The sequence below is a fragment of the Streptomyces sp. NPDC042364 genome, from assembly GCF_056437585.1.
Map to the genome: position 1 here is coordinate 303,284 of NZ_JBWKAJ010000006.1, position 57,671 is coordinate 360,954.

48 protein-coding genes and 1 tRNA gene (2 of these 49 running past the window's edge) are annotated in these 57,671 nt (G+C 68.0%); 28 read left to right on the forward strand and 21 right to left on the reverse strand.

Annotated elements, in window-relative coordinates; translation table 11 throughout:
- A protein-coding gene (locus AC067N_RS15550; protein WP_478679386.1) for an MFS transporter crosses the window boundary here: on the reverse strand, nt 1-1,208 show its 5' portion. Its footprint begins 1 nt before the window's first position; the window shows 1,208 of its 1,209 coding nt (coding positions 1-1,208); it begins with the start codon at nt 1,206-1,208; only part of the stop codon is in view: it crosses the left edge, with 2 bases visible at nt 1-2.
- A gap of 137 nt (nt 1,209-1,345) precedes the next feature.
- Here AC067N_RS15550 and AC067N_RS15555 point away from each other — a divergent pair, with 137 nt between their 5' ends.
- Together AC067N_RS15555 and AC067N_RS15560 are read left to right on the forward strand one after the other, a co-directional pair.
- Complete coding sequence (locus tag AC067N_RS15555; RefSeq protein ID WP_478679387.1) at nt 1,346-1,804, forward strand: MarR family winged helix-turn-helix transcriptional regulator; 459 nt, start codon at nt 1,346-1,348, stop codon at nt 1,802-1,804.
- A gap of 9 nt (nt 1,805-1,813) precedes the next feature.
- The gene (locus AC067N_RS15560; RefSeq protein WP_478679388.1) at nt 1,814-2,266 is read left to right on the forward strand and encodes an N-acetyltransferase family protein; all 453 of its coding nucleotides are present in this window, start codon (nt 1,814-1,816) and stop codon (nt 2,264-2,266) included.
- A gap of 76 nt (nt 2,267-2,342) precedes the next feature.
- Here AC067N_RS15560 and AC067N_RS15565 read toward each other — a convergent pair whose 3' ends face one another.
- Nucleotides 2,343-3,731 carry a serine hydrolase domain-containing protein gene (locus AC067N_RS15565; protein ID WP_478679389.1) on the reverse strand — a complete coding sequence of 463 codons (1,389 nt, stop codon included), beginning with the start codon at nt 3,729-3,731 and terminating at the stop codon, nt 2,343-2,345.
- Between the two features lie 69 nt (nt 3,732-3,800).
- Nucleotides 3,801-5,273: a replicative DNA helicase gene (dnaB, locus tag AC067N_RS15570; RefSeq protein WP_478679390.1), complete on the reverse strand. Its 1,473-nt coding sequence runs from the start codon at nt 5,271-5,273 to the stop codon at nt 3,801-3,803.
- A 459-nt stretch (nt 5,274-5,732) separates the two neighbouring features.
- Between dnaB and AC067N_RS15575 the strand changes: the two genes are divergently transcribed.
- Nucleotides 5,733-7,070, forward strand: a complete 1,338-nt coding sequence (locus tag AC067N_RS15575) for an MATE family efflux transporter (protein WP_478679391.1) — start codon at nt 5,733-5,735, stop codon at nt 7,068-7,070.
- A 167-nt stretch (nt 7,071-7,237) separates the two neighbouring features.
- On the opposite strand, the gene rplI is transcribed toward AC067N_RS15575, so the two are convergent.
- The 4 genes from rplI to rpsF form a co-directional block, all read right to left on the reverse strand.
- Complete coding sequence (gene rplI, locus AC067N_RS15580; protein ID WP_055537166.1) at nt 7,238-7,684, reverse strand: 50S ribosomal protein L9; 447 nt, start codon at nt 7,682-7,684, stop codon at nt 7,238-7,240.
- A gap of 18 nt (nt 7,685-7,702) precedes the next feature.
- Nucleotides 7,703-7,939, reverse strand: a complete 237-nt coding sequence (rpsR, locus tag AC067N_RS15585) for a 30S ribosomal protein S18 (protein ID WP_003949403.1) — start codon at nt 7,937-7,939, stop codon at nt 7,703-7,705.
- Nucleotides 7,940-8,020: 81 nt separating this feature from the next.
- Nucleotides 8,021-8,608: a single-stranded DNA-binding protein gene (locus AC067N_RS15590; RefSeq protein WP_478679392.1), complete on the reverse strand. Its 588-nt coding sequence runs from the start codon at nt 8,606-8,608 to the stop codon at nt 8,021-8,023.
- Between the two features lie 75 nt (nt 8,609-8,683).
- On the reverse strand, nt 8,684-8,974 hold the full coding sequence (rpsF, locus tag AC067N_RS15595; protein WP_004950685.1) for a 30S ribosomal protein S6: 291 nt from the start codon (nt 8,972-8,974) through the stop codon (nt 8,684-8,686).
- A 264-nt stretch (nt 8,975-9,238) separates the two neighbouring features.
- Between rpsF and AC067N_RS15600 the strand changes: the two genes are divergently transcribed.
- The 3 genes from AC067N_RS15600 to AC067N_RS15610 all read left to right on the forward strand — a co-directional run bounded on the left by AC067N_RS15600 (nt 9,239) and on the right by AC067N_RS15610 (nt 11,996).
- Complete coding sequence (locus AC067N_RS15600) at nt 9,239-9,553, forward strand: hypothetical protein (protein ID WP_478679393.1); 315 nt, start codon at nt 9,239-9,241, stop codon at nt 9,551-9,553.
- 223 nt (nt 9,554-9,776) lie between these two features.
- Entirely contained in the window at nt 9,777-10,898 is a 1,122-nt protein-coding gene (femX, locus tag AC067N_RS15605; RefSeq protein WP_478679394.1) for a peptidoglycan bridge formation glycyltransferase FemX, read from the forward strand.
- A 66-nt stretch (nt 10,899-10,964) separates the two neighbouring features.
- Nucleotides 10,965-11,996, forward strand: a complete 1,032-nt coding sequence (locus tag AC067N_RS15610) for an alanine racemase (RefSeq protein WP_478679395.1) — start codon at nt 10,965-10,967, stop codon at nt 11,994-11,996.
- A 126-nt stretch (nt 11,997-12,122) separates the two neighbouring features.
- Here the strand turns inward: AC067N_RS15610 and AC067N_RS15615 are convergent, their stop codons facing one another.
- On the reverse strand, nt 12,123-13,622 hold the full coding sequence (locus tag AC067N_RS15615; protein WP_478679396.1) for a glycosyltransferase family 87 protein: 1,500 nt from the start codon (nt 13,620-13,622) through the stop codon (nt 12,123-12,125).
- A 106-nt stretch (nt 13,623-13,728) separates the two neighbouring features.
- The gene (locus AC067N_RS15620; protein ID WP_478679397.1) at nt 13,729-16,395 is read right to left on the reverse strand and encodes a transglycosylase domain-containing protein; all 2,667 of its coding nucleotides are present in this window, start codon (nt 16,393-16,395) and stop codon (nt 13,729-13,731) included.
- 373 nt (nt 16,396-16,768) lie between these two features.
- On the opposite strand from AC067N_RS15620, the gene AC067N_RS15625 reads away from it, so the two are divergent.
- From AC067N_RS15625 to AC067N_RS15635, 3 genes are all read left to right on the forward strand, one after another.
- A complete protein-coding gene (locus AC067N_RS15625; RefSeq protein WP_478679398.1) occupies nt 16,769-17,446 on the forward strand; it encodes a PadR family transcriptional regulator in 678 nt (225 codons plus the stop codon).
- A gap of 44 nt (nt 17,447-17,490) precedes the next feature.
- The gene (locus AC067N_RS15630; protein ID WP_478679399.1) at nt 17,491-18,573 is read left to right on the forward strand and encodes an inositol-3-phosphate synthase; all 1,083 of its coding nucleotides are present in this window, start codon (nt 17,491-17,493) and stop codon (nt 18,571-18,573) included.
- Nucleotides 18,574-18,674: 101 nt separating this feature from the next.
- A complete protein-coding gene (locus AC067N_RS15635; RefSeq protein ID WP_478679400.1) occupies nt 18,675-19,991 on the forward strand; it encodes an MFS transporter in 1,317 nt (438 codons plus the stop codon).
- Between the two features lie 124 nt (nt 19,992-20,115).
- On the opposite strand, the gene AC067N_RS15640 is transcribed toward AC067N_RS15635, so the two are convergent.
- A complete protein-coding gene (locus tag AC067N_RS15640) occupies nt 20,116-21,564 on the reverse strand; it encodes a CCA tRNA nucleotidyltransferase (RefSeq protein WP_478679401.1) in 1,449 nt (482 codons plus the stop codon).
- A 235-nt stretch (nt 21,565-21,799) separates the two neighbouring features.
- Here AC067N_RS15640 and AC067N_RS15645 point away from each other — a divergent pair, with 235 nt between their 5' ends.
- The 7 genes from AC067N_RS15645 to trxA all read left to right on the forward strand — a co-directional run bounded on the left by AC067N_RS15645 (nt 21,800) and on the right by trxA (nt 31,506).
- A complete protein-coding gene (locus tag AC067N_RS15645) occupies nt 21,800-24,220 on the forward strand; it encodes a DUF6049 family protein (protein WP_478679402.1) in 2,421 nt (806 codons plus the stop codon).
- A gap of 47 nt (nt 24,221-24,267) precedes the next feature.
- Nucleotides 24,268-26,484 carry a murein biosynthesis integral membrane protein MurJ gene (gene murJ / locus AC067N_RS15650; protein ID WP_478679403.1) on the forward strand — a complete coding sequence of 739 codons (2,217 nt, stop codon included), beginning with the start codon at nt 24,268-24,270 and terminating at the stop codon, nt 26,482-26,484.
- A gap of 118 nt (nt 26,485-26,602) precedes the next feature.
- Nucleotides 26,603-28,327 (forward strand): protein kinase family protein, encoded by a 1,725-nt coding sequence (locus AC067N_RS15655; protein WP_478679404.1) that lies wholly within the window; start codon nt 26,603-26,605, stop codon nt 28,325-28,327.
- Nucleotides 28,328-28,351: 24 nt separating this feature from the next.
- Entirely contained in the window at nt 28,352-29,065 is a 714-nt protein-coding gene (sigM, locus tag AC067N_RS15660) for an RNA polymerase sigma factor SigM (protein ID WP_478679405.1), read from the forward strand.
- A complete protein-coding gene (locus tag AC067N_RS15665) occupies nt 29,062-29,994 on the forward strand; it encodes a hypothetical protein (protein ID WP_478679406.1) in 933 nt (310 codons plus the stop codon). Before sigM ends, AC067N_RS15665 begins: the two co-directional genes overlap by 4 nt.
- 167 nt (nt 29,995-30,161) lie before the next feature.
- Complete coding sequence (trxB, locus tag AC067N_RS15670) at nt 30,162-31,133, forward strand: thioredoxin-disulfide reductase (protein WP_478679407.1); 972 nt, start codon at nt 30,162-30,164, stop codon at nt 31,131-31,133.
- Between the two features lie 40 nt (nt 31,134-31,173).
- On the forward strand, nt 31,174-31,506 hold the full coding sequence (gene trxA / locus AC067N_RS15675) for a thioredoxin (RefSeq protein WP_478679408.1): 333 nt from the start codon (nt 31,174-31,176) through the stop codon (nt 31,504-31,506).
- Nucleotides 31,507-31,610: 104 nt separating this feature from the next.
- Here trxA and AC067N_RS15680 read toward each other — a convergent pair whose 3' ends face one another.
- The 9 genes from AC067N_RS15680 to rpmH form a co-directional block, all read right to left on the reverse strand.
- Nucleotides 31,611-32,228, reverse strand: coding sequence for a GNAT family N-acetyltransferase (locus tag AC067N_RS15680; protein WP_478679409.1), 618 nt, complete (start codon nt 32,226-32,228; stop codon nt 31,611-31,613).
- A gap of 322 nt (nt 32,229-32,550) precedes the next feature.
- Nucleotides 32,551-33,651 (reverse strand): ParB/RepB/Spo0J family partition protein, encoded by a 1,101-nt coding sequence (locus AC067N_RS15685; RefSeq protein WP_478679410.1) that lies wholly within the window; start codon nt 33,649-33,651, stop codon nt 32,551-32,553.
- Nucleotides 33,648-34,721 carry a ParA family protein gene (locus tag AC067N_RS15690; protein WP_478679529.1) on the reverse strand — a complete coding sequence of 358 codons (1,074 nt, stop codon included), beginning with the start codon at nt 34,719-34,721 and terminating at the stop codon, nt 33,648-33,650. Before AC067N_RS15690 ends, AC067N_RS15685 begins: the two co-directional genes overlap by 4 nt.
- Before the next feature lie 317 nt (nt 34,722-35,038).
- Entirely contained in the window at nt 35,039-35,755 is a 717-nt protein-coding gene (gene rsmG, locus AC067N_RS15695; RefSeq protein WP_478679411.1) for a 16S rRNA (guanine(527)-N(7))-methyltransferase RsmG, read from the reverse strand.
- A 115-nt stretch (nt 35,756-35,870) separates the two neighbouring features.
- Nucleotides 35,871-36,383: a Jag family protein gene (locus AC067N_RS15700; protein WP_478679412.1), complete on the reverse strand. Its 513-nt coding sequence runs from the start codon at nt 36,381-36,383 to the stop codon at nt 35,871-35,873.
- 15 nt (nt 36,384-36,398) lie between these two features.
- On the reverse strand, nt 36,399-37,676 hold the full coding sequence (gene yidC / locus AC067N_RS15705) for a membrane protein insertase YidC (protein WP_478679413.1): 1,278 nt from the start codon (nt 37,674-37,676) through the stop codon (nt 36,399-36,401).
- Nucleotides 37,677-37,679: 3 nt separating this feature from the next.
- Nucleotides 37,680-38,033: a membrane protein insertion efficiency factor YidD gene (yidD, locus tag AC067N_RS15710; RefSeq protein WP_478679414.1), complete on the reverse strand. Its 354-nt coding sequence runs from the start codon at nt 38,031-38,033 to the stop codon at nt 37,680-37,682.
- On the reverse strand, nt 38,030-38,401 hold the full coding sequence (gene rnpA, locus AC067N_RS15715) for a ribonuclease P protein component (protein ID WP_478679415.1): 372 nt from the start codon (nt 38,399-38,401) through the stop codon (nt 38,030-38,032). The genes yidD and rnpA overlap by 4 nt, the downstream gene beginning before the upstream one ends.
- 21 nt (nt 38,402-38,422) lie before the next feature.
- Nucleotides 38,423-38,560 carry a 50S ribosomal protein L34 gene (gene rpmH, locus AC067N_RS15720; RefSeq protein ID WP_003956500.1) on the reverse strand — a complete coding sequence of 46 codons (138 nt, stop codon included), beginning with the start codon at nt 38,558-38,560 and terminating at the stop codon, nt 38,423-38,425.
- A 419-nt stretch (nt 38,561-38,979) separates the two neighbouring features.
- Between rpmH and dnaA the strand changes: the two genes are divergently transcribed.
- The 10 genes from dnaA to AC067N_RS15770 all read left to right on the forward strand — a co-directional run bounded on the left by dnaA (nt 38,980) and on the right by AC067N_RS15770 (nt 53,153).
- A complete protein-coding gene (gene dnaA, locus AC067N_RS15725; RefSeq protein ID WP_478679416.1) occupies nt 38,980-40,965 on the forward strand; it encodes a chromosomal replication initiator protein DnaA in 1,986 nt (661 codons plus the stop codon).
- 984 nt (nt 40,966-41,949) lie between these two features.
- Nucleotides 41,950-43,080 (forward strand): DNA polymerase III subunit beta, encoded by a 1,131-nt coding sequence (gene dnaN, locus AC067N_RS15730; RefSeq protein ID WP_468097081.1) that lies wholly within the window; start codon nt 41,950-41,952, stop codon nt 43,078-43,080.
- A gap of 214 nt (nt 43,081-43,294) precedes the next feature.
- Nucleotides 43,295-44,170, forward strand: a complete 876-nt coding sequence (gnd, locus tag AC067N_RS15735; RefSeq protein ID WP_478679417.1) for a phosphogluconate dehydrogenase (NAD(+)-dependent, decarboxylating) — start codon at nt 43,295-43,297, stop codon at nt 44,168-44,170.
- Between the two features lie 108 nt (nt 44,171-44,278).
- The gene (gene recF, locus AC067N_RS15740) at nt 44,279-45,403 is read left to right on the forward strand and encodes a DNA replication/repair protein RecF (protein WP_478679418.1); all 1,125 of its coding nucleotides are present in this window, start codon (nt 44,279-44,281) and stop codon (nt 45,401-45,403) included.
- The gene (locus AC067N_RS15745; protein ID WP_478679419.1) at nt 45,400-45,933 is read left to right on the forward strand and encodes a DciA family protein; all 534 of its coding nucleotides are present in this window, start codon (nt 45,400-45,402) and stop codon (nt 45,931-45,933) included. The genes recF and AC067N_RS15745 overlap by 4 nt, the downstream gene beginning before the upstream one ends.
- 384 nt (nt 45,934-46,317) lie before the next feature.
- Entirely contained in the window at nt 46,318-48,387 is a 2,070-nt protein-coding gene (gene gyrB, locus AC067N_RS15750) for a DNA topoisomerase (ATP-hydrolyzing) subunit B (RefSeq protein ID WP_478679420.1), read from the forward strand.
- A gap of 42 nt (nt 48,388-48,429) precedes the next feature.
- Nucleotides 48,430-51,027, forward strand: coding sequence for a DNA gyrase subunit A (gene gyrA, locus AC067N_RS15755; protein WP_478679421.1), 2,598 nt, complete (start codon nt 48,430-48,432; stop codon nt 51,025-51,027).
- Nucleotides 51,028-51,045: 18 nt separating this feature from the next.
- A complete protein-coding gene (locus tag AC067N_RS15760; protein ID WP_478679422.1) occupies nt 51,046-51,846 on the forward strand; it encodes a DUF3566 domain-containing protein in 801 nt (266 codons plus the stop codon).
- A gap of 143 nt (nt 51,847-51,989) precedes the next feature.
- Nucleotides 51,990-52,066 (forward strand) — tRNA-Ile (locus AC067N_RS15765).
- Between the two features lie 334 nt (nt 52,067-52,400).
- Entirely contained in the window at nt 52,401-53,153 is a 753-nt protein-coding gene (locus AC067N_RS15770) for an SCO4651 family lipoprotein (RefSeq protein WP_478679423.1), read from the forward strand.
- A gap of 243 nt (nt 53,154-53,396) precedes the next feature.
- On the opposite strand, the gene AC067N_RS15775 is transcribed toward AC067N_RS15770, so the two are convergent.
- Entirely contained in the window at nt 53,397-53,762 is a 366-nt protein-coding gene (locus tag AC067N_RS15775; protein ID WP_478679424.1) for a DUF6344 domain-containing protein, read from the reverse strand.
- A 325-nt stretch (nt 53,763-54,087) separates the two neighbouring features.
- Between AC067N_RS15775 and AC067N_RS15780 the strand changes: the two genes are divergently transcribed.
- Both AC067N_RS15780 and AC067N_RS15785 read left to right on the forward strand, forming a co-directional pair.
- Nucleotides 54,088-54,216 carry a DLW-39 family protein gene (locus AC067N_RS15780; RefSeq protein WP_003999697.1) on the forward strand — a complete coding sequence of 43 codons (129 nt, stop codon included), beginning with the start codon at nt 54,088-54,090 and terminating at the stop codon, nt 54,214-54,216.
- Nucleotides 54,217-54,536: 320 nt separating this feature from the next.
- Nucleotides 54,537-55,991: a hypothetical protein gene (locus AC067N_RS15785; RefSeq protein ID WP_478679425.1), complete on the forward strand. Its 1,455-nt coding sequence runs from the start codon at nt 54,537-54,539 to the stop codon at nt 55,989-55,991.
- A 31-nt stretch (nt 55,992-56,022) separates the two neighbouring features.
- Here AC067N_RS15785 and AC067N_RS15790 read toward each other — a convergent pair whose 3' ends face one another.
- Nucleotides 56,023-57,671: the 3' portion of a serine/threonine-protein kinase gene (locus AC067N_RS15790; protein ID WP_478679426.1), read on the reverse strand. 331 nt of this gene lie beyond the right edge of the window; only the last 1,649 of its 1,980 coding nucleotides appear in the window; the start codon falls outside the window, past its right edge — the gene reads right to left on this strand; the stop codon is at nt 56,023-56,025.

Here is a 57,671-nt window from a genome sequence, read left to right on the forward strand (position 1 = left end):
CAGGGCCGCACAGCCATCCGCTGGTCGGCTATGCCGCCGCCCGCCGCGATCGTGCTCGACACGTCCCCCTTGCGCTCCAGGGCCGCCGAAAGGAACGCCAGCGCGAGGGCGCTCACCGCGAGCGCGGCTCCGACCCAGTTGGGTGCCGTGTAACCGAAGCCCGCGTCGATGGCGAGGCCGCCGAGCCAGGCGGCGAGCGCGTTGCCGAGGTTGAAGGCGCCGATGTTCACGGCCGAGGCCAGAGTGGGAGCGCCATGGGCCTGGTCGAGGACGCGCTTCTGCAACGGCGGCACGGTGGCGAAGCCCAGGGCACCGACCAGCGTGATGGTCGCGGCCGCGGCGACCTTGTCGTGCGCGGTGAGGGTGAACAGCCCCAGGACGACGGCCAGCGAGCCCAGTGAGACGTAGAGCATGGGCATGAGCGCGCGGTCCGCGAACCTGCCTCCGACAAGATTGCCGGCGACCATGCCGAGGCCGAACAGGACGAGAAGCCAGGTGACGGAGGAGTCGGCGAAGCCCGCGGCGTGCTTCATCATCGGCGCGATGTAGGTGATGGCCGCGAAGACACCGCCGAAGCCCAGCACGGTCATCGCCAGCGCGAGCAGCACCTGGACGTTCTTGAACGCCGCCAGTTCGTGGCGCAGGCGCCCGCCCTGCGGCTTGGACATGTCGGGGACGAGCCTGGCTGTACCCAGCAGTCCGACAACGCCCAGTGCCGCCACTCCGGCAAAGGTGACCCGCCAGCCCAGAGACTGTCCGATCAGTGTGCCGAGAGGCACTCCGATGACGTTCGCGACAGTGAGACCGCTGAACATCATCGCGATGGCACCGGCCTTTCGGTCCGGGGCGACCAGGTCGGCGGCGACCACCGAGCCGATCCCGAAGAAGGCACCGTGGGCGAGCGAGGCGACCACCCGGCCGAGCAGCATGACGGAGTAGGCGGGCGCGAGGGCCGAAAGCAGGTTGCCGATGACGAAGAGGCCCATCAGCAGCATGAGCATCCGCTTGCGGGACACCCTCGTCCCCAGAGCGGTCATGATCGGCGCTCCGAGGACCACGCCGAGCGCGTATCCGGTCACGAGGAAGCCGGCGGTCGGAATGGAGACGCCGAAGTCGTCTGCCACCTCCGGCAGCACCCCCATGATCACGAACTCCGTCGTGCCGATCCCGAAAGCCCCGATCGCCAGGGCCAGTAGCGCGAGAGGCATGAAGACGTACCTTCCAGAAGATTGCGGATGCCGTATAAGAGCGTACACAATAATTGCAGACGCGCTATAACTGCTGTAGCTGGGTATTGCGACAGTGGCCTACCCTGGGATTCAGCCGCTCCGCGACGGAGGAAACGATGGCAGCGACGGATCCTGCGCTCACCGCCCTCGCCCAGGGCTGGTGTGCCCTCTCCCTTTTGCACGGGAGGATCGAGGCCCGCATCGAGCGCGCACTGCAGTCCGGGCACGGTCTGAGCGTGCGCGAGTACTCCCTGCTGGACGTCCTGAGCCGCCAGCACGACGGCGAGGGCGGACACCTGCAGATGAAACAGGTGGCCGACGCCGTCGTCCTCAGTCAGAGCGCCACCACTCGCCTGGTCAGCCGGCTCGAGGACCGTGGCCTGCTGTCGCGCTACCTGTGCCCCACCGACCGCCGGGGCATCTACACCGACGTCTCCGAAGCCGGTCTCAAGCTCCTGGCAGAGGCACGCCCCACCAACGACGCAGCCCTGCGTGAGGCACTGGACGAGGCGGCGAAGAACCCCGAACTCGTCCCCCTGGTCCGTGTCGTGGAGTCACTGAGCGCACCTGCGTAGGGTGCGGGCATGGGAGATCTTGAGATTCGCGCGGCGACCAAGGACGACATCGCCGAGATAGTCGCCATGCTCGCCGATGATCCGCTGGGCGCCCAGCGTGAGTCGCCGGACGATCTGACGCCGTACCTCGCCGCCCTGGAACGGCTGAGCGGCGACCCCAACCAACACCAGACGGTCGCCGTCCGTGACAGCCGCGTCGTCGGCACGCTCCAGCTGACCATCATTCCCGGCCTCTCCCGGCAGGGCTCCACCCGGTCGATCATCGAGGGCGTACGCGTCCACGCGGATGAGCGTGGAAGCGGTCTCGGCACTCAACTCATCGAGTGGGCGATCGCCGAATCACGACGCCTGGGATGCCAGTTGGTCCAGCTGACGTCCGACGTCACCCGCACCGACGCCCACCGCTTCTATGAGCGACTCGGCTTCGAGGCCACCCATGTGGGCTTCAAGCTTCCACTCTGACCACACCCGGCAGCGCGCAGAGGGGGCTGTTTCACGTGAAACGTCACGCGAAACAGCCCCCACGACCTGCTGGCGACTACGCGATCCCGCGCCATCCCTCGGGATCTACCCCACCGGGCACGGGAGCGCCCTCCTCGTACGGCTGACGCGTGAACACGAACGAGCCGATGTCCAAATGGCTCACGCGCTTGTCGGCTCCTCGTACGGCCCGCAGGAGCTCGCCGGCGAAGTATCCGTTGAGACCGGTCCAGTTGCCGTCGGCGTTGCGCCGGAAGCGAGCGCTGCGCCCCGCCCCGGAGAGCGGCTCCAGCGACATACCGCCGTCGGCCACGAGTCGCAGCACGAAACTGTTCGTCCCCCAGTACCAAGGGCCCGCCAACTCCAGTACCGACTGGTCGACCTCGGCCATCGGACGCCAGGGTTCGGGGATCCGCGGCTCGGCCTCCGCCACGATCCGGACCAGATCGGCGGCTACCTCCGACACCACCGGCCCAGAGGTGCAGTTGGCCAGTACCACGGCCGCGACATCGTCCGCGACGCTGAGGGTCAGGTGCGCGAGAAAGCCGGGCACCGATCCTCCGTGACCGACGAGCAGCCGGCCATCGCGGTACTGGAGCTGCATACCGAGGCCGTACGCCGACCCGGCCGACAGATCGGCGGCCTCACCCGGTACCGCAGCCGGCGTCCGCATCTCCTGAACCGACTCCGCGCTCAGCACCCGGTCGTCACCGTGGGCCAGGAAGGCAGCGAAGCGGGCCAAGTCCTCTGCAGTCGACCAGAGTTGCCCTGCGGGCCCCATCCTCCCCAGGTCCTCGACCCGCTCCGGCATCATGACGTCGGCCCAGGGGTGTACGGCCCAGCCACCGGCGTGCGGCGCCTGCGGGTGCCACGTCGTGCGGTCGAGGCTCAGCGGTTCGAGCACCTCGCGTCGCAGGACGTCCTCCCATGAGGCGCCCCTTACCTGCTCGACCAGCGCGCCGAGGAGCGTGAAACCGGGGTTGGAGTAGTGGAAGCGGCGGCCGCCGGGATGCCTGTGCGGCTCTTCGCCGAGCACATCGGCGAGTTCCGGGCGCAGGGAGCCGGGGGTCCGCTCCCACCACGGGGAAGGCGACTCGGCCGCCAGCCCACTCGTGTGGGCAAGCAGTTGGGCGATGGTGGCCTCCCCCGCGCCGGTGCCGGGCAGATGCTTCTCCAACGGATCACCGAGATCCAGCAGGCCCTCGTCCCGCAGCCGCAGCACCAGGACAGCGGTGAAGGTCTTGGTGATCGAGCCGATCCGGTACTGCACGTTCGCGTCCGGCGCATGCCCGTTCACAGAGGTCCGCGCCCCGTTCCACACCGTCGTCCCGCCTCGGACCACCGCGGCCACGAGTGACGGCGCCCGTCCCTCGGTCTGAGCGATGGCGATACGGTGCAGCAGAGCCCGGCGAGTGGCCGGAAGCAGCTCTTCCAGAGGTTCTGTCATGGGCCCAGTCCACCCGGCATGTGGACGCACGTCGAGTGCAATTCCCTCCGGGACGGCCGACCGGCCGGATCAGGTCTGCGCCATGTCCACGAAGCGTGAGTAGTGCCCCTGGAAGGCGACGGTGATCGTCGCCGTAGGGCCGTTACGGTGCTTGCCCACGATGATGTCCGCCTCGCCGGCGCGGGGCGACTCCTTCTCGTAGGCATCCTCGCGGTGCAACAGGATGACCATGTCGGCGTCCTGCTCGATGGAACCTGACTCACGCAGGTCGGAGACCATCGGCTTCTTGTCCGTGCGCTGCTCGGGACCACGGTTGAGCTGCGACAGCGCGATGACCGGGAGTTCCAGCTCCTTGGCCAGCAGCTTCAGGTTTCGCGACATGTCCGAGACTTCCTGCTGACGGCTTTCGGACCGCTTGCCGGACTGCATCAGCTGCAGATAGTCGATGATGACGAGCTTCAGGTCGTTGCGCTGCTTCAGACGCCGGCACTTGGCGCGGATCTCCATCATCGACAGGTTCGGCGAGTCGTCGATGTAGAGCGGCGCGGCCGACACATCCGGCATCCGGCGGGCGAGCCGGGTCCAGTCCTCGTCTGTCATGGTGCCGGAACGCATGTGATGCAGGGCTACACGCGCTTCCGCGGACAGCAGACGCATCGCGATCTCGTTGCGGCCCATTTCGAGCGAGAAGATCACGCTCGGCAGATTGTGCTTGATGGAGGCGGCACGGGCGAAGTCCAGCGCCAACGTGGACTTACCCATGGCGGGGCGGGCCGCGATGATGATCATCTGACCGGGGTGGAGACCGTTGGTGAGCTGATCGAGGTCGGTGAAGCCGGTCGGCACACCGGTCATCTCCCCCGACCGCGAACCGATCGCCTCAATCTCGTCCAGCGCCCCCTCCATGATGTCGCCGAGCGGCAGATAGTCCTCGGTGGTGCGCTGCTCGGTGACCGCGAAGATCTCCGCCTGGGCTCTGTTGACGATCTCGTCCACATCGTCGTCTGCCGCGTATCCCATCTGAGTGATGCGCGTGCCGGCCTCGACCAGGCGGCGCAGGACGGCGCGCTCGTGCACGATCTCCGCGTAGTACTCCGCGTTCGCCGCCGTCGGCACCGTCTGGACCAGGGTGTGGAGATACGAGGCGCCACCGACCTTGGTGATCTCACCGCGCTTGGTGAGCTCGGCGGCGATGGTGATGGGGTCGGCGGGCTCGCCCTTGGCGTAGACGTCGAGAATCGCCTGATAGATGGTCTCGTGGGCCGGCTTGTAGAAGTCGGCTCCCTTGAGGATCTCGACGACGTCGGCGATGGCGTCCTTGGACAGGAGCATGCCGCCGAGGACCGACTGCTCCGCGTCGAGATCCTGCGGTGGCACGCGCTCGAAGGCCGAACCCCCGCTGTCCCACTCCCCGTTGTCCCGACCACGGTCGTGTTGATCATCCCGTCCCCGGCCGCCGTCGTGGCGTCGTCGGGAGGCAGGCAGACGATCACTTGGTCCGCTGTCGGCCCACGGGTCGTCCAGGGGCTCGGAAATGCTCACCGAGCGACCTCCTCCCGTCCGCCGAGCGGACCTCGCCGTGCTTCTCATTTCTACGGCACGACACTGACAAATGAGAGGCCCAACTCCGGTTGCGACAGGTCGGATTTGCGATGTTTCCGCGGCCTGCCGAGGGAGTGGGCGCCGCACCACCGTAGGCCCGCGGGCACCGTCAGCCAATCTGGTTATCCACAGGCCATGTGGACGACGCCCCAGATGCTGTGGAGAACTCCTCGAAACCTGTGCACGACTCGGTGGACAGCCCTGTGAACAAGCCCTCGATCTCTCCACCGAAGCATCTCTGACCTGCATGTTTACCATCCACCGGCTGTGCAGAAGAAAAACTTCCTCAACCGGATCAAGATCGTCACGATCGGTGCACGACGGCGCACCCGACTGGGCCTCGTGTAATAGTCATAGGCCAATTGCATCTCTTACCTGTGGAAGATTAGATTGGTGCTCATGACACAGGCTCCAGCGCCCCCCAAGGCCGACCGCCGACGACACGACCGGGAGATCGTCGCGCTGGCCGTTCCGGCCTTCGGCGCGCTCGTCGCCGAGCCTCTCTTCCTCATGGCCGACACCGCCATCGTCGGCCATCTCGGCACCGCCCAACTGGCCGGTCTCGGCGTCGCTTCGGCCCTCCTCGTCACCGCGGTGAGTGTCTTTGTCTTTCTGGCGTACGCCACCACCGCGGCCGTTGCCCGACGAGTCGGAGCCGGCGATCTCAGAGCAGCCATCCGTCAAGGCATGGACGGTATCTGGCTCGCCCTGTTGCTCGGTGCCATCGTCGTCGCGGTCGTGGTGCCCACGGCACCGGCACTGGTCACCCTCTTCGGCTCCTCGGAGACAGCAGCTCCCTATGCCACGGCCTATCTGCGGATCTCGGCACTCGGCATCCCGGCGATGCTCGTCGTGCTCGCCGCCACGGGTGTCCTCCGCGGCCTCCAGGACACCAAGACGCCCCTGTACGTCGCCGTCGCCGGCTTCGTCGCCAATGGCGCCCTCAACGCAGGACTCGTCTACGGCGCCGGCCTCGGTATAGCAGGTTCCGCCTGGGGCACGGTCATCGCTCAGTGCGGCATGGCCGCCGCATACCTCTGGGTCGTGGTCCGCGGAGCACGTAGACACGGCGCTTCGCTGCGGCCGGACAGGACCGGCATACGTGCTTCGGCTCAGGCGGGTGCACCACTGCTGGTCCGTACGCTCTCCCTGCGGGCGATCTTGATGATCGCCACTGCGGTCGCCGCCCGGCTCGGAGACGAGGACATCGCCGCGCACCAGATCATCCTGTCCCTCTGGAGCCTGCTCGCGTTCGCTCTGGACGCGATTGCCATCGCCGGGCAGGCCATCATCGGCCGGTATCTCGGAGCCGGCGACGCTCGGGGGGCCCGCGAGGCCTGCCGCCGCATGGTGCAGTGGGGGATCACCACGGGCGTTGTTCTCGGGCTCTTGGTGATCGTGGCCCGCCCCGTGTTCATTCCGCTCTTCACGGGGGATCCGGCGGTCCAGGAAGCCGCGCTGCCGGCCCTGATCGTGGTGGCGCTCGCACAGCCGATCTCCGGGATCGTCTTCGTGCTCGACGGCGTACTGATGGGTGCGGGCGACGGGCCCTATCTGGCCAGGGCCATGCTGGTGACCCTTGCGGTCTTCGTGCCTGCCGCTCTGCTCGTCCCGGCCTTCAACGGTGGGCTGACCGCCCTGTGGGTCGCCATGACGCTGATGATGGCGACGCGGATGCTGACGCTCTGGGTCCGCTCCCGCTCGGGCCGCTGGATCGTCACCGGCGCCACCCGCTGAGAGCCGATCCGTGTTTCACGTGAAACATCACCCGCTTCACGCTCTTTCACATGGAACAGCCACCCGGCTCCGGCACTCCAAGCGCTGAGAGGACAGCGCTGCACCATGCATATGGGGCCGCACCCTTGACGGATGCGGCCCCACACAGTGCTTATCGCACGCAGCGCTTAGGCCGCGATGACCTCGATGTTGACCTTGGCGGCAACCTCGGGGTGCAGACGCACAGACGTCTCGTGAGAGCCCAGCGTCTTGATCGGAGCAGCCAGCTCGATGCGACGCTTGTCGACCTCGGGGCCACCGGAAGCCTTGATCGCGGAAGCGATGTCGGCCGGGGTGACGGAGCCGAAGAGACGACCAGCGTCGCCGGAGCGGACAGCCAGACGGACCTTGACGGCCTCGAGCTGACCCTTGACCTGGTTGGCCTGCTCGATGGTCTGGATCTCGTGGATCTTACGAGCACGACGGATCTGCTCGACGTCCTTCTCGCCACCCTTGGTCCAGCGGATCGCGAACTTCCGCGGGATGAGGTAGTTGCGAGCGTAGCCGTCCTTGACGTCGACGACGTCGCCAGCAGCGCCGAGGCCGGAGACCTCGTGGGTAAGGATGATCTTCATGAGTCTGTCACCCTTCCTTTAGCGCGCGGTGGACGTGTAGGGCAGCAGCGCCATCTCACGGCTGTTCTTGACGGCCGTGGCGACGTCACGCTGGTGCTGCGTGCAGTTGCCGGTCACGCGGCGGGCACGGATCTTGCCGCGGTCGGAAATGAACTTCCGCAGCATGTTCGTGTCCTTGTAGTCCACGTACGTGACCTTGTCCTTGCAGAAAGCGCAGACCTTCTTCTTCGGCTTGCGCACAGGCGGCTTCGCCATGGTGATTCTCCTGTGTGATCAAGAAGTGTGGGGTACGGCCCCGCCCTCGACCGACGGACCGGTGATCCGGCCCGAGCGGTCCTAGAAGGGGGGCTCGTCCGAGTAGCCGCCACCGCCGCCGGAGCCTCCGCCCCAGCCGCCACCGCCACCGCCACCGCCCTGGTTGCCACCGGCGGGAGCGCTGGTCGCCCACGGGTCTTCAGCGGGAGCGCCGCCGCCCTGCTGGCCGCCGCCGGAGCCTCCGCCCCAGCCACCGCCACCCTGGCCGCCGCCACTGCCACCGTAACCACCCTGGCCGCCTCGGCCGGCGGTCTTGGTGACCTTGGCCGTGGCATTGCGCAGGCTGGCGCCGACTTCCTCCACGTCCAGTTCGTAGACCGTGCGCTTGACGCCCTCACGGTCCTCGTAGGACCGCTGCTTCAGCCGGCCCTGCACGATGACGCGCATGCCTCGCTGGAGCGACTCGGCGACGTTCTCCGCCGCCTGACGCCAGACGGAGCAGGTCAGGAACAGGCTCTCGCCGTCCTTCCACTCGTTCGTCTGACGGTCGAAGGTGCGGGGAGTGGACGCGACACGGAACTTCGCGACCGCCGCACCGGAAGGGGTGAAGCGCAGCTCGGGGTCGTCGACAAGATTGCCGACGACCGTGATGACGGTCTCGCCTGCCATGGGGGAACCTCTCGGCGGGTTTGCTGCTGGCTGCTGGTGCTGCTACTCGGAACCCGAGATCAGCTGAGCGGAAGCTCAGTGGGTCTCGGGACGGAGGACCTTGGTCCGGAGGACCGACTCGTTCAGGTTCATCTGGCGGTCGAGCTCCTTGACGACCGCAGGCTCGGCCTGCAGGTCGATGACCGAGTAGATGCCCTCGGGCTTCTTCTTGATCTCGTACGCGAGACGACGACGGCCCCAGGTGTCGACCTTCTCGACCTTTCCGTTGCCCTCACGGACGACGGAGAGGAAGTTCTCGATCAGCGGGGAGACAGCACGCTCCTCGAGATCGGGGTCGAGGATGACCATCACCTCGTAGTGACGCATGTGGAACCCACCTCCTTCGGACTCAGCGGCCACGGTCGTTCCGTGGCAGGAGGGTTGTGATGCGTACGCAACGGTATCGGCCACCACTGACAATCCGGGCTCCCCGCTGGGGATCCCTGTCATGGCCTGGGCAGACACCGGTGCAGACGGTACAGAGTACCCGCACACCCGCTTCCGGTTGAAATTCGGCGGTGGTGACCGTCAATCTGTACACATCGGGTGTGTATGGCGCTACGATGCGCCGCCTTCCGCAGGAGGTGCCCCATGGCACAGACATTGCGACCCAACATCGCCGGATCTCTTTTCGCGACCGACGACAAGCCCCACCCCGTGCAGGACACGCTGCTCGCCGTGACGCTCGTCCTCGGTGCGGTCTCCTTCATCACGGCGATGTTCCACCACCTTCATCTGATCAGTTCCTGGACGGGGCTGGTGGGAATCCTGACCGGCGCATACGGGCAGTTCATCTCGGAAACGACTCGTGAGCGCTTCGGCCTGATCGTGGGTCTCGGTGCCTCGGCCGTCGGCTTCTTCCTCGGCATGGCCCACGGAGGCCTGTTCGGTGGGGTCATCGGCTGACTCCTTCTCTCCGGCCGCGCGGTGTGGGACGGTGCCCTGCGCTGTCCGCCGCCCCACATCGGACCAAGCGGCCGAATAGCACCGACTGACGCCCCGGCCAGGTACCGGCCGGGGCCCAGGTCCCATGCGGCCATTCGGCGTGCCCGCAGGGCGCAGTAGGCTTCGGCGCGAGAGCCGGAGCCCCTGTACCCATGGGGACACACCAGCCCGAGGAGCGCCCCGAATGAGCCTGACCCTGAGGACGATCAGCCGAGAGCAGCATCTGGCGTACATCCAGAGCCTGCCCTCGGCGAGCCACATGCAGGTCCCGGCCTGGGCCGACGTCAAGGCCGAGTGGCGCTCCGAGAACCTCGGGTGGTTCGACGACAGGACCGGTGAGATCGTCGGCGTCGGCCTGGTGCTGTACCGCCAGCTTCCCAAGATCAAGCGCTACTTGGCCTATCTCCCCGAGGGCCCGGTCATCAACTGGTTCGCGCCCAACCTCACCGACTGGCTGGAGCCGATGCTCGCGCATCTGAAGAACCAGGGCGCCTTCTCGGTGAAGATGGGCCCGCCGGTGATCATCCGGCGCTGGGAGGCCACGTCCATCAAGAAGGGCATCCAGGACCCGGATGTGAAGCGGCTGCGCGACATCGAGGCCGACTTCATCGAGCCGCGTGCCTTTGAGGTCGCCGACAAGCTGCGCCGCATGGGGTGGCAGCAGGGTGAGGACGGCGGGGCCGGCTTCGGTGACGTACAGCCTCGTTACGTCTACCAGGTGCCGCTGGCGAACCGCTCCCTCGAAGAGGTCCACAAGAACTTCAACCAGCTGTGGCGCCGCAACATCAAGAAGGCCGAGAAGGCCGGCGTGGAGGTCGTCCAGGGCGGCTACCACGACCTGGAGGAGTGGCAGCGGCTGTACGAGATCACCGCTGTCCGCGACCGCTTCCGGCCGCGGCCGCTGTCGTACTTCCAGCGCATGTGGACGGCCCTCAACACCGAGGACCCCAACCGCATGCGGCTCTACTTCGCCCGGCACAACGGCGTGAACCTGTCCGCCGCGACGATGCTGGTCGTCGGTGGGCACGTCTGGTACTCGTACGGCGCCTCGGACAACATCGGCCGTGAGGTCCGGCCCTCGAACGCGATGCAGTGGCGCATGCTGCGCGACGCCTACGCCCTCGGGGCGACCGTCTACGACCTGCGCGGCATCTCCGACTCGCTGGACGAGACGGACCATCTCTTCGGTCTGATCCAGTTCAAGGTGGGCACAGGCGGTCAGGCCGCCGAATACCTCGGTGAGTGGGACTTCCCGCTCAACAAGCTGCTCCACAAGGCTCTCGACATCTACATGTCGCGTCGCTGATTCCCCCCGTTTTCGCTTCCATCCCTCTGATACACCGCAGCCACGAGAAAGGTTCCGGGACCGGCCATGGCGCTCACGCTCTACGTCGACACCGCGCGCTGGCGGGCACACCACAAGCACGTTCAGGAGCAGTTCCCGGGACTCGTCCCCGTCTGCAAGGGCAACGGCTACGGCTTCGGGCACGAGAAGCTGGCGGAAGAAGCCACGCGCCTCGGCGCGGACGTCCTCGCCGTCGGCACGACGTACGAGGCGGCCCGGATCAAGGACTGGTTCAGCGGTGACCTGCTGGTGCTGACGCCGTACCGACGGGCCGAGGAGCCCGTCCCCCTGCCCGACCGGGTGATCCGTTCCGTTTCGTCGGTCGACGGCGTGTACGGCCTCGTGGGTGCCCGCGTGGTCATCGAGGTCATGTCCTCGATGAAGCGGCACGGGGTGAGCGAGCAGGAACTGCCCCAGCTCCACGCGGCCATAGAGAACGTGCGTCTGGAGGGCTTCGCCATCCACCTGCCTCTGGACCGCACCGACGGCTCGGACGCCGTCGAGGAGGTCATCGGCTGGATGGACCGCCTGCGCGCGGCCCGTCTCCCGCTGCACACCATGTTCGTCAGCCACCTGAAGGCCGAGGAACTCGCCCGTCTCCAGCAGCAGTTCCCGCAGACCCGCTTCCGGGCGAGGATCGGCACCCGGCTGTGGCTGGGAGACCACGAGGCGACCGAGTACCGCGGGGCCGTCCTCGACGTCACCCGGGTGGCCAAGGGTGACCGCTTCGGTTACCGGCAGCAGAAGGCGGCTTCCGACGGCTTCCTGGTGGTCGTGGCGGGCGGTACGTCGCACGGAGTGGGGCTGGAGGCCCCGAAGGCCATGCACGGCGTCATGCCGCGCGCCAAGGGCGTCGCCCGGGCCGGTCTCGCGACGGTCAACCGGAACCTCTCTCCGTTCGTCTGGGCCGGCAAGCAGCGCTGGTTCGCAGAGCCGCCGCACATGCAGGTCTCGATCCTCTTCGTGCCCGCGGACGCCCCGGAGCCGCAGGTCGGCGAAGAACTGGTGGCCCATCTGCGGCACACCACCACGCAGTTCGACCGGATCGTCGACCGCTGAGACACGCTTTCCCGGGACGCCGGGCGGTGGCTCGCCGGACCGGACCGCACGCCGTGGCAATGCGAAAGGCCGTATACGGAGACGCCCGTGTACGGCCTTTCGCATTGCTCGACCTGTCGCGTTCGCTCAGGGCGAACGGTCCGCGGGGTCCTGATTGCCCCACTCCACGAGCGGCCCTTCGAAGTGCGCCGCGTGCTGCGGGGGACGGGCTGCGGCACCGTAGACATGGACGTCGTCCGCGCCGTCCAGCACACCGCCGGACGGGTCGTCGTCACCGGCGCGGCGCACCATGTCCCGCTCCGGCATGAAGATGTCGCGTACGACCATGACGCACAGATACAGGGTTCCCAGCACGTGGGCCATGATCGCCGCGTGGTAGCCCTCTGGGGGCAATCCCTTGTGGGCCTCTCCGCTGGTCGTGTACGCGAGGTACATCCAGATCCCCAGGTAGTACACGACCTCGCACGCCTGCCAGATCAGGAAGTCCCGCCAGCGGGGCCGGGCCAGCGCGGCCAGCGGGACAAGCCAGAGCACGTACTGCGGCGAGTAGACCTTGTTGGTGAGGATGAAGGCCGCCACGATCAGGAAGGCCAGCTGGGCGAAGCGCGGTCTCCGTGGGGCGGTCAGCGCGAGTGCGGTGATGCCCGCGCTGATGAGGAGCATGGCCGTCATCGCGTACGCGTTGGCCGTCTCGGGGGTGATCGGGAGGTTCATCCGCTGCGAAATGACGAGGAAGACCGAGCCGAAGTCGACGCCACGTTCCTGACTGAAGCGGTAGAACTTCGCCCACCCATCGGGCGCCAGGAGCATCACGGGCAGGTTCACCGCGAGCCAGGCCCCGACAGCGCCGAGGGCCGCGGTCCCGAACTCCCGCCACTTGCCCGCTCGCCAGCACAGGACGAAGAGCGGGCCGAGCAACAGGAACGGGTAGAACTTGGCGGCTGTGGCGAGCCCGAGCAGCACACCGAAGGCCAGGGGACGCTGCCGCGACCACATCAGCATCGCCGCAGCCAGCAGGGCCACCGCGAGGAGGTCCCAGTTGATGGTGGCCGTCAGGGCGAAGGCAGGCGCCAGGGCCACCAGCAGGCCGTCCCAGGGACGCCGGCGATGGACGCGCGCGGAACACACGGCGATGACCGCCGCGCACGCCATCAGCATGCCTGCGTTGACCATCCAGTACCACTGCTCTTGTTCCTGGATGGTCCCGCTGCCCGGGGTGAGCCACGCCGCGACCTCCATGAACACACCGGTCAGCACCGGGTACTCGAGGTACTCCATGTCGCCGGGGATCTTGTCGAAGTACGGCACCAGCCCGTCGGCGAAACCGCGCCCCTGGTAGAGGTGGGGGATGTCGGAGTAGCAGGCGTGTGTGTACTGGGAGCTGGCCCCGAAGAACCAGGCGCCGTCGTAACAGGGCAGCTTCTGCACCATGCCGAGCGCGAACATGCCGATCGCGACCAGGGCGACGACCCTTACCGGGGTCCACCAGGATGTCCCGAGCAGCGCACGCCGCCCGATGGGGCCCCCGATCAGCTCACTGCCGGCCGCAGCGACCTCGTCCTCTTTGGTCGGCCGTACCGGCTCCGGCTCGTCCACGCTCATTCGCGTCGTCTCCGCACTGGGCATGCCGCACATCCTGCCGTACGCGCCCAGGAGTACGCCGAGGGCCGCCGCACCTCAGTGGTGCGGCGGCCCTTGTTTCACGTGAAACACCCTCTACCGGGACGGAGAGCTATCCGGTCGGCCCTCCGAAGAGTCCTCCGCCGTTCTGATTGCCTCTCGTATCGTCCTGCGGGTCGGTCGGTGTCGCTGTCACCCCGCCGTCAGTGCCGCCGGTGTCCGCTCCCCCCGTATCCGTGCCGCCGGTGTCGTCACAGGTCGGATCGAAGGGGTTCTTGCAGGGCTTGTCACTGGGTGTGGGCGACGGAAGAGCGGGCTCGCTCTGGGACGGCGACGGGGACGGCTCCGGGCTCTCTTCCGGGGCCTCCGACGCCGAGGGGGTCGGAGTCGGGTCCGGGTCGTCGTTGACGATCACGCCGATGGGCTGGGGCTCCGGGAACGCCTTCGGCGGGACGTTCTTGAGCGCGTCCTCCATGTAGTCGTGCCAGATCTCGGCCGGGAACGACGCACCATGGATCGTCTCCTGGCCACCCGTGCCGTACATCTCCAAGAACGTGCGGTTCTTGTTGGATTCGTCGTCGTCCATGCGGTACATGCTGATCGCGGTCGACAGCTGCGGGGTGTACCCGACAAACCAGGCAGACTTGTTGCCGTCGGTGGTACCGGTCTTGCCGGCCACCTCGCGGCCGGCCAGCTGGGCCGAGGTGCCGGTTCCCTTTTCGACGACGGTCTTCAGGACATCGGTGACATTGTCGGCGACATCCGCGGTGAAAGCCTCCTTGGGGGCGGCGATCTCGTCGTGGTCGAACCGCGTCAGGCCCTCGTACTCGACCTTGCTGACGGAGAACGGGTCGTTCTGCTTGCCACTCGCGGCGAAGGTCGCGTACGAGCCCGCCATGCGGATGGCGCTGGGGTCGGAGATACCGATCGAGAACGAGGGGAAGCCGGTGCCCGTGAGGCTGTCCTTCTTGAGGCCCGCCTCGATGGCCGCTTCCTTCACCCGGTCGAGACCGACGTCCATGCCCAGCTGGACGAAGGCGGAGTTCGCCGAGACCCGCATCGCCTCACGAAGATCGATCTGGTACTTCGGCGGGCTACCGTACGACTCGTCGCCGTCGTTGGCCTGCAACCACTCCTTGCCCTCTTCGTTGGTCCAGACGGTGCCGTCGTAGTCCTCGATCTTGAGGTCGTTCTTGCCGCTGTAGAGGCTCTTCGGCGAGACGATGGTGCGCTCGTCCTGGGCCTGATCCGGATCCAGACCCGGGTCACGCTTGCCCCAGGTCATGGCCGCAGCCAGGACGAAGGGCTTGAACGTCGAACCGACCTGTGCGCCGGTCACGTCGGCATTGTTGGTGAAGTGCTTGGTGGCGTCCTCACCACCGTAGATCGCCTCGATGGCGCCCGACTTCGGATTCACCGACGCCCCGCCGAACTGGACATGCGTGTCCGTCTTGGGGCGCAGCTTGGGCTTGATGTTCTCCTTGCGCACCTTCTTCACGGCCGCCTCGAGTTCCTTGACCTTGTTCTTGTCGAAGGTCGTGTGGATCTCGTAGCCGCCCCGTTCGAGCTCCTTCGGCGTGATGTTGGTGTTGTTGAGGATGTAGCCCTTGGCCGTGTCGACGAGGTAGCCGATCTGCCCGCCCAGCTGCGCGTTGGACCGGGGCCGCTGGATCTTGGGGAACTGGGTGTACTTGGCCCGTGTGGACGCCGAGAGATGCTTGTCCTTGACCATCTCGTCGAGGATCCACTCCCAGCGCTCCGTGGCCCGCTTGGTGTTCGCCTGTGCTGAGGCCGCCGGGTCGATCGATGTCGCCCCGGCCGGGTCGTAGTACGTCGCGCCCTTGAGGACGGCGGCGAGGAATGCGCACTGGCTCGGATTGAGTTCTTCCGCGTCCACGCCGAAGTACGTGCGGGCGGCTGCCTGAAGGCCATAGGCGCCACGGCCGAAGTAGGCCGTGTTCAGGTAGCCGCGCATGATCTCTTCCTTCTCGACGGAGGCGCCGACCTTCACGGAGATGAAGAGCTCCTTCACCTTCCGGGAGAGGGTCTGCGACTGGTCGTCGAGCATGGCGTTCTTGACGTACTGCTGGGTGATGGTCGATCCACCCTGCGTCTGGCCACCCTTGGCCATGTTGACGACGGCACGCGCGATGCCCATGGGGTCGACGCCGCTGTCCGTTTCGAACGTCTTGTTCTCGGCCGACATGACCGCGTAGCGCATCGCCTTGGGGATCTTCTCGTAGGCGATGATCTGGCGGTTGACCTCACCACCCGTCGCCACCATCTGCGTGCCGTCGGACCAGTAGTAGACGTTGTTCTGCGCCGTCGCGGCCTCGGCCGGGTTGGGGACGGCCACGACGGCGTAGCCGATACCGGCGGCCGCCACGAGGCAGCCGAAGAACCCGATGAACAGCCCCGTCACCTGACGCCAGGACGGCACCCACCGCATGGCCCCGTACTTGCCTGCGCGCGGATAGTCGATGAAGCGCTTCTTGCCGGGTGGAGCGGGCCTCCCTCGGCCCCGCCCCGGGCCGCGTCCCGCGGGCTCGGCGGCTCTGCGGCGGCCGCCGCCGGTGCCGGTGCTTCTCTGCACCGCCCGCCGGGCGGCTGCACGGCCCTCGTACAGGGTGTCATCACCTCCCGCCCCATAGGTCTCGGAAAGTGACCCGCTGGTGCCCCGCGGTGCAGCGCGGCGGCCGGAGGACGCCGATTGGCCGCGTCTGGCCGCGGCACGTCCGCCTCCCTGCGGCTGCGGCGGTTTGCGACGGTGCTCGCTCATCGAACGACTACTCCTCGGGCAGGCGCACCCGTGCGCGCCTGGAAACGGCGGCTGGTTTCCGGTCCCCCCGAAGTACGGATGCGGTCGTGTTGGCATTCATCCGTACCGCACACGGGACGACGACGTGCTCTAACGTCACTCGGCTCCCGTTGGTGTGCATGCCGCACAGACTACGCACCACCAAAACCCTCTGAGCACCGAACTTCACCCCAAATCCGGCAACTTGCTTCCCACTAATCGGTGATGTGACCCCGTTCACCGTGCCCCCACTTGTCGCATACGTAGGGGCGTTCTATCGTCATGATGTATCGAGTCGATACATCAGCTCGACATAGAGGGTGTCGGGAAGGCCAGCGGGAGAGGGGAGGCGACGATGAGCCGGCGCTCCGGAATCCTCGAGTTCGCCGTACTCGGCCTGCTGCGCGAAGCCCCGATGCACGGCTATGAGCTGCGCAAACGACTCAACACCTCACTGGGTGTGTTCCGCGCCTTCAGCTACGGGACGCTCTACCCCTGCCTCAAGACGCTGGTCGCGAACGGCTGGTTGATCGAGGAGTCGGGGGGTGCCCAGGACGACGCTCCCGCCGCCCTCACGGGCCGCCGCGCCAAGATCGTCTACAGGCTGACGGCGGAAGGCAAGGAGCACTTCGAGGAACTGCTCTCGCAGACGGGCCCCGACGCGTACGAGGACGAGCACTTCGCCGCTCGCTTCGCGTTCTTCGGGCAGACCTCCCGGGATGTGCGGATGCGCGTGCTGGAGGGCCGTCGCAGCCGTCTGGAGGAACGGCTGGAGAAGATGCGTGCCTCGCTGGCGCGCACCCGCGAGCGCCTCGACGACTACACGCTTGAGCTACAGCGCCACGGGATGGAGTCCGTGGAGCGCGAGGTGCGCTGGCTGAACGAGCTCATCGAGAGCGAGCGGGCGGGCCGTGATCTGAAGGGTCGCGCCCATGGAGAACCCGCTCGCGACACCACAGAGGGAGCGCCGGGCGCCCTGCCCCGGTTCGGGGACGTCCCCGAACCGGATGCGCCCGGCGACACCGCCACGTGAGGTCCCTGCCAGGACCTCACTCGTACACACAGGGAGCAACCGGAATGGGTTCGGTTCGCGTAGCCATCGTCGGCGTGGGCAACTGCGCCGCGTCGCTGGTGCAGGGAGTCGAGTACTACAAGGACGCCGACGCGGCGGCCAAGGTCCCCGGCCTCATGCACGTGCAGTTCGGTGACTACCACGTCGGAGACGTGGAGTTCGTCGCGGCTTTCGACGTCGACGCGAAGAAGGTCGGCCTCGACCTCGCGGACGCCATCGGGGCCTCCGAGAACAACACCATCAAGATCTGTGACGTGCCGAGCACCGGCGTGACCGTCCAGCGCGGCCACACACTCGACGGTCTCGGCAAGTACTACCGCGAGACCATCGAGGAGTCCTCCGAGGCCCCGGTCGACGTCGTTCAGATCCTCAAGGACAGGCAGGTCGACGTCCTCGTCTGCTACCTGCCCGTCGGTTCCGAGGACGCGGCGAAGTTCTACGCCCAGTGCGCCATCGACGCCAAGGTCGCCTTCGTCAACGCCCTCCCGGTCTTCATCGCCGGCACCAAGGAGTGGGCGGACAAGTTCACCGAGGCGGGCGTCCCGATCGTCGGCGACGACATCAAGTCCCAGGTCGGTGCCACCATCACGCACCGCGTCATGGCGAAGCTGTTCGAGGACCGAGGCGTCGTCCTGGACCGCACGATGCAGCTGAACGTCGGCGGCAACATGGACTTCAAGAACATGCTCGAGCGGGACCGCCTGGAGTCCAAGAAGATCTCCAAGACCCAGGCCGTCACCTCCCAGATCCCCGACCGGGAGCTCGGCGAGAAGAACGTCCACATCGGCCCGTCCGACTACGTGGCCTGGCTCGACGACCGCAAGTGGGCCTACGTCCGTCTTGAGGGCCGCGCCTTCGGTGACGTTCCGCTGAACCTGGAGTACAAGCTGGAGGTCTGGGACTCCCCGAACTCCGCCGGCGTCATCATCGACGCGCTGCGCGCCGCGAAGATCGCCAAGGACCGCGGTATCGGCGGCCCGATCCTGTCGGCGTCCTCGTACTTCATGAAGTCCCCGCCGGTCCAGTACTTCGACGACGAGGCGCGGGAGAACGTCGAGAAGTTCATCAAGGGCGAGGTCGAGCGCTGACCGGACAAGACGCGGGGCACTAAGTCCGCTCGTTCTTCGGGTCGTTGAGGGTCCCCGGGTCGTACACCCGGGGGCCCTCCCTGTATGTGAGGCTGTGCCCCATGGCTGTCGTACGAGACCTGCGGGTGCTCCTGCGCTTCCGGGACTTCCGGCGTCTGCTCGCCGTACGGCTGCTCTCACAGGGGGCGGACGGGGTCTACCAGGTCGCGCTCGCCACCTACGTCGTGTTCTCTCCGGAGAAACAGGCGTCCGCCGCGGCGATCGCCTCGGCCATGGCCGTCCTGCTCCTTCCGTACTCTCTCGTCGGGCCCTTCGCCGGCGTCCTGCTGGACCGCTGGCGGCGCCGCCAGGTGCTGCTGTACGGCAATCTTCTGCGCGCGCTGCTCGCTTCCGTGACGGCCGTCCTGATGCTGATGGACGTTCCCGACTGGCTCTTCTACGTCTCCGCGCTCTGCGTCACAGCGGTCAACCGCTTCGTGCTGGCCGGACTCTCCGCCGCGCTGCCCCGTGTGGTCGACGCCGACCGCCTGGTGGTCGCCAACTCCCTCTCTCCCACCGCAGGCACTCTCGCCGCGACAGCGGGCGGTGGCCTCGCCTTCGTCGTCCGGCTGGTGGGCTCGGACTCGGACGCCGCGGTGGTCCTCCTCGGTTCGGCTCTGTATCTGTGCGCGGCCCTCGCCTCACTGCGCATCGCCCGGGATCTGCTGGGCCCGGACCCATCGCAGGTGCAGCGGGACCTGGGTGCCGCGATCGCCGGCACGGCCCGGGGGTTGGTCGCCGGGGTACGACACCTCGTCGCCCCGGGGCGGCGGGCGGCGGCCTGGGCGCTGGCGTCGATGACGATGATGCGGTTCTGCTATGGCGCCCTCACGGTCATGGTGCTGATGCTGTGCCGGTACGCCTGGTCATCCACGCCCTCAGGAGCGCCCGACGCCGAGGAGGGGCTCGCACTGCTCGGTCTGGCCGTGGGGATCTCAGGGGCGGGATTCTTCACCGCCGCCGTGCTGACGCCCTGGGCGGCCGGTCGCCTGGGACCGGCCCTCTGGATCGTGACGTGCGCCGCGACCGCCGCTGTGCTGGAACCGGCTCTGGGGCTGCCCTTCACGGAGGGGCCCATGTTGACCGCCGCGTTCGTCCTTGGGTTGATCACTCAGGGAGCGAAGATCTCGACGGACACGATCGTGCAATCCGTCGTGGACGACGGATACCGCGGTCGGGTCTTCTCCCTCTACGACGTCCTCTTCAATGTGGCATTCGTCGGCGCCGCAGCCGTCGCCGCTCTGATGCTCCCTGCCGATGGACGCTCTGTCGCCCTGGTCGTCACCGTGGCAGTGATCTATGGAGCGGTCGCCGTCGGCATGGCCCGCTTCGGGAGGTCAAGGCAGTCGCGTGAGGCAGGTCCACGCTCGGCAACCTGAGCGCCGATGTTTCACGTGAAACATCGGGGCTCGGCAAGCCGAACAACAGCAAGGGCAGTGCACCCGGGCACGGCCGTGGGGTGCGGTGTTTCACGTGAAACACCGCACCCACCCAGAGCAGAGCTCACGAAACCCGGGGCCTCTGGGCCCACCACTCCTTGAGAGCCGCCACCGCTTCGTCATGTTCCATCGGACCGTTCTCCAGCCGCAGCTCCAGCAGGAACTTGTAGGCCTGCCCGATGACCGGGCCCGGAGCGACACCCAGGATCTCCATGATCTGGTTACCGTCGAGGTCCGGGCGGATGGCGTCCAGCTCCTCCTGCTCCTGAAGCTGCGCGATGCGCTCCTCCAGACCGTCGTACGCACGGGAGAGCGCGCTCGCCTTGCGCTTGTTCCGTGTGGTGCAGTCGGAGCGGGTCAGCTTGTGGAGACGGTCGAGGAGCGGGCCGGCGTCACGGACGTAGCGGCGGACGGCGGAGTCCGTCCACTCGCCGGTGCCGTACCCGTGGAAGCGCAGATGCAGCTCGACCAGGCGGGAGACGTCCTTGATGAGGTCATTGGAGTACTTGAGAGCCGTCATACGCTTCTTGGTCATCTTGGCCCCCACCACCTCGTGGTGATGGAAGGAGACCCGGCCGTCCTTCTCGAAGCGCCGAGTACGGGGCTTGCCGATGTCATGCAGAAGCGCCGCGAGTCGGAGGGTGAGGTCGGGCCCGTTCTCCTCGAGCGCGATCGCCTGCTCGAGGACGATCAGGGTGTGGTCGTAGACATCCTTGTGCCGGTGGTGTTCGTCACGCTCGAGGCGCAGCGCGGGAAGCTCGGGCAGCACGTTCCGGGCGAGGCCGGTGTCCACCAGCAGGGTCAGCCCCTTGCGCGGGTGAGCGGAGAGGATCAGCTTGTTCAGCTCATCCCGCACCCGCTCCGCCGAGACGATCTCGATCCGTCCGGCCATGTCGGTCATCGCCGACACGACCTCCGGCGCGACCTCGAAGTCGAGCTGCGCGGCGAACCGCGCGGCGCGCATCATGCGCAGCGGATCGTCGGAGAAGGACTCCTCCGGCGTGCCGGGGGTGCACAGCACCCGGGCGGCGAGATCCTCCAGCCCACCGTGCGGGTCGATGAACTCCTTCTCGGGTAGCGCCACGGCCATGGCGTTGACGGTGAAGTCACGCCGCACGAGGTCTTCCTCGATGGAGTCGCCGTAGGACACCTCCGGCTTGCGAGAGGTCCGGTCGTAGGCCTCCGACCGGTAGGTCGTCACCTCGATCTGGTAGCCGTCCTTCTGGGCCCCCACCGTGCCGAAGGCGATCCCGACCTCCCATACCGCGTCGGCCCAGGGGCGCACGATCTTCAGAACGTCCTCGGGGCGGGCGTCCGTCGTGAAGTCCAGGTCGTTGCCGAGCCGGCCGAGCAGCGCGTCCCTGACCGATCCGCCGACCAGCGCGAGCGAGAACCCCGCCTCCTGGAAGCGTCGGGCGAGATCATCGGCGACAGGGGCGACGCGCAGCAGTTCACTCACCGCGCGGCGCTGTACCTGGCTCAGGGCACTGGACTGTTCGTTGGCGTTCGGCACAACAGAAAAGGGTACGTGGCCTCCGTGGCGGTGGTCGCCTCCATTGAACGTGCACAACGGCTTCGCGCAGATGCCCCCGTCCCCGACCCCTTTGATACAGGCACATACAGGGACAGCCCGGCCGATCGCCCGATCTTGTGGAGCGGACCGCGGCACTTCACCTCAGCGCGCATCGTTACCATGCCTGGACGCACATTCCGACGACCACTGACGACGACGAGGGACGGGCGAGCGCGTGGCCGAGGCGGCAGACTTCCAGGGGACCGGTCCCTCACCTGCCCGCCGCTGGCTGCTGCGCACGGGCGCAGTGATCGCCGGCGCACCGCTGCTGGCCGGTCTGCTCCAGCTCTCGGCCGCTCCGGAAGCCACGGCGGCACCGAAGGCGGCGACTGCCGCTGCCACGGGCAGCAACACCGTCGATGTCTCCCTGGACTCCCTCAGCCCCAGCGTGCCCACCGAGGGCGACACCGTCACCGTCTCCGGCACAGTCACGAACAAGGGCAAGCAGACGGTCACGGATGCCCACGTGGGCCTGCGGGTCGGCTCGGCGCCCCTGACGACCCGCTCCTCTATCGACAGCACGGCCAAACGCAATGGTTTCGACCAGTTCGCCGACGGGACGGAGGTCGGCGGGAAGTATGTTGCGAAGTTCTCCAAGCTCGCCTCCGGAGTGGCCCACCCTTTCACCATCTCGGTGCCCGTCAAGGAACTGGACCTCGACTCGGACGGCGTCTACCAGCTCGGCGTCTCCCTCTCGGGTCAGACCCCTGCGGCCCGGTATGACCAGATCCTCGGCATCCAGCGCACGTTCCTCCCGTGGCACCCGGACGACGCGGACACCAGGACGAAGACGACGTACCTCTGGCCTCTGATCTCCACCAGCCACCTCACGGCCGAGACCGGACCGGGAGAGCGCCAGACGCCCACCTTCCTCAACGACGACCTGGCCAAGGAGATCTCCGCGGGCGGTCGCCTGGAGCAGATGCTGGCGCTGGGCAAGGATCTCGACGTCACCTGGGTGATCGACCCGGACCTGTTGGCGTCCGTCGTCGCAATGACCGAGACCTACAGCGTCCAGAACGGGAACACCCCGGTCCCGGGCAGGAGCCAGGCCGTCGCCAACGCGTGGCTGGCGGACCTCGAGACCGCGGTCCAGGGCAAGGAAGTGGTCGCGCTCCCCTTCGCGGACCCGGATCTGGCGTCGCTGGCGCAGAACGGCAAGGCCGTCACGGGCTCCCTCAGCCGCCTCAAGGACGCCACCGATGTCGCTGCCGACACCGTCGAGAACATCCTCCACGTGGAGCCGAACACCGAGTTCGCGTGGCCCGTGAACGGCGCGGTGGACCCGTCCATCATGAAGGTCGCCACCTCGGCGGGGGCCGACAAGGTGATCGCCCGCAGCGACAGCCTGCAGGAGAACCGCGGGCTGTCCTACACACCCACCGCGGCCCGCCCCATCGGCGGCGGCACCACGGCGGTCGTCGCGGATGCCCAGCTGTCCACGGCCTTCCAGGGCGACATGACAAAGGCCGAGAGCTCCACCCTGGCGGTGCAGAGGTTCCTGGCCCAGAGCCTGATGACAAACCTGCAGACCGACAAACAGCGCAGCATCGTGATCGCCCCGCAGCGCATGCCGTCGGCCAGCCAGGCCCAGACGATGGCACAGGCCCTGACGGCGCTCCAGGGCGGTACCTGGTCGCAGTCCCAGGACCTGTCCGCGGCCGCCGAGGCGAAGCCCGACCCGAACGCCAACACCAGGATCCCCTCCGCTGCGGCGTACCCCAAGTCGCTGCGCAAGCAGGCGCTGCCGAAGTCGGCGTTCGAGCAGATCCACGGCACCCAGAGCGACCTCGACCGCTTCAAGGTGATCCTCAACCGCCAGTCGCGCGTGGTCACTCCCTTCGGCCGGACCATGGACCGGGAGATGTCCACGTCCTGGCGGGGGCACACCGCGGACGCGCGGGCCTACCGCGACGGCGTGCAGTCGTACCTCGACACGCTCACCAGCCAGGTCCGGCTGATCGAGAAGTCGGAGACGAAGCTCTCGGGCCGCAGCGCCACGATCCCGGTGACCGTGCAGAACAACCTCGTCCAGGGTGTCGACCTGACTCTGCGCCTCACGTCGCAGCTTCCGAAGCGCCTGAAGATCGGTGACGAGGACCACGACGAGCAGTCGATCGACATCTCGGGCGGACACAGCGAGTCCGTGAAGTTCACCACCAATGCCAAGGCCAACGGCAAGGCCGACGTCGTCGCCCAGCTCTACACGAAGGACGGCCAGAAATACGGCGACCCGGTCGTCTTCACCGTGAGCGTCACCGAGATCACTCCCACGGTGATGCTGGTCATCGCCGGCGGTGTCCTGCTCCTCGTGCTCGCCGGCTTCCGCATGTACACCCACCGCAAGCGCGCCGCCGCCCGCCAGGAGACGGAGGGCACCTCGCAGAACGAGGCCCCGGCGGAGACTTCTCCGGGCGAGGAAGCGAACACAGAGGCGACCTCGGTCGTACACACTGACGGAGTCGTACACACTGACGAAGGAAAGTCCTCGGCCGAGTCCGGGGCAGACGCGCCGGAGCACCCGAGTGACCCGGCCACGGACACCGCACCGGAAAACACCGACCGGTCCGGAACGGGTGAGAGAGTGGACCGTTGAGCGATTGTCGTGGCCGGTGGGCCCGGGGACGATGAGGTGGGGTAACCATGAACGCGCCGTACGACGGTGACCACGGCCAGGGCGCGGCCAACTCGGGCCATCCCGACGGCTCGCTGCCCGGGTCGGCCCAGGTCCCGCCGCAGCCCCCCGCGGACATGTACCTCCAGGACGCCTACGACCAGGACCCCTACCGCGAGCGGGATCTGTCCGCCCAGGACCCGGTGGCCGAGGCGCTCTACGACCGCGCCGCGCACCCTCCGCCGCCGGGCGCCCATCAGCCGCAGCAGCCCCTCTACGGGCAGCCGGCGCCGGCGCAGTACGCCCCGGACCCGCGTGTGTGGGCCCAGACCCCCGCGCCCGAACCGGACGGCCCGTCGCGGCACATGCCGTACGGCGACAACGCCCGTACGACCCAGTTCGTGGGAGTGGACGACCTGGTCACACAGGCCGGCGAGGAGCGCCACGAGCCCGACGCGTTCGCCCATCTCTTCCGGGACCAGCAGCAGAGCGGCCATGGAGCCATGGGACAGCCTTCCGTTCCGGGCCCGGCCCCCGCTCCGGGACCGGTCCCGGGTCGTCCGCAGCACGAGGAGCCCGCGCATCCCCCTGCGGCCGCACCGGCTGCGAAGAAGGGCGGACGGGCTTCGGGTCTGCTGAAGTCGAGCGCCGTGATGGCGGCGGGCACCATGGTCTCGCGCCTCACGGGCTTCATCCGCTCGGCGATGATCGTCTCGGCGCTGGGACTCAGTCTTCTCGGCGAGTCCTTCCAGGTGGCTTACCAGTTGCCGACGATGATCTACATTCTGACCGTCGGCGGCGGCCTCAACTCCGTCTTCGTACCTCAGCTCGTCCGAGCCATGAAGGAGGACGACGACGGCGGGGAGGCGTACGCCAACCGACTGCTGACCCTGGTCATGGTCGTCCTCGGCGTCCTCACCGCCCTCGCCATGTTCGCCGCGCCCCTTCTCGTCCGCGCGTTGTCCACGCCCCTCGCCGAGAACGCCGAGGCCAACGACGTCGCCGTCACCTTCACCCGGTACTTCCTGCCCTCCATCTTCTTCATGGGCATCCATGTGGTGATGGGCCAGATCCTCAATGCCCGTGGCCGCTTCGGCGCCATGATGTGGACTCCGGTCCTGAACAACATCGTCATCATCGTGACGCTCGGTGCTTTCCTCTGGGTCTACGGCAGCGCAGCCGACTCTCACATGACGGTCGAGAACATCCCGCCGGAAGGTGAGAGGCTGCTGGGCATCGGCATCCTCCTGGGCCTCGTCGTCCAGGCGCTCGCGATGATCCCGTATCTGCGGGAGACCGGGTTCCGGATGCGGCTCCGCTTCGACTGGAAAGGCCACGGCCTCGGCAAGGCAGCGATGCTCGCCAAGTGGACGATCCTTTTCGTGCTTGCCAACCAGGCGGGCGCCCTAGTGGTCACCCAGCTGGCAACCGCCGCGGTCACCGAGACGAACATCGCCGGCACGGGATTCAGTGCCTACGCCAACGCCCAGCTGATCTGGGGCCTGCCACAGGCCATCATCACCGTGTCCCTCATGGCGGCCCTGCTCCCGCGCATCTCGCGGTCGGCAGCCGAGGACGACGCGGGAGCCGTCCGCGACGACATCTCCCAGGGTCTGCGCACGACGGCGGTCGCCATCGTGCCGATCGCCTTCGGATTCGTCGCGCTGGGCGTCCCCATGTGCACCCTGATCTTCGGTTCTTCCGGCACCGGCGCGGCCACCAACATGGGCTTCATGCTGATGGCCTTCGGTCTCGGTCTGATCCCGTACTCCGTGCAGTACGTCGTCCTGCGCGCCTTCTACGCCTACGAGGACACCCGGACGCCGTTCTACAACACGGTCATCGTGGCCGCCGTGAACGCCGGCGCTTCCGCGATCTGCTTCTTCGTCATCCCCGCCCGCTGGGCGGTGGTCGGCATGGCCGCCTCCTACGGGCTCGCCTACATCATCGGTGTGGGCGTCGCGTGGCGGCGGTTGAAGAAGCGGCTGGGCGGTGACCTGGACGGCTCCAGGGTCATGCGGACGTACGCGCGGCTGTCCATCGCGTCGCTGCCCGCGGCGCTGGTCAGCGGCGCGGCCTGTTACGGGATCAGCCAGAGTCTGGGGCAGGGCGTCGGCGGCTCGATGCTCGCACTCGTCGGGGGAGGAATCGTTCTGCTAGGTGTCTTCTATGTCGCCGCGCGGCGCATGCGCATCGAAGAGCTCAACTCGATGGTCGGCATGGTCCGCGGACGGCTGGGACGCTGAGGCGGGGTTAGGCGCACAACCATCGTCCGTCGTCGCGTGTCGCTGATAGCGGCGGACTGTGGGCACAATTGGCTTTGGCGTCGCAGAGCGCGCAACGGATGGGGAGGCGGGAACGACGGTGGCGGAACGGAGCACGGCTGCCGTCGACGTGGCAGACAACAGTGGTGACGAGCCGCTGACCGCTCAGGCGGACCAGTCCACGGCCGACGGGGAGGCCCAGAACCGGGAGCGGGACACGGACAGCTCGGCGAGCGAAGAGGCACAGGGAAGCGGCGGCACCGAGAGCCCTTCCAAGACGACACCGCCCGAACTGCACAGCGGTCACAAGCTCGCCAGGCGCTACCGTCTGGAAGAGTGCGTCACCCGTCTGGACGGCTTCAGCAGTTGGCGTGCCGTGGACGAGAAACTGCGCCGTGCGGTCGGAGTCCATGTCCTGCCGGCCGACCACGCACGCGCCCGCACCGTGCTGGCGGCGGCGCGTTCCTCGGCGCTGCTGGGCGACCCCCGCTTCGTCCAGGTGCTCGACGCCGTGGAGGAGAACGACCTCGTGTACGTGGTGCACGAGTGGCTTCCCGACGCCACGGAACTCACCACGCTTCTCGCCTCCGGCCCGCTGGAACCGCATGACGCGTACCAGATGGTCACTCAGGTCTCGCACGCCATGGCCGCCGCGCACCGCGAGGGTCTGTCGCACCTCCGGCTCAACCCGAGCGCAGTCCTGCGGTCCGCCGCGGGGCAATGGCGCATCCGCGGCCTCGCGGTGAACGCGGCGCTTCGCGGTATCGGCTCCGACACGCCCCAGCGCACGGACACGGAGGCGATCGGCGCGCTGCTCTACGCGTCACTCACCCAGCGCTGGCCGTACGAGAATGACGCGCACGGCCTCTCCGGACTCCCCAAGGGCGTCGGGCTCATCGCTCCCGACCAGGTGCGTGCGGGCGTCCACCGAGGACTGTCTGAACTCGCCATGCGGGCGCTTGCCAATGACGGCGCCACCGCCTCGCGCCACGAATCTCCGTGCACGACACCGGAGGAACTGGTGAAGGCGATCGGCGAGATGCCTCGCATCCGCCCGCCGGAGTCGGCGTTCACCACCCCACCCGAGTACCAGCGCACGACGTACCAGCAGGGCACGTACGGCCGTCCGGCGTCCCACCCGGGCGCCACCCAGCCCATTGCGACTCCGCCGCCTCCCTTGCAGAGCCGTACCGGCAAGGTCCTCAAGTGGGCTGTGTCGGCGCTGTTGATCGCCGCGCTCGGTCTGGGCAGCTGGCAGCTGGCGGACGCGCTGATGGAGCACGGCGACCAGTCCAACGACACGGACACGAGCCAGACGACGGACAACGACAAGGGCGACAACCCCGTCAAGCCGCCCACGAAGCTCAGCATCAGCAACGCAGCGGAGTACTACCCGGACGGGAAGCCGCAGCACGCGAACGACGTGAAGCTGACCTACGACAAGGACGCGTCCACGTACTGGCGGACCTACTCCTTCAATGACGGACCCACCCTCGCGCCCTACAAGCAGGGTGTCGGCATCGTCTACGACCTGGGCTCCGCCCAGGAGGTGTCGACGGCCTCAATAGGGCTGTACTACGGCGGGGACCACACCTCGGCCACGCTCTACGCCACCGACTCCCTGTCGTCGTCGGCCCCCCTCGGCTCGATGACGAAGATCGCCTCGAGCACGACCAGCGGAACCAACCTGAAGATCTCCGCCAAGAAGCCGGTGAAGACCCGGTACGTTCTGGTCTGGCTCACCGCTGTACCCAAATCGGGTCCCGACCAGTTCAGTCGCGCCGGCTACAAGCAGGCGATCACCGACGTCAAGTTCATGGGCTGAGAGTTCTTCGAGGAAGGGGGTCCGATGGCGCCAGGCGCCGATCACAGTGGGGCGGGCGATCAGGACCTCCTGGCCCAGCATGTCGCGGGCGACCCGGATGCCTTCGCGGAGCTCGTACGGCGCCACCGGGACCGGTTGTGGGCAGTGGCGCTGCGGACCCTGGGAGACCGTGAGGAGGCTGCTGACGCCGTCCAGGACGCGTTGGTCTCCGCCTACCGGGCCGCGCACACCTTTCGGGGCCAGGCAGCCGTCACGACCTGGCTGCACCGCATCACGGTGAACGCCTGCCTGGACCGTGCCCGCAAGGCCGCCTCCCGCAAGACCTCCCCGGTCGACGACACCGAGCGCCTTGAGCAGTTGCTGGAGCCACACGAGTCGGCGTCCGCCCCCGCCGAGCGCAACGATGTGCACCGCCAGCTCCTGGAAGCCCTGGGCACACTGCCGGAGGACCAGAGGGCAGCCCTTGTCCTCGTGGACATGCAGGGCTATCCGGTGGCAGAGGCCGCCCGGATCCTCGATGTCCCGACCGGCACCGTGAAGAGCCGTTGCGCCCGCGGCAGAGCCAGACTTCTGCCGCTCCTGACCCATCTCCGCGGCGACGGAGGGGGCGACCGCGGCGAAAACTCGGGGCGCGGAAGGAACCGGACGCAGGGGACATCCGTCCCACCCGCAGCAGGACCACATGATGCAGGGCCAAGCGATTCAGCTGCTGTGAAGGGCGGAGGTGGACGAGCGTGACTTCCACGACCGACCCAGCCGGGCACCCGGACGTCGAGGAGATCTCCGACCTCACAGAAGGTCTCCTGCCACCGTCCCGTACGGAGGATGTCCGACAGCACCTGGAGGAGTGCTCCCTCTGCGCCGATGTGTATGCCTCGCTGGAGGAGATCCGCGGCCTGCTCGGTACCGTTCCGGGTTCTCCTCGCATGCCCGACGACGTGGCGGGACGGATCGATGCCGCCCTGGCCGCCGAAGCATTGCTGAACGCCACGGCACCCCATGCGGAGACCGCAGAGACTGCCGATGCGTCCACCCCGTCGCGTTCGGCGTCGCAGGCAGACGACCGTATGCGTGTTTCACGTGAAACAAGGACCGCGGCGGGCCGTCCCGCAGGCCGTGGCCGTGGAACTACGGGCCCCGGCCGCTCCGATCCCAAGCGGCGCGCTCGCCGCGTCAGGATCCTCGCCGCTGCCTTCGCTACCGCCACTCTGGGGCTCGGGGTGCTGCTGGTCCAGTCGATGAGCGGCAGCGACTCCGGCGACACCCCTCCAAGCGCGCAGAGCCCGGCCTCCGATGTGTTCTCCGGAGTCAGGCTGCAGAAGAAGGTGGACGATCTTCTCGGCGATCAAACGACGAAGGACGCACCGGGCAGGGATTCGGTAGGCGCCAACACGGCGCCCGGTGATCCGGAAGCCTTCGGCACGAACCCCACCACGAAGCTCATCCAGGACGTGCCCCCTTGTATCGCCAAGGCCATTGGCGACGTGACGGGGGCCATCGCCTCGGAACCCGGGACGTATCAGGGGACGGATGCCTTTCTCGTCCTGGTGCCCGTCCCGGAAGACGCCTCGCATGTCACGGCCTACGTGGTCGATGCCTCCTGCGTGGGCAAGGCCTCGGTACCCGCCGGGGAGATTCTGCTGAAGCAGTCCTACGCCCGCCCCTGAGGGCTGCACGCCGCGCCACCCCTGGCATCCCTGTGCGGTGTCACGGCTCCGTGTGCCCGGACACACCGGGAATGCACGCCCCTTAGGATCCGTTGGGTGGGGTGAGAGTTCCGAGAGCAGCTCCCACCGGCAGTACGCAGCAGTCTCCAGAGACGAGGAATCAAGCCGTGAGCGACGTCCGTAACGTGATCATCATCGGCTCCGGGCCCGCCGGATACACGGCAGCGCTCTACACCGCGCGCGCGTCGCTGAAGCCGCTGGTGTTCGAGGGAGCCGTCACCGCAGGCGGCGCACTCATGAACACCACCGAGGTGGAGAACTTCCCCGGTTTCCGGGACGGCATCATGGGCCCCGACCTCATGGACAACATGAGGGCCCAGGCCGAGCGCTTCGGTGCCGAGCTGGTTCCGGACGACGTCGTCGCTGTCGACCTGAGCGGCGAGATCAAGACGGTCACGGACACCGCGGGCACAGTGCATCGCGCCAAGGCCGTGATCGTCACCACGGGCTCGCAGCACCGCAAGCTCGGGCTGCCCAACGAGGACGCCCTCTCCGGGCGCGGTGTCTCCTGGTGCGCCACCTGTGACGGGTTCTTCTTCAAGGACCAGGACATCGCCGTGATCGGTGGCGGCGACACCGCCATGGAGGAGGCCACCTTCCTCTCCCGGTTCGCGAAGTCGGTGACGGTCGTCCACCGCCGGGACACCCTGCGCGCCTCCAAGGCGATGCAGGAGCGTGCGTTCGCCGACCCGAAGATCTCCTTCATCTGGGACAGCGAGGTCGCGGAGATCCAGGGCGACCAGAAGCTCGCCGGTCTGAAGCTGCGCAACCTCAAGACGGGCGAGACCTCCGAGCTGCCGGTGACGGGTCTGTTCATCGCGATCGGGCACGACCCGCGCACCGAACTCTTCAAGGGGCAGCTCGACCTGGACGACGAGGGCTACCTGAAGGTCGCCTCCCCGTCGACCCGCACAAACCTGACCGGTGTCTTCGGCGCCGGCGATGTCGTCGACCACACCTACCGGCAGGCGATCACCGCTGCGGGCACCGGCTGCTCCGCCGCCCTCGACGCCGAGCGCTTCCTCGCCGCCCTCGCGGACGGCGAGCAGACTGCCGAGCCCGAGAAGACCACCGTCTGACCCCCGTCCCCTCATCGCACCAACCAGTTAGGAGCCCGCCGTGGCCGGCACCCTGAAGAATGTGACCGACGACTCCTTCGAGCAGGACGTCCTGAAGAACGACAAGCCCGTCCTGGTGGACTTCTGGGCCGCCTGGTGCGGTCCGTGCCGTCAGATCGCGCCGTCCCTCGAAGCGATCGCCCAGGAGTACGGCGACAAGATCGAGATCGTCAAGCTCAACATCGATGAGAACCCGGCCACGGCAGCCAAGTACGGCGTCATGTCCATCCCGACCCTGAACGTCTATCAGGGTGGCGAGGTCGCCAAGACCATCGTCGGTGCCAAGCCGAAGGCTGCGATCGTGCGCGACCTTGAGGCCTTCATCGCCGAGTAGTACCGCTGCCGTCACACAGCGGCGATGTTTCACGTGAAACACGAAGGGGCCGATCCCACCGGGGTCGGTCCCTTCGTTTGCATTCGACGCTACTTCGATCACCCTCAGAGCGGTCGAAGCACAGGCTCTTTCTGCACTGCCCCCAGAAGCCGGTCAAGCGCCAACTCGACGTCCTCCTTCCAGGAGAGCGTCGTCCGCAGTTCCAACCTCAGCCGGGGGTATGCGGGGTGAGGACGGACCGTCTTGAAGCCCACTGCGGTCAGGTGGTCGGCGGGCAGGACACAGGCCGGTTCCTTCCAACGTGCGTCACCGAAGGCCTCGATCGCCTTGAAGCCCCGCCTCAGCAGATCCTTGGCCACCGTCTGCACCATCACTCGGCCGAGCCCCTGTCCTTGAAAGCCCGGCACGATGAACGCGGTCATCAGCTGAACAGCGTCCGGCGAGACAGGGCTTGTGGGAAACGCCGTGGAGCGAGGCACATAGGCCGGCGGTGCGTAGAGCACAAAACCCGCCGGGACGTCGTCCACATAGACGACGCGCCCGCAGGAACCCCAGTCCAGAAGAACAGCGGAGATCCAGGCTTCCTTCTCCAGGGCGGGAGTACCGGCCTTTACCGCTGCCTCACCGCTGACTGGGTCCAACTCCCAGAAGACGCACGAGCGGCAGCGCTTGGGAAAGTCCTGAAGGTTGTCCAACGTGAGCGGTACGAGCCGACGCCCCATGAAGGCTGTTCCTCGCTTCCTTCGCCCGCGGCGTCGCGAGCGGCTGTCAGAGCGCTTCGCTCCCTGAGCAGGCTGCCGACGAACCCGCCGACCGCGCCCAGTCCCAGGCCCGCGGTCACCAGACCGGAACGGCTCACGGTTCGCATTGCCCCCGCCTCCCATGAAGGTGCCACAAGGTGGATGCGCCATACCCAACCGCATCGTATCGACGATGTGATTGCCTAGATACTGCCCGCAAGCAAAGAGCGGGCTGTGTCCGGTATACATCGGACACAGCCCGCTCAGGCGGTCGACCAGCCGAAAGGCGTCACCCTTCGAGGGTTCAGGCTTCCGTCTCCTCGCCATCGTCATCCAGCAGACTCCGCTGCAGAACAGGTCCTTCGCCGGGGGCGAGCGACGACAGAATGCGTTCCAGGTCCTCCATCGAGGCAAACTCGACAGTGATCTTGCCCTTCTTCTGCCCCAGGTCGACCTTCACCCGCGTCTCGAAGCGATCCGAAAGCCGAGTGGCCAGATCACTGAGCGCGGGGGAGACCCGAGCACCGGCTCGAGGGCCCTTGGAGCGCGTGGTCGCCTTGGGCCGCGAGCCCATGAGGGTGACGATCTCCTCAACGGCTCGCACCGAAAGCCCCTCGGCCACGATCCGGTGGGCCAGCTTGTCCTGCTCCTCCGAGTCCTCGACGGAGAGCAGCGCCCGCGCGTGCCCGGCGGAGAGCACCCCGGCAGCCACACGGCGCTGCACAGCAGGCGAAAGCTTGAGCAGTCTCAGGGTGTTGGAGACCTGAGGACGTGACCTGCCGATGCGGTCTGCCAGCTGGTCGTGCGTGCAGTTGAAGTCCCTGAGCAACTGGTCATAGGCGGCCGCCTCTTCCAACGGGTTCAGCTGAGCCCGGTGGAGGTTCTCCAGGAGCGCGTCCAGAAGAAGCTTCTCGTCATCTGTGGCCCGAACGATGGCCGGGATCGCCTCCAGACCTGCCTCACGGCAGGCGCGCCAGCGCCGCTCACCCATGATGAGCTCGTAGCGGGCCGGTCCCATCTGCCGTACGACGACGGGCTGGAGAAGACCGACCTCCTTGATGGAGGTGACCAACTCCTGGAGGAGATCCTCGTCGAACACCTCACGGGGTTGCCGCGGGTTCGGCGTGATGGAGTCGAGAGGCAGCTCGGCGAAGTGGGCACCGATGGGGGCCGCCGGCATCTCGACGCCACCGTTCGGAGGCGGCTCCTCTGTTTCACGTGAAACATTGGGCAGCGTAGCCACCCTTGCGGCCGCCACCCCTCGTTCCGAGGTGGGGACCGGTACCACTGCCGCTGGGGGGGACGCAGGTCCTCCCATGGCCGGCGGTGCCGTCTTCTCCCCCGTCGGGGCTGCAGGGATCAAAGCGCCGAGACCACGGCCCAACCCCCTCCGTCGCTCGCTCACTGGATCCCCTCCACCATGCTCGGGTTGTTCTGCGCGCCGCTATGGGCGTGCGTCGGGTCATAGCTCACGCCGACGCCCTTCAGCGCGATTTCTCGTGCCGCCTCAAGGTAGGAGAGGGCACCACTCGATCCTGGATCGTATGTCAGCACGGTCTGCCCGTAGCTGGGCGCCTCGGAGATACGAACTGAACGCGGAATGCTCGTCCGTAGCACCTCGTCGCCGAAGTGGTTGCGCACCTCGTCGGCGACCTGTGAAGCAAGGCGCGTCCGGCCGTCGTACATCGTGAGCAGGATGGTCGACACATGGAGGGCAGGGTTGAGATGCCCCCGCACCAGGTCGACGTTGCGAAGCAGCTGTCCGAGACCTTCCAGCGCGTAGTACTCGCATTGGATCGGGATGAGGACTTCCTGGCCGGCGACCAGGGCGTTGACCGTCAGCAGGCCCAGCGAGGGAGGGCAGTCGATCAGGATGTAATCCAGCGGCTGCTCGTACGCCTGAATCGCGCGCTGGAGCCGGCTCTCACGGGCAACGAGGGACACCAGCTCGATCTCCGCACCGGCGAGATCGATCGTGGCCGGAGCGCAGAACAGCCCCTCGACATCGGGAACGGGCTGGACGATCTCCGACAGAGGCCTGCTCTCGACCAGCACGTCGTAGATGGACGGCACCTCGGCGTGGTGGTCGATACCCAGAGCGGTGGACGCATTGCCCTGCGGGTCAAGGTCGATCACCAGGACACGGGCGCCATGCAGAGCCAGCGAAGCAGCAAGGTTGACCGTCGTCGTGGTCTTACCGACGCCGCCCTTCTGGTTGGCGACCACCATGACGCGGGTCTGCTCAGGCCGGGGCAGCCCCTCCCCTGCGCGGCCCAGAGCCTCTACCGCCAGTTGGGCAGCACGACCGATGGGAGTGTCGTCCATCGGGGGCGGTGTTTCACGTGAAACATCGTCCCCCATCGATTCGGTACGGGGACCGGGGACCGGATCGGTCATCGGTCCCGCGATGTTGGCGTCGGACCGCAAGGATTCACTCTCCTCGACTTCAGGCTCGCAATGAACAGAGCCTCCCATGTCTTCGGGGTGGTGAACCAGTGAGGCCTGGGGTTCTGTGGAGAAATCCACCTTTGTGGAAATCTCCGCTACCTCTCCGAGTGACCCGAGAGGCTTCCGGTCGCGCGGTTCGGCCGCGGCGCGGCCACGGCCGATGATGCCGTGTAGCAGTGAGCGACGTTTCACGTGAAACACGATGCATAGCCGTCCAGGCCACCATCGCGCGACACTCCGACATACGTAGGTTGGAGGCTTGTGTGGAGTACGTCTCGTGGTCGGGACGCATCAGCCAACAGGCAGATCCACCATGCCAGTGATCACCGACCAAAGCCCTGCACTCAACGACGTCGACGCGCCCGTCCCGTTCGGGCCGCCTTTGCGCGCTTCGCCGCGAACCGCACGCCGCCCGGGCTTTCGCCGACTTCCACGCGGACCACCGTGGACAACGGATCCACTACGCCCTCCCCTACATGAAGGATGGAGGTCTCCACGGCGCCCAGCTTGCTCAGTGCCGTGGCCGCGCTCTTCAGCTCCTCCTCAGCGGTGTCGCCCTTGAGCGCCAGCATCTCTCCGTAGGGACGCAGGAGCGGAATTCCCCAGGTGGCCAGTCGGTCCAGCGGAGCCACGGCACGTGCCGTCACCACATGGACCGGCTGAAGCGTGCCGAGGACCTCCTCGGCCCGGCCCCGGACGACCGTGACATGGTCGAGGCCCAGTAGTTCCACGACCTCCGTCAGGAAGTTCGTGCGTCGCAGCAGCGGCTCCAGCAACGTGATCTTCAGGTCGTCCCGGACAAGTGCCAGCGGGATGCCGGGTAGCCCTGCACCGGAGCCGACGTCGCAGACCGTCACTCCCTCGGGCACGACCTCGGAGAGCACCGCGCAGTTCAGCAGGTGCCTCTCCCACAGGCGAGGCACTTCCCGCGGGCCGATGAGACCTCGCTGCACTCCCGCTTCCGCCAGTAGCTCGGCGTACCGGACCGCGTCCGCGTAGCGATCACCGAATACATCGCGCGCCTGCTCAGGCGCAGGGGGGAGCTCCGCTGCCTCCGTCACGGGGACCGTCCTTCCGTACCGCAAGAGCGCAGTGTGCGCTGACACCAGAACAACAGGCTGACAAAGTACGGCCCCGCCTGCGTGCAGACGGGGCCGGCGAAACGTACGTACCGGATCAGGCGGGCAGCACGACGACGAAGCGCTGCGGCTCCTCGCCCTCGGACTCGCTGCGCAGGCCCGCGGTCTTGACCGCGTCGTGCACGACCTTGCGCTCGAAGGGCGTCATCGGCTTCAGTTTGACGGGCTCGCCGGTGCTCTTCGCCTCGGCCGCGGCCTTGGCGCCCAGCTCGGAGAGCTCGGCACGCTTCTTGGCGCGGTAGCCGGCGATGTCGAGCATCAGGCGGCTACGGTCACCGGTCTCGCGGTGCACGGCCAGGCGCGTGAGCTCCTGGAGCGCTTCGAGCACCTCGCCATCCCGGCCGACGAGCTTCTGCAGATCGCGACTGCCGCTGTCGCTGATGATCGAGACAGAGGCACGGTCGGCCTCGACGTCCATGTCGATGTCGCCGTCGAGATCGGCGATGTCCAGCAGACCTTCCAGGTAGTCCGCCGCGATATCACCCTCCTGCTCCAGGCGGGTGAGGGTGTCTCCACCCTCGGAGGCGGCGGAGGTGGTGCCTTCCGTCACGGGATGGGCTCCTTCTTACTTCTTGGACGGGGACTTGGGGCGCTGCTGGCCCTTGCGCTGACCGGACTGTGCCTTGCTACGGCCGCCGGCTCCGGGCTGGGGCGCCGCCTTCTTGGCTGCGGCCGCCGGCTTGGCGTCCTCGGGCTCGTCCGACTTGGTGAGCGAGGTGGGCGCGCCCTTCGGCTCGACGTCGTCAGCGGTCTTGGTGGTACCGGACTGACGCTGGGCCTTGGTCTGACGCTTGGGCTGCTGGCGCCTGGCAGGAGTCGGCGTACCGTCCTCGGCGGTGGCGACGGCCGAGGCCTCGCTCTTGATCACGGTGCCGTCGGCCTGGGCCGCGAGGCCCTCCTTGGTCAGGCCGTTGATGAACTTCCGCTCGTACTCGTTGCGGTCACGGCCCTTGACGACGATCGCCTTGACGATGGCGCGCTCACGCCGGTTGCGGGTCTTGCCGTGGCGCGTGACGTGCTTGTAGAGACGCTCCAGGTAGGCGGCCTGGGCCTTGGAACCCGGGGTCGGGTTGTTGTGGATGACGTACATCTGCTGGCCCATGGTCCACACGTTGGTGGTCAGCCAGTAGACGAGGACACCGACCGGGAAGTTGATGCCGAAGACGGCGAACATGATCGGGAAGATGTACATCAGCATCTTCTGCTGCTGCATGAACGGCGTCTTCACCGTGGTGTCGACGTTCTTCGTCATCAGCTGGCGCTGCGTGTAGAACTGCGACAGCGACATCAGGACGATCATGATCGCGGTCACGATGCGGACCGTGGTGATCGAGGCGTCGAGCGCCGCGGCCTCCGCCGAGCTGTCCGTGAAGGTCGCGGCCAGCGGCGCACCGAAGATGTGTGCCTTCTGCGCACTCTCCAGCAGGCTCTCGTTGATGACACCGATGGTGTCGTTGTTAGCGATGCTGTTGAGCACGTGGTACAGGGCGAAGAAGAACGGCGACTGCGCCAGGATGGGAAGGCACGAGGAGAGCGGGTTGGTGCCCGTCTCCTTGTACAGCTTCATCATCTCTTCGGACTGACGCTGCTTGTCGTTCTTGTAGCGCTCCTGGATCTTCTTCATCTCGGGCTGGAGCGTCTGCATGGCCCGGGTCGCCTTGATCTGCTTCACGAAGAGCGGGATCAGGCAGATCCGGATCAGGATCACCAGGGACACGATGGACAGGCCCCAGGCCCACCCGGTGTCTTCGCCGAAGAGGGCGCCGTACACCTTGTGGAACTGGACGATGACCCAGGAGACGGGTGTCGTGATGAAGCTGAAGAGACTGGCAATCGTGTCCACTAATCATGCTCCTTGGGCATGGGACGGGCTCTCGGCGGCCGGGCTCGAAGGGAGGTGCCCCTCGGTGGCCGGTTCGGCGGCGGAGGACCCGCCCTTGCGTGCGCGCCACGCACCACGCACCATCTCGTGCCACCGCGGACGCTTGCGCGGCGGGACATGGTCCACACCGCCGAGCGACCACGGGTTGCACCGCAGGATGCGCCAGGCCGTGAGGGCCGTGCCCTTGATCGCACCGTGGCGGTCGATGGCCGTGAAGCCGTAGTGGGAGCACGACGGGTAGTACTTGCACACCGGCCCGAGCAGCGGACTGATCGTCCACTGGTACAGCTTGATCAGCGCCAGCAGCGGGTACTTCATCGTGCGCCCCCTCCCAGCAGCCGTCGTATGGCGGCATCCAGGTCTTGGGCCAGTTGTACGTGGTCGGCGTCGCCCGCACCGGGCAGCGCTCGTACGACTACCAGGCTACCGGGGGGAAGCTGGGCGACTCGATCGCGCATGAGATGGCGAAGCCTGCGCTTCACCTTGTTGCGGACGACGGAGCCGCCGACGGCCTTGCTCACGACGAAACCCGCACGCGTCGGGGGAGCGCTCTCCCCAGGCGCGTGCGGGTCCGTGGCACCGCTACGTAGGTGAACGACGAGGAGCGGGCGTCCAGCCCGACGCCCTCGTCGTACCGCGGTCGCGAAGTCCTCGCGCCGCCTCAGCCGGTTCTCGGTGGGCAGCACGACGGCATGACCTGACCGGGATCAGGCGGACAGACGGGCGCGACCCTTGCTACGGCGGGACGCGAGAATCGCGCGGCCGGCACGGGTGCGCATACGCAGCCGGAAGCCGTGGGTCTTCGCGCGACGACGGTTGTTCGGCTGGAAGGTGCGCTTGCTCACTCGGGGGCTCCAGAAATAAATCGGTAGTTGCGGGGTGCCGTCCTGGCTGTCACCGTGCGCCCACGAGTAGCTCGTATAAACGCCCGAGTGCACCGCTTTCCGATCACCTGACGCGATCTGTGCCCATCGGAGGCAGGCGGCAGCAGCCATCGACAACTCGACCTGGTTACGGTACGCGCGGCTGCGCCATCCGGTCAAACCAGAGGTCACGGAGAGACACTATCCACAGGCTGGGGACAACAACTTGAACCGTACCCGCCGCCGTGACTACCGTGACGGAACTCCGATTCCTTCCCTTTCCTCGGCTGCTGGGTCACCGACCAACCCACCAGACCCGCTCCCGAGCGCACCACCCGAGTTCCGTCCCGACCCCCGTCCCAGAACCACACGTTCGTGGGACCTGTGAGAGAGCGTGCCCTGTGGCTGACGTACCTGCCGATCTTGCCGCAGTGTGGCCACGAGTACTGGAACAACTCCTGGGTGAGGGCCGCGGCCAGGGGGTCGAGGTCAAGGACGAGCGCTGGATCAGACGCTGCCAGCCGCTCGCGCTGGTCGCGGACACCGCTCTGCTCGCCGTTCCGAACGAGTTCGCGAAGGGCGTACTCGAAGGGCGGCTCGCGCCGGTCGTCAGCGAGACCCTGAGCCGGGAGTGCGGCCGTCCGATCCGTATCGCCATCACCGTCGACAGCTCCGTCGGCGAGACGCCGGCGCCGCCGGTCCAGTCCCGCTTCGAGGAACCTGAACTCCCCTCCGGCCCGGCCCAGAGCCGCGACGCCTACGACGGCAGGGACACGTACGACGGCGGGCGGGACCCGCGAGGTCCGTACGACAACCAGAACTCCTACGAGAGTCAGGGCCGCGACCCGTACGAGGGCTACGGCCGCCACCGCGCCGACGACCGGGGCACCGGCGGCGGGGCGGGCGACCAGCTGCCACCGCCCCGCTCGGAGCAGGTGCCCACCGGCCGCGCGGACCAGCTCCCGACCGCGCGCCCGGCGTACCCGTCGGAGTACCAGCGCCCGGAGCCTGGTGCCTGGCCCCGGCCGTCGCAGGAGGACTACGGCTGGCAGCAGCAGCGACTCGGCTTCCCGGAACGGGACCCGTACGCGTCGCCGTCGTCGGACTACCGTCCGCAGTCGATGGAGCGGCCGCCGTACGACCAGCGCCCGGAGTACGACTCGGCGCGGTCCGACTACGACCAGCCCCGCCCCGACTACGACCGGCCGAGCGGCGACTACGACCAGCGGCCGGACCGGCGCGAGCTTCCCGAGCCGTCGCCCGGCGGCCCCGGTGTGCACCGGGGCGGTCCTGGCGGCGGTGCGCCCGGGCCGCTGGCCGCGCAGCCCGCGCCGGCGACGGGTCCGGGCGAGCCCACGGCACGCCTGAATCCCAAGTACCTCTTCGACACGTTCGTCATCGGCGCCTCGAACCGCTTCGCTCACGCCGCCGCGGTGGCTGTGGCCGAGGCGCCGGCGAAGGCGTACAACCCTCTCTTCATCTACGGCGAGTCGGGGCTCGGCAAGACGCATCTGCTGCACGCGATCGGGCACTACGCGCGCAGCCTCTATCCGGGCACGCGGGTGCGGTACGTGAGCTCGGAGGAGTTCACCAACGAGTTCATCAACTCCATCCGCGACGGCAAGGGCGACAGCTTCCGCAAGCGCTACCGCGAGATGGACATCCTGCTCGTCGACGACATCCAGTTCCTGGCGGACAAGGAGTCGACGCAGGAGGAGTTCTTCCACACGTTCAACACGCTCCACAACGCGAACAAGCAGATCGTGCTCTCCAGCGACCGGCCGCCCAAGCAGCTGGTGACCCTGGAGGACCGGCTGCGGAACCGCTTCGAGTGGGGTCTGATCACCGACGTCCAGCCGCCCGAGCTGGAGACGCGTATCGCGATCCTCCGCAAGAAGGCGGTGCAGGAGCAGCTCAACGCCCCGCCGGAGGTGCTGGAGTTCATCGCCTCCCGCATCTCGCGCAACATCCGCGAGCTGGAGGGCGCGCTGATCCGGGTGACGGCGTTCGCGTCGCTCAACCGGCAGCCGGTGGACCTCGGCCTGACGGAGATCGTCCTCAAGGATCTGATTCCCGGTGGGGAGAACGCGTCCCCCGAGATCACCGCGACGGCGATCATGGCGGCGACGGCCGACTACTTCGGGCTCACGGTCGAGGACCTGTGCGGCACCTCACGGGGCCGCGCCCTGGTGACCGCGCGGCAGATCGCCATGTATCTGTGCCGTGAGCTGACCGATCTGTCGCTGCCCAAGATCGGCGCGCAGTTCGGCAACCGGGACCACACCACCGTGATGCACGCCGACCGCAAGATCCGCGCGCTGATGGCCGAGCGGCGCTCCATCTACAACCAGGTGACCGAGCTGACGAACCGCATCAAGAACGGCTAGGCAGGGACGCCCGGCACACCGGCCGACGGGCCCTGCCGTACGCCGCCACCCGTGGCCGACGGCCCCCGCCGTACGCCACGTGCGCCGGCCACGAGACCCCCTTCGTACGCCGCAGAAGGCGCCCCGGGACGAGTTCCCGAGGGCGCCTTCGCCGTTCCCGGGGTGCTCGCAGGCGTGCCCCGGCGTCCTCGCGCCGTCAGCCGGTGTTCGAATACCGGCCTGGTTACGGGCGTCCTCCACAGATTCGGGGACTTTCTCCCGTCCACACCCTGGGGACCGGGAAGTTATGCAGATCATGTCCACAGGGCGGTCTACTGAGAGATCATCAGGCCAGGTCAACAGCCTGTGGATTGGTGGACGAACGATCTCCACAGGCTGTGGACGAAGCGAGGATCCACAGACTGTGGACGGACTTGTCCACCGGCAACCCACAGGCTGTGGCTGGTTGTCCCCAGCCATCCCCAGCTTCTCCACATGCCTGTCCACTGTTCGGCAAGGAAACCGGCCTTCTCACTGTGCCGAGTGAAAGCCGTCACATGAAGTTGCCTGGTTGGGCTGTGGGAAACGTGGGTAAACCTGGGGACACGGTTGGGGAGAAGTGCCGTCCGGCTGTGCATGGAGTGTGCAGAACTTTCTGTTCTCCACAGAGTGGCGTGGTTGTCCACCGGCTCCACCCACAGGCCCAGTGGACAAAATCTCCTGCCTGAGCTGCGCAAACGCGGTTATCCACGGTTTCCACAGGCCCTACTACTACTCCCAACTAGAGAGAGCTGGGAATTCGTTTCGAAGGGGGCCCTGTGCACAACTCGCTCTCGGCTGCCCGACCGCGCCTCGGCACGACTTGACCCCGGAAGGCCCCGAGTGTCAGTGGCGTGCGTCAGACTGTTCCCCGGTGTCCTTCCCTCCACAGGAGCCAGCGACACCGCGACAGACGACGAAGCCAGGCAGGGCGAGAAGCGCCGGCAACAGCAGGAGGCGGCAACAGTGAAGATCCGGGTGGAACGCGACGTACTCGCGGAGGCCGTGGCCTGGGCGGCGCGCAGCCTCCCGGCCCGTCCGCCGGCGCCTGTCCTCGCCGGCCTGCTTCTGAAGGCCGAGGAAGGCCAGCTGAGCCTGTCCAGCTTCGACTACGAGGTCTCCGCGCGGGTGTCCGTGGAGGCGGAGGTCGAGGAGGAGGGCACCGTGCTCGTCTCGGGCCGTCTCCTCGCGGACATCTGCCGCGCCCTCCCCAACCGCCCGGTGGAGATCTCCACAGACGGCGTACGGGCGACGGTGGTCTGCGGCTCCTCGCGGTTCACCCTCCACACACTGCCTGTGGAGGAGTACCCGTCCCTGCCCCAGATGCCGAACGCGACGGGCACCGTCCCCGGCGAGGTCTTCGCCTCCGCCGCCGCCCAGGTGGCCATCGCCGCCGGACGTGACGACACGCTGCCCGTCCTCACCGGTGTGCGCATCGAGATCGAGGGCGACACGGTCACGCTGGCCTCCACCGACCGCTACCGTTTCGCGGTCCGTGAGTTCCTGTGGAAGCCGGAGAACCCGGACGCCTCCGCGGTCGCGCTGGTGCCCGCCAAGACGCTCCTGGACACCGCCAAGGCCCTCACGAGCGGCGACAGCGTCATCCTGGCGCTCTCCGGCTCGGGCGCGGGCGAGGGCCTGATCGGTTTCGAGGGCGCCGGCCGTCGGACGACCACCCGCCTCCTCGAGGGCGACCTGCCGAAGTACCGCACACTGTTCCCGACCGAGTTCAACAGCGTGGCCGTGATCGAGACCGCCCCCTTCGTGGAGGCCGTCAAGCGTGTGGCCCTGGTCGCCGAGCGGAACACCCCGGTGCGGCTCAGCTTCGAGCAGGGCGTGCTGACCCTGGAGGCCGGCTCCAGCGACGACGCACAGGCTGTGGAAAGGGTCGACGCCCAGCTGGAGGGCGACGACATCTCGATCGCCTTCAACCCGACGTTCCTGCTGGACGGTCTAAGCGCCATCGACTCCCCGGTGGCCCAGCTGTCCTTCACGACCTCCACCAAGCCCGCGCTGCTCAGCGGCAAGCCGGCGGTGGACGCCGAGGCGGACGAGGCCTACAAGTACCTGATCATGCCGGTGCGACTCAGCGGCTGACCCGTCGAGCGACCCGCCGTCGCCGCCGTCGGGCGGCCGGAGGTCGTCCACAGCGCTGCGGGGCCCGGTGGATCACCGGGCCCTCGGTGCGAAAGCGCAGGTCGGGGCGTACGTATGAGCGGGTATGCCCACAGGTGTGCGTGAGCGTCCGGGTTTAGGCTCGTGCATGGGTACGCAGTGCCCTCATGCCACGTCGCAACCTAAGGAACAACTGATGGAGCTCGGTCTCGTCGGCCTCGGCAAGATGGGCGGCAACATGCGCGAGCGGATACGCCGCGCGGGCCACACCGTCATCGGATACGACCGGAACCCGGATCTCGCCGATGTCCACAGCCTCGAAGAGCTTGTGGGCAAGCTCAAGGGCCCCCGCGTCGTGTGGGTCATGGTCCCGGCAGGCGCCCCCACCCAGTCGACCATCGACGAGCTGGCCGAGCTCCTGGACCCCGGCGATGTCGTCGTGGACGGCGGCAACTCGCGCTGGACCGACGACGAGAAGCACGCCGAGGAGCTGGCGGCCAAGGGCATCGGCTTCGTCGACTGCGGTGTCTCCGGGGGCGTGTGGGGCCTGGAGAACGGCTATGCGCTGATGTACGGCGGCGACGCCGAGAACGTGGCCAAGGTCCAGCCGGTCTTCGACGCGCTCAAGCCCGAGGGCGACTCCGGCGCCGTGCACGCCGGCAAGGTCGGCGCCGGGCACTTCGCGAAGATGGTCCACAACGGCATCGAGTACGCGATGATGCAGGCGTACGCCGAGGGCTGGGAGCTGCTGGAGAAGGTCGACTCCGTCACCGACGTCCGTGAGGTCTTCCGCTCCTGGCAGGAGGGCACGGTCATCCGCTCCTGGCTGCTCGACCTGGCGGTGAACGCCCTGGACGAGGACGAGCACCTGGACCGTCTCCGGGGTTACGCACAGGACTCGGGCGAGGGCCGCTGGACCGTGGAGGCCGCCATCGACCACGCCGTGCCGCTGCCCGCGATCACGGCCTCCCTCTTCGCGCGGTTCGCGTCGCGGCAGGAGGACTCCCCGCAGATGAAGATGGTCGCGGCGCTGCGGAACCAGTTCGGCGGGCACGCGGTCGAGAAGAAGTAACCCGCACCCCACGACCCGGAGAACGCACCAGCACCACTACGGTCGACGAGAAGTCATCCACAGGACCGCACGGCGGTCCACAACCCTGGGGGAGGTCGGCACCCGACCATGCACGTCACGCATCTGTCGCTGGCCGACTTCCGCTCGTACGCCCGGGTCGAGGTCCCGCTCGACCCGGGCGTCACCGCGTTCGTCGGCCCCAACGGACAGGGCAAGACGAACCTGGTCGAGGCCGTCGGCTACCTGGCGACCCTCGGCAGCCACCGTGTCTCCTCCGACGCGCCCCTGGTCCGCATGGGCGCCGACCGGGCGGTCGTCCGGGCCCAGGTGCGCCAGGGCGAGCGGCAGCAACTGGTCGAGCTGGAGCTGAACCCCGGCAAGGCCAACCGCGCCCGCATCAACAGGTCGTCGCAGGTCAGGCCGCGTGATGTGCTCGGCATCGTACGGACGGTGCTGTTCGCGCCGGAGGACCTCGCGCTGGTGAAGGGCGACCCCGGTGAGCGGCGTCGCCTCCTCGACGAACTGATCACCGCGCGGGCGCCGCGCATGGCGGGTGTGCGCTCCGACTACGAGCGGGTCCTCAAGCAGCGCAACACCCTCCTGAAGACGGCCGCGCTGGCCCGCCGCCACGGCGGGCGCAGCATGGACCTGTCCACACTCGACGTCTGGGACCAGCACCTGGCGCGCGTCGGCGCCGAACTGCTCGCCCAGCGCCAGGACCTGGTCGCAGCGATCCAGCCGCTGGCCGACAAGGCGTACGAACAACTGGCACCCGGTGGCGGCCCCATCGGTCTGGAGTACAAGCCCTCGTCGCCGGGGCTCGTCGGCCACGCGCGCGAGGAGTTGTACGAGCAGCTGATGGCCGCCCTCGCCGAGTCCCGCAAGCAGGAGATCGAGCGGGGCGTCACCCTCGTGGGGCCCCACCGGGACGATCTGGTTCTCAAGCTCGGTCAGCTGCCCGCCAAGGGGTACGCCTCGCACGGGGAGTCCTGGTCCTACGCCCTGGCGCTGCGCCTCGCCTCCTACGACCTGCTGCGGGCCGAGGGCAACGAGCCGGTGCTGATCCTCGACGACGTCTTCGCCGAGCTGGACGCGCGGCGGCGCGAGCGGCTGGCCGAACTGGTCGCCCCGGGCGAGCAGGTCCTGGTGACGGCCGCGGTCGACGACGACGTGCCGGGCGTGCTGACGGGGACGCGGTTCGCCGTGTCCGACGGAACGGTGGAGCGCGTATGAGCGGATCCGAGGGGAGCCCGAAGACTCCCGAGCCGTCCGGCGTGGACCTCGCGCGGGTGGCGCTGCGCGCCGCCAAGGAGGCCGCACGCGCGCGCGGGGACGCGGCGCAGCAGAAGAGCCAGGCGCGACGCGGCGGCGGACTGCGGTCCGGCGCCCGCACCGACGGCCGGGACCCGATGGCCCTCGGCTCCGCCATCAACCGTCTGATCACCGAGCGGGGCTGGGAGACGCCGGCCGCCGTCGGCGGGGTGATGGGCCGCTGGCCGCAGATCGTCGGCGAGGACCTGGCCAGGCGTTGCGTACCGGAGCGGTACGACGAGGACGAGCGGGTCCTGCACGTGCGCTGCGACTCCACGGCCTGGGCGACCAACCTGCGCCTGCTCGCCCCGCAGCTCGTCGCCCGGCTCAACGAGGACCTCGGCCACGGCACCGTACGGCTGCTGAAGGTCCACGGGCCCGGCGGATCCGCCCACCGCTACGGCCCGCTGCGGGCCCCGGGAAGCACCGGTCCCGGCGATACCTACGGGTGACCGTAGTCACATTTCGACGCCCGACCGGGAGCCCTCGGCTGCCCGGTGGCGTGCCCCTCGGCTCCGGCGCGCACGTTCGCACGCGGTTGCGAATGCCGACCTGACCCGGGGGTAGCAAAGGGTTGACACCCGAAAGCGCTGAGTGGCTCCGTGAGCCTCTTGGAGCCCCGCTCCGCATATGGGGAGTCGGGAGAGACCGGTTGAGGGCGGCACATGCGGACTCAGGTACCGGCAAACCCCCATCACTGTCGGCGCTACCGGTAGACTGGAGGCGAAACCCGCCCCATTCGTGGGGACCGCTTCGGAAACACTGTGCAACGCTGACAAAGGCTTCCACCGCAACATGCCGCAGCCGCTCCGGCAAACCCGCCGGGAGCCTGGCTTGTGCTGTGCCAGAAAGGGCGCTTCGTGGCCGATTCCGGCAACCCCAACGAGAACATCCCGTCCACCGAGGCCCTGGCCGGAACGGCCGAGGCCTCATCCTCGGCGTACGACGCCAGCGCCATCACCGTCCTCGAAGGGCTGGACGCGGTCCGCAAGCGGCCCGGCATGTACATCGGCTCGACCGGTGAGCGTGGCCTGCACCACCTGGTGCAGGAGGTCGTCGACAACTCCGTCGACGAGGCCCTGGCCGGGCACGCCGACACGATCGACGTGACGATCCTGCCCGACGGCGGCGTCCGCGTCGTGGACAACGGCCGTGGCATCCCCGTGGGCATCGTCCCGTCGGAGGGCAAGCCGGCCGTCGAGGTGGTGCTGACCGTCCTGCACGCGGGCGGCAAGTTCGGCGGCGGCGGCTACGCGGTCTCCGGCGGTCTGCACGGCGTCGGCGTCTCCGTCGTGAACGCCCTGTCGACCAAGGTGGCCGTCGAGGTCAAGACCGACGGTCACCGCTGGACGCAGGACTACAAGCTCGGCGTCCCGACCGCCCCGCTGGCCAAGCACGAGGCCACGGAGGAGCACGGCACCTCGGTGACCTTCTGGGCCGACCCGGACATCTTCGAGACCACCGACTACTCCTTCGAGACGCTCTCGCGGCGCTTCCAGGAGATGGCGTTCCTCAACAAGGGTTTGACGATCAAACTCACTGACGAGCGCGAGTCCGCGAAGGCCACCGCCGGGGCGGACGAGGCCGGCGAGGACGAGAAGCACGAGGTCAAGACGGTCACGTACCACTACGAAGGTGGCATCGTCGACTTCGTCAAGCACCTCAACTCCCGCAAGGGAGACGTGGTGCACCCCTCCGTCATCGACTTCGAGGCGGAGGACAGGGAGAAGCACCTCTCCGTCGAGATCGCGATGCAGTGGAACAGCGGTTACAGCGAGGGCGTGTACTCCTTCGCCAACATCATCCACACGCACGAGGGCGGTACGCACGAAGAGGGCTTCCGCGCGGCGCTCACCGGTCTGATCAACCGCTACGCGCGCGACAAGAAGCTGCTGCGGGAGAAGGACGACAACCTCACGGGCGACGACATCCGCGAGGGTCTGACCGCGATCATCTCGATCAAGCTGAGCGAGCCGCAGTTCGAGGGCCAGACCAAGACCAAGCTGGGCAACACCGAGGCGAAGACCTTCGTGCAGAAGGTCGTGCACGAGCACCTCACCGACTGGCTGGACCGCAACCCCAACGAGGCCGCGGACATCATTCGCAAGTCGATCCAGGCGGCCACCGCGCGCGTGGCGGCCCGCAAGGCCCGTGACCTCACGCGCCGCAAGGGCCTCCTCGAGACGGCGTCACTGCCGGGCAAGCTGAGCGACTGCCAGTCCAACGACCCCACCAAGTGCGAGATCTTCATCGTCGAGGGTGACTCCGCCGGCGGCTCGGCCAAGTCCGGCCGCAACCCGCAGTACCAGGCGATCCTCCCGATCCGCGGCAAGATCCTCAACGTCGAGAAGGCGCGGATCGACAAGATCCTGCAGAACCAGGAGATCCAGGCGCTGATCTCCGCCTTCGGCACCGGGGTCCACGAGGACTTCGACATCGAGAAGCTCCGCTATCACAAGATCATCCTGATGGCGGACGCCGACGTCGACGGCCAGCACATCAACACCCTGCTGCTGACCTTCCTGTTCCGCTTCATGCGCCCGCTGGTCGAGGCCGGACACGTCTTCCTGTCGCGTCCGCCGCTCTACAAGATCAAGTGGGGCCGGGACGACTTCGAGTACGCCTACTCGGACCGCGAGCGCGACGCCCTGATCGAGCTCGGCCGGCAGAACGGCAAGCGCGTCAAGGAGGACTCGATCCAGCGCTTCAAGGGTCTCGGCGAGATGAACGCCGAGGAACTGCGCATCACGACCATGGACCAGGACCACCGTGTCCTGGGCCAGGTCACGCTCGACGACGCCGCCCAGGCCGACGAGCTGTTCTCGGTGCTCATGGGCGAGGACGTCGAGGCCCGGCGCCAGTTCATCCAGCGCAACGCCAAGGACGTCCGCTTCCTCGACATCTGAGTCGGTCTCAGCTGACCGCACCAGGAAGGATTCCCACCAGCAATGGCCGACGAGATCACCCCAGCCACGCCCGAGCCCTCCGAGGGTGAGGCCACTCTGCGCATCGAGCCCGTCGGGCTCGAGACGGAGATGCAGCGCTCTTACCTGGACTACGCGATGTCCGTCATCGTGTCCCGTGCGCTGCCCGACGTACGCGACGGTCTCAAGCCCGTCCACCGCCGTGTCCTGTACGCCATGTACGACGGCGGCTACCGGCCCGAGAAGGGCTTCTACAAGTGCGCCCGCGTCGTCGGCGACGTCATGGGCAACTACCACCCCCACGGCGACTCCTCGATCTACGACGCGCTGGTCCGCCTCGCGCAGCCGTGGTCGATGCGCATGCCGCTGGTTGACTCCAACGGCAACTTCGGTTCTCCGGGCAACGACCCGGCGGCGGCCATGCGCTACACCGAGTGCAAGATGGCGCCGCTGTCGATGGAGATGGTCCGCGACATCGACGAGGAGACCGTCGACTTCACGGACAACTACGACGGCCGCTCCCAGGAGCCGACCGTCCTGCCGGCCCGCTTCCCGAACCTGCTGATCAACGGCTCGGCCGGTATCGCGGTCGGCATGGCCACCAACATCCCGCCGCACAACCTCCGCGAGGTCGCGGCCGGCGCCCAGTGGTACCTGGAGAACCCGGAGGCCTCCCACGAGGAGCTCCTGGACGCCCTGATCGAGCGCATCAAGGGCCCCGACTTCCCGACCGGCGCCCTCGTCGTCGGCCGCAAGGGCATCGAGGAGGCGTACCGCACGGGCCGTGGCTCCATCACGATGCGCGCGGTCGTCGAGGTCGAGGAGATCCAGAACCGCCAGTGCCTGGTGGTCACGGAGCTGCCGTACCAGGTCAACCCGGACAACCTCGCCCAGAAGATCGCCGACCTCGTCAAGGACGGCAAGATCGGCGGCATCGCCGACGTCCGCGACGAGACGTCCTCCCGTACGGGCCAGCGCCTGGTCATCGTCCTGAAGCGGGACGCGGTCGCCAAGGTCGTGCTGAACAACCTGTACAAGCACACCGACCTGCAGACGAACTTCGGCGCCAACATGCTGGCGCTGGTCGACGGGGTGCCGCGCACTCTCTCCCTGGACGCGTTCATCCGCCACTGGGTGACGCACCAGATCGAGGTCATCGTCCGCCGTACGCGCTTCCGGCTGCGCAAGGCCGAGGAGCGCGCGCACATCCTGCGCGGTCTGCTGAAGGCCCTGGACGCCATCGACGAGGTCATCGCGCTGATCCGGCGCAGCGACACCGTCGACATCGCGCGCACCGGCCTGATGGAGCTCCTGGAGATCGACGAGATCCAGGCCAACGCCATCCTCGAGATGCAGCTGCGCCGGCTGGCCGCCCTGGAGCGCCAGAAGATCCTCCAGGAGCACGCCGAGCTCCAGGCGAAGATCAACGAGTACAACGAGATCCTCGCGTCCCCGGTCCGCCAGCGCGGGATCGTCAGCGCCGAACTCGCCGCGATCGTCGAGAAGTACGGCGACGACCGCAAGACGATGCTGGTGCCCTACGACGGTGACATGTCCATCGAGGACCTCATCGCCGAGGAGGACATCGTCGTCACGGTCACCCGCGGCGGCTACGTCAAGCGCACCAAGACCGACGACTACCGGGCGCAGAAGCGCGGCGGCAAGGGCGTGCGCGGCGCGAAGCTCAAGGAAGACGACATCGTCGACCACTTCTTCGTGTCCACGACCCACCACTGGCTGCTGTTCTTCACCAACAAGGGCCGGGTCTACCGGGCCAAGGCCTATGAGCTGCCGGACGCCGGACGTGACGCGCGTGGACAGCACGTCGCCAACCTGCTGGCCTTCCAGCCGGACGAGGCGATCGCGGAGATCCTCGCGATCCGCGACTACGAGGCCGCGCCGTACCTGGTGCTCGCGACCAAGGGCGGTCTTGTGAAGAAGACGCCTCTGAAGGATTACGATTCGCCCCGTTCCGGCGGCGTCATCGCGATCAACCTTCGTGAGAAGGAGGACGGTTCCGATGACGAACTGATCGGAGCCGAACTCGTATCGGCAGAGGATGACATCCTTCTGATCAGCAAGAAGGCACAGTCGATCCGCTTCACGGCGACCGACGACGCGCTGCGGCCCATGGGGCGTGCGACCTCGGGTGTCAAGGGCATGAGTTTCCGTGAGGGAGACGAGCTGCTCTCGATGAATGTTGTTCGACCCGGTACGTTCGTGTTCACTGCCACAGACGGCGGGTACGCGAAGCGGACCGCCGTCGACGAGTACCGCGTCCAGGGTCGCGGCGGCCTCGGCATCAAGGCCGCCAAGATCGTGGAGGACCGCGGTTCGCTCGTCGGCGCGCTGGTGGTCGAGGAGACCGACGAGATCCTCGCCATCACGCTGTCGGGCGGTGTGATTCGTACGCGAGTCAATGAGATCAGGGAAACCGGCCGTGACACCATGGGCGTCCAACTGATCAACCTGGGCAAGCGCGATGCCGTGGTCGGTATCGCCCGTAACGCCGAGGCGGGACGCGAGGCGGAGGAGGTCGACGGCGAGGACGCCGTCGAGGAGACCGCCGAGGGCGTCGCGACGACCGGCACGGACGAGGGTGAGGCGCCCTCGGCCGAGTAGCACGAGGAGTGAGTCAGCGTGAGCGGAGCCACGGGCGCCGGATCGTCCGGTAGTTCGTCCGGCACTTCGACCAGTGCGGAAACGGACGGCGGCGCCCGTGGCTCCGCCGCGCGTGCGATGGACACGCACACGACACAGCTGAAGGCGATCAAGCCGAGCCCGACCGATTCGGCGTCGCCCTCACCCTCGCCCGAGAAGCAGGGACCGCAGGGGGGAACCGTGACGGACACGAGAGGTGCGCAGGCCCAGTCGCCCGCACCGGGAAGCCCGGCCGCCGCGCCGGGCGGGGCCGGGCGCCAGGCGCAGCCGCAGGCCGCCGGCTCGGCGCTCCCCGGTGAGCGCGGTCCGCAGCAGCAGACGGGGCCGTACCACCCGCCGCAGGCCTACCAGCCGGCGCCTGACGAGAACGCGTCGCGCATGCCGCGTACAGGGGCGCGTACGACGCCTCGTACGCGCAAGGCGCGGCTCCGGGTGGCCAAGGCCGACCCGTGGTCGGTGATGAAGGTCAGCTTCCTGCTCTCCATCGCCCTCGGCATCTGCACGATCGTCGCGGCCGCGGTGCTGTGGATGGTCATGAACGCGATGGGTGTCTTCTCCACGGTCGGCGCGACCATCTCCGAGGCCACCGGCTCGAACGAGTCCAACGGCTTCGATCTGCAGTCGTTCCTGTCGCTGCCCAACGTGCTGATCTTCACCACGATCATCGCGGTCATCGACGTCGTGCTGGCCACCGCCCTCGCGACCCTCGGCGCCTTCATCTACAACCTCTCCGCGGGCTTCGTCGGAGGCATCGAGCTGACGCTGGCCGAGGACGAGTAGGGGCGACGGCGGCCCTGGAAGAAGCCCCCTGCGGGGTGTCCCATCGGGTCACGGGCCCTCTCCGGGTATCGATTTTGGGACTGCCCACGTCGTGCGCTAATCTTCAGGAGTCAGCGCGCGGGACACACACCGCAGAGCGCGGCGGGGCTATAGCTCAGTTGGTTAGAGCGCATCCCTGATAAGGATGAGGCCACAGGTTCAAATCCTGTTAGCCCCACCAGCGAAAAGACCCCCGGTCCACTAGGGCCGGGGGTCTTTTGACACCCATGGTTGACACCAACGGGGGTGAACGGCGGCGGTCAGCCGATCAGAGGGTCCTACCTTTCAAGGGTGGTTGCTCCGGTCATTCGTAAGATCGGAGGGCCCAGGGGTTCTGGGTATGGCTGTCAGAGGGAAGCCGTTGGATGGCTCAAAGGACATCTACGGCTGTGTCGGCCGGGGGTCCGCGAGGAGCCTTCCGGGCTGTCGTACGGGGCGGAAAAGGTGGAGTGCTTGCGATTGTGCTCATGACAGACTCGGCCGCCTGTCAGCCAGTCTTGAGGAGAGCATCTGTCATGCGCCACTTGGCCACTGTGGCGGCCGGAATCGCGGCCGTCGTCCTGCTCACCGGATGTGGCGCGGGGGAGGCGGGGAAAGCCCCCGCACCGACGTCGAAGAGCGGATCACCGGCCGCAGCGGGGTCCCGTGGCTCGTTCGACGTCGCTGAGGCGCTCAAGAACGCCGATACAGCGCCCTACTCGACGAAGATCACGACAAAGACCTATACGGGATCCACGCTGACGGTTGTGATGACCGGCCGGATGAACCTCAACGGACCGGCGCCCACCGGCAAACTGACCTTGACCACCTCCGACAGTGTGCCGAAGGACCAGGCGCTCCATACGGAGACGATCCTGCTGAAGGACGCGACCTACAACCGAACGCTTGACGACGACGGACCGGTCGGGAAGTGGCAGCGCATGGGGCTGGACTCCTCGGGCGCGGGCCTGGCTGACTACGGTGCCTACGCGCAGCTGCTCCTGGATCTGGGGCCGAAGGCCCGAAAGGGGCCGGAGGAGATCGGTGGGGCGTCGGCGTACCGACTCTCCGGGCGTCTCACCCAGGACCAGGTCGGGACGGTGGACCGTCGGCTGTACGACAGGATGCGTGCCACCGGCACCAAGGACTTCGCCTGTGATGTGTGGGTCAACGAATCCGGCCGCGTCGTGCGCTTCGAGCAGACGCTGGAGATGTCCGGCAGCGCGGCGCGCAACGTCGTGGCGTTCGAGGATTTCGGGAAGCCGGTGCCTGTGAGCGCACCCGAGTAGCTCCGGGGGAATGGCTCCGGGACTCGCCCGGTGGTCGCGTGGCGCTGGCTCGGGGCACCGAACCATGCCGGCGCCTGTGCCTGAGTGGGCCTGTGGTGCTGATGTCGGAAACCCCCGGACGGGAGCCGGGGGTTCCTCGTTTGGTGTCGGGGCGTCGTACGCAGGGATCGCCGTGGTGTACGGGTGGGCGAGGCTGGTCGCGGTCTCAGCGATAGTGGCCGGCCGCGGTCTCCGCGGCGGGGATCAGCGCTGCAGACGTGTGACGCGCTCGACCGGTGCCGGAGCGGCGTCAGGGGCGGCCGGCGGGACGGCGCGGGCCGACACTTCGTGCACAGGGCTGTTCGGGACCGTGAGATGGCGGCAGGAGGGCGAGGAGCCGTGCGCCTCAGCGCGGATGCGCTGCTTCATCGTGGGTGGCAGTGCGCGAGGGCGGGGGCGTGAGGGGAGAGGCAGGGCCGTGGTCGCCGTACGGGCCGCGCAGTTGCGGGTGGTCTCACTCTGCGGTACCGCGGTGGCCGCGGCGGTCGTGGTGAGTCCGAGCGCCGTGAACAGCGCGAGGAAGGCGGTGACGATGGTGGTCCACAGCTTCATGACCTTGTTCTGGGCCATGGCCCCTCACTTTCGGGTCGGGCGATTTGCGTACTTTCCTCATGATGTGTATGAGTGTCCGGAAGTGGGGGACCGACGCCCGTGGCGCGTCGATCTTCAGATCAACACCACTCGGATGGGCGCAACGGGCGCGAGGGTTCTCCGGAGCCGCGAAGCCGTGCGGGAAACCGGTGTGATGAGCCTGTGATGGAACGGCGGCATCCGGTTCTACGGGGGTCGCCCCGCCGGGAGTTGAGGGGACGACGCAGGTCACCGATCGATATCGGTCGGTGTGTATAGTCGGGCGCCAGAGGTCCCCTACGTCAAGGAAAGACGAGGTCGCGCGGTGAAGAAGCTTCTCCTGGTCGCACTGGCCGCCATCGGCGGGCTCCTCGTGTACCGCCAGATCCAGGCGGATCGCGCCGAGCAGGATCTGTGGACGGAGGCGACTGACTCCGTGCCCACGGGTTCGTGAACATCGACATCAGTCTCAGAGCAGACCCCGGCCGTGCTTCGCGGTCGGGGTTTTGTGTCATGTGAGCCCCCCGTTCAGGCAGGGTGGCGGCGCCTCGCGGCGCCAATGCTTCACTTTCGCGAATCTTTCGCTTGCATTGGTGAAGTGGGGGCTCCGTCCGGGAGATGCTTTTCGGCCGCTCGTCCCCGAGAAGGCGCGCATCCGCCCGGACGGAACGGCAGGATGGGCGCGTCCGGGGCTACGACGAGGGGTGGCGCGTGATGGGGCGGCGCACGGTCTGGTGGCGTACTGCGACAGCAGCCGTGGGAGCGGCCCTGTTGATGGCGACGGCACAGCCGGGACCCGCCATGGCGGCGGACGCGCCGACGCCGTACTCCTATGCCGAGGACGCCACGACGGTCGACGGCTCGACGGGCACGACGCAAGCGGTACGGCTGGCACCGGGTCGGACGTACCGGAGCTCCGTCGGCCCGGGCGAGAAGCTCTACTACCGCCTCGACCTCGACGCCACCGCAGACGCCTACGTCTCCGGCACCGCGATACCCCCGGCAGGGGCGACCGTCGCCGCCTCCGAGGGGCTCAGGGTCTCCATCGAGGACGTCGACGCCCACCGCTGCTCCTACGGGAACGCGCGTTTCGGGCCGACCCGCAGCGCCCACCCCGTCACCGCCTGGGCCTCGCGTGAGATCGGCACCGACGAGTACATGTGCCAGGCGGCCGGGGCGTACTACCTCGTCGTCGAGCGCACCGGTCCGGGCGCCTCGTCAGAAACCTCGGCCGGACTGTCATCAGGTGGGTCGTCGGGCTCCGGGGGGCGGGCTTCGACGCAGAAGTGGGGGCTCGAACTCGGCTACGCGTGGGAGCCGGCGGTGAAGAAGGGCGGCTCGACGGGCGGCCCTGAGACCTGGGACTCCGCGTCGCCCGAAGCACTGCAGGGAGATCCCGAGCGCCGACGAGGGGGGAGCGGCTTCGCCTCGGCGGCCCCGGTCGCACAGGGGAGCTGGCAGGACGAGACGGGGATCAGGGCCGGCGACACCCTCTACTACAAGGTGCCCGTCGACTGGGGGCAGCAGCTCTACGCCACCGCCGAGCTGGGCAGCACGACCGGCGGCGACGGCTATGTGGGCAACGCGCTGGTCATGTCGCTGTACAACCCGGCCCGAGGGCTCGTGGACGACGTGCTCGTGAACTACGGCGGTGATCAGCGCTCCGCCACCCTGGACCCGCTCCCCCCGGTCGCCTACGGCAACCGCTACTCCCTGGACGACGAGGCGAGCGGAATGCGGTTCGCCGGCTGGTACTACCTGGCGGTCCACCTCGGGTCGGCGGTGGCCGAACGCTTCGGCGGGAAGCCCATCGGGCTGACCCTGCGGATACGGGTGTCCGGCCGGGCCGAGACCGGGCCGGGATATCTGGGCCAGGCCGAGCCCCGGGGTGTCTTCGAGGTCACCGGCCAGGACCAGGAGGCCGCGGAGACGGGGGTGGGGGGCACCCTGGAAGGGGCCGGGGGAACAGGTGGATCGGGGGGCGGGGGTCGTTCGGGCGGCGAGGAGAGCGCCGGCGGTCCGGACGGGGCCACCGTCAGCGGGGACAAGCGTCTCGCCATGACGGCGGTCGCCGCGGGCGGGATCGGTACGGGGAGCCTGCTGGTGCTGTGGCTGGTGCTGTGGACGCTTGTGGCACGTCGCCGGGCCGCGGCGGAGCGGCCTGCGGGACCTCCGGGTGGAGGCAGGGCTTCCAGGCGCGGCCGGCATGGGCCGTCCCGGGGGAGGTAGCGGGCGGTCTCGGGGAAGGCCCGGCTGAGGGTCAGAGCCGGCTCAGTGCCCAGAAACCCACGGCAAAACAGGACAGGGCCAGGAGAAGGACCGGTATGACCACCTTCGCGGGCGGGCCGGGGCGGCGCCGCGCGTTCGCCCGCGATCGCCGTGGAACCCGCGAGGCCTGAGCGGTGAACGAACCGGTGGAAGCGTACGCGGGCTGCTGCACCACCGGGGGTGGGACCTGCGAGGGGTCCAGGGGCGTCTGCGGCTGGGGGGACGGCACCTGCGTGGGTTCGTGGAGCGGAGCGTGCAGGGGCGTCCCGGTGGTGGGTGTGGCCTGCTGATCCACCTGGGGCCGGGGGTGGCCGAGAGTGTGGTGCTGTGGCTCGGCAGCCGGTGGCTGTGCGGCCGGTGGCTCCGTGTACCGCGGCTCTGTTCGACGCGGTGGAGCATGGGCGGCCAGCACCTGTGGTGGCGGCAGATGGAAGCTCCCGGTGTCCGACATCGAGGACGGCTGGGACGGTACGGGGTCGCGTTCGGGGCGCGGAGGTGCGGGCTCGACGCGCGACGGTATGGGCTCGGACCCCGGCCTTACGGCACCGAAAGGTGGCTCGGGGGCCACCTGGCCGGGGTGCTCCGGAGAGGAGGAACTCGCCCCCTGGAATGACTGCCCGGCGGTGGCGCCGGCGCCCGAGCCGGAGCCTGAGCTGGTCCCAGGCGGGGCTGTGCTGGGCATGGGCGGTGGCAATACGGCGCCACTGTAAGGAGGTTGAGGCACGGAGCCGTTGGGCGGAGCCGGGGGGACGGCGCCCGGGCCGGGCTGCCCGAGCGGGCTCCGGGACGGCGTGGCTTCAGGCAGCTGAGCGGGGAGCGGCGGAACAGGGGGAGGGGGAGGCGTCACCTCGACGCCCGACGGCCAAGAGGGAGTCCGTCCTGATGAGTTGGAAGGAGCATCCGTGCCTGATCGAGGAGCACCCACACTCGGCGGTGGGAGCTCCGCACCCGGGTGTGGTCCGTCCCCGTGCGGCGGGATGTCCCCGGGAGGGACCTCCGCATTGTTCCGAGAGGAGGCCGCACCCCGCCCGGGAGCCGGCGAGGACGTGGCGCCCGTGCCCGGTCCGCTCGGTTCCAGCCCTGACGCCCGCCGCAGGGGGCCTTCCGGGCCGAACCCCATGGGGAGGGGGCCGAGTTGGTCGAACACCTCTACCAGTTCGTCGTCCGGGCCGGGCTCGGGAAGCAGCTCGATGGCTGCGGCGAGAGCCTTGCGGGCACCCGTGGCGGTACGGAAACGGGCGTTGGGATCCGGCTGGAGCAATGTGGCGATGACCTGCCACAGAGGCTCCGGTATGCCTCGGGGGGCCTTCGGTGTGCCGTGGGCGGCGAAGTGCTCGATGAGCGCCTTGGCGTCGGGTTTGGCGCCCTCCAGGAGGTACAGGGCGACAAGGCCCACCGCGAAGAGGTCGGCGGGGAAGTCCGGGTCCGCCCCCAGCATCTGCTCGGGGGCGAAGTAACCCGGCGTCCCGACCACGTAGTTGGTCTCGGTCAGCCGGGGCTCGCCCAGGCGCATGGCGATGCCGAAGTCGGACAGGCGCAGGCGTGGCCGGGCCGTGCCGGTGGCCTCCAGCAGCACATTGGCGGGCTTGATGTCGCGGTGGATGACGCCTTCCGCGTGGACCGCGGCGAGACCGGACAGCA

Bases quoted from the DNA above. Each gene is read 5' to 3' on its own strand.
- AC067N_RS15615 (WP_478679396.1), bottom strand. From the start codon at position 13,622: ATGCCCAGTGCGGAGACGACGCGAATGAGCGTGGACGAGCCGGAGCCG.
- rpsR (WP_003949403.1), bottom strand. From the start codon at position 7,939: ATGGCGAAGCCGCCTGTGCGCAAGCCGAAGAAGAAGGTCTGCGCTTTC.
- AC067N_RS15630 (WP_478679399.1), top strand. From the start codon at position 17,491: ATGGGTTCGGTTCGCGTAGCCATCGTCGGCGTGGGCAACTGCGCCGCG.
- AC067N_RS15610 (WP_478679395.1), top strand. From the start codon at position 10,965: ATGGCGCTCACGCTCTACGTCGACACCGCGCGCTGGCGGGCACACCAC.
- AC067N_RS15680 (WP_478679409.1), bottom strand. From the start codon at position 32,228: ATGGGGCGTCGGCTCGTACCGCTCACGTTGGACAACCTTCAGGACTTT.
- AC067N_RS15625 (WP_478679398.1), top strand. From the start codon at position 16,769: ATGAGCCGGCGCTCCGGAATCCTCGAGTTCGCCGTACTCGGCCTGCTG.
- recF (WP_478679418.1), top strand. From the start codon at position 44,279: ATGCACGTCACGCATCTGTCGCTGGCCGACTTCCGCTCGTACGCCCGG.
- AC067N_RS15575 (WP_478679391.1), top strand. From the start codon at position 5,733: ATGACACAGGCTCCAGCGCCCCCCAAGGCCGACCGCCGACGACACGAC.
- gnd (WP_478679417.1), top strand. From the start codon at position 43,295: ATGGAGCTCGGTCTCGTCGGCCTCGGCAAGATGGGCGGCAACATGCGC.
- AC067N_RS15690 (WP_478679529.1), bottom strand. From the start codon at position 34,721: ATGGGAGGCTCTGTTCATTGCGAGCCTGAAGTCGAGGAGAGTGAATCC.
- yidD (WP_478679414.1), bottom strand. From the start codon at position 38,033: ATGAAGTACCCGCTGCTGGCGCTGATCAAGCTGTACCAGTGGACGATC.
- AC067N_RS15785 (WP_478679425.1), top strand. From the start codon at position 54,537: ATGGCGACGGCACAGCCGGGACCCGCCATGGCGGCGGACGCGCCGACG.
- gyrA (WP_478679421.1), top strand. From the start codon at position 48,430: ATGGCCGACGAGATCACCCCAGCCACGCCCGAGCCCTCCGAGGGTGAG.
- AC067N_RS15635 (WP_478679400.1), top strand. From the start codon at position 18,675: ATGGCTGTCGTACGAGACCTGCGGGTGCTCCTGCGCTTCCGGGACTTC.
- AC067N_RS15775 (WP_478679424.1), bottom strand. From the start codon at position 53,762: ATGGCCCAGAACAAGGTCATGAAGCTGTGGACCACCATCGTCACCGCC.
- AC067N_RS15555 (WP_478679387.1), top strand. From the start codon at position 1,346: ATGGCAGCGACGGATCCTGCGCTCACCGCCCTCGCCCAGGGCTGGTGT.
- rpsF (WP_004950685.1), bottom strand. From the start codon at position 8,974: ATGCGTCACTACGAGGTGATGGTCATCCTCGACCCCGATCTCGAGGAG.
- AC067N_RS15565 (WP_478679389.1), bottom strand. From the start codon at position 3,731: ATGACAGAACCTCTGGAAGAGCTGCTTCCGGCCACTCGCCGGGCTCTG.
- AC067N_RS15600 (WP_478679393.1), top strand. From the start codon at position 9,239: ATGGCACAGACATTGCGACCCAACATCGCCGGATCTCTTTTCGCGACC.
- femX (WP_478679394.1), top strand. From the start codon at position 9,777: ATGAGCCTGACCCTGAGGACGATCAGCCGAGAGCAGCATCTGGCGTAC.
- AC067N_RS15770 (WP_478679423.1), top strand. From the start codon at position 52,401: ATGCGCCACTTGGCCACTGTGGCGGCCGGAATCGCGGCCGTCGTCCTG.
- rplI (WP_055537166.1), bottom strand. From the start codon at position 7,684: ATGAAGATCATCCTTACCCACGAGGTCTCCGGCCTCGGCGCTGCTGGC.
- murJ (WP_478679403.1), top strand. From the start codon at position 24,268: ATGAACGCGCCGTACGACGGTGACCACGGCCAGGGCGCGGCCAACTCG.
- AC067N_RS15560 (WP_478679388.1), top strand. From the start codon at position 1,814: ATGGGAGATCTTGAGATTCGCGCGGCGACCAAGGACGACATCGCCGAG.
- sigM (WP_478679405.1), top strand. From the start codon at position 28,352: ATGGCGCCAGGCGCCGATCACAGTGGGGCGGGCGATCAGGACCTCCTG.
- AC067N_RS15590 (WP_478679392.1), bottom strand. From the start codon at position 8,608: ATGGCAGGCGAGACCGTCATCACGGTCGTCGGCAATCTTGTCGACGAC.
- AC067N_RS15620 (WP_478679397.1), bottom strand. From the start codon at position 16,395: ATGAGCGAGCACCGTCGCAAACCGCCGCAGCCGCAGGGAGGCGGACGT.
- AC067N_RS15745 (WP_478679419.1), top strand. From the start codon at position 45,400: ATGAGCGGATCCGAGGGGAGCCCGAAGACTCCCGAGCCGTCCGGCGTG.